52 protein-coding genes and 5 pseudogenes are annotated in these 57,671 nt (G+C 41.4%); 30 read left to right on the top strand and 27 right to left on the bottom strand.

Going from position 1 to position 57,671, the window contains the following annotated elements; genetic code table 11:
• Positions 1-13 precede the first annotated feature (13 nt).
• Complete coding sequence (locus V7K27_RS18065) at positions 14-754, top strand: RNA methyltransferase (RefSeq protein ID WP_334949466.1); 741 nt, start codon at positions 14-16, stop codon at positions 752-754.
• 174 nt (positions 755-928) lie between these two features.
• Positions 929-2,494 (top strand): serine hydrolase, encoded by a 1,566-nt coding sequence (locus V7K27_RS18060; RefSeq protein ID WP_334949465.1) that lies wholly within the window; start codon positions 929-931, stop codon positions 2,492-2,494.
• A gap of 297 nt (positions 2,495-2,791) precedes the next feature.
• On the opposite strand, the gene V7K27_RS18055 is transcribed toward V7K27_RS18060, so the two are convergent.
• The 3 genes from V7K27_RS18055 to V7K27_RS18045 form a co-directional block, all read right to left on the bottom strand.
• Positions 2,792-3,649: a hypothetical protein gene (locus V7K27_RS18055; protein ID WP_334949464.1), complete on the bottom strand. Its 858-nt coding sequence runs from the start codon at positions 3,647-3,649 to the stop codon at positions 2,792-2,794.
• Between the two features lie 255 nt (positions 3,650-3,904).
• Entirely contained in the window at positions 3,905-4,768 is an 864-nt protein-coding gene (locus tag V7K27_RS18050) for a PIG-L deacetylase family protein (RefSeq protein ID WP_334949463.1), read from the bottom strand.
• Positions 4,769-4,917: 149 nt separating this feature from the next.
• Positions 4,918-5,814 carry a hypothetical protein gene (locus tag V7K27_RS18045; RefSeq protein WP_334949462.1) on the bottom strand — a complete coding sequence of 299 codons (897 nt, stop codon included), beginning with the start codon at positions 5,812-5,814 and terminating at the stop codon, positions 4,918-4,920.
• 240 nt (positions 5,815-6,054) lie between these two features.
• On the opposite strand from V7K27_RS18045, the gene V7K27_RS18040 reads away from it, so the two are divergent.
• Positions 6,055-6,216, top strand: coding sequence for a hypothetical protein (locus tag V7K27_RS18040; protein WP_334949461.1), 162 nt, complete (start codon positions 6,055-6,057; stop codon positions 6,214-6,216).
• Between the two features lie 735 nt (positions 6,217-6,951).
• Here V7K27_RS18040 and dprA read toward each other — a convergent pair.
• Entirely contained in the window at positions 6,952-8,070 is a 1,119-nt protein-coding gene (gene dprA, locus V7K27_RS18035; RefSeq protein WP_334949460.1) for a DNA-processing protein DprA, read from the bottom strand.
• A gap of 24 nt (positions 8,071-8,094) precedes the next feature.
• Positions 8,095-8,220 (bottom strand): hypothetical protein, encoded by a 126-nt coding sequence (locus tag V7K27_RS18030; RefSeq protein ID WP_334949459.1) that lies wholly within the window; start codon positions 8,218-8,220, stop codon positions 8,095-8,097.
• A gap of 212 nt (positions 8,221-8,432) precedes the next feature.
• On the opposite strand from V7K27_RS18030, the gene V7K27_RS18025 reads away from it, so the two are divergent.
• Positions 8,433-9,617 (top strand): alpha/beta hydrolase, encoded by a 1,185-nt coding sequence (locus tag V7K27_RS18025; RefSeq protein WP_334949458.1) that lies wholly within the window; start codon positions 8,433-8,435, stop codon positions 9,615-9,617.
• Between the two features lie 401 nt (positions 9,618-10,018).
• Here the strand turns inward: V7K27_RS18025 and V7K27_RS18020 are convergent, their stop codons facing one another.
• The 7 genes and pseudogenes from V7K27_RS18020 to V7K27_RS17990 all read right to left on the bottom strand — a co-directional run bounded on the left by V7K27_RS18020 (position 10,019) and on the right by V7K27_RS17990 (position 13,872).
• Positions 10,019-10,708 (bottom strand): YdcF family protein, encoded by a 690-nt coding sequence (locus V7K27_RS18020; RefSeq protein ID WP_334949457.1) that lies wholly within the window; start codon positions 10,706-10,708, stop codon positions 10,019-10,021.
• Positions 10,708-11,364: a DUF2301 domain-containing membrane protein gene (locus V7K27_RS18015; protein ID WP_334949456.1), complete on the bottom strand. Its 657-nt coding sequence runs from the start codon at positions 11,362-11,364 to the stop codon at positions 10,708-10,710. Before V7K27_RS18015 ends, V7K27_RS18020 begins: the two co-directional genes overlap by 1 nt.
• 273 nt (positions 11,365-11,637) lie before the next feature.
• Positions 11,638-11,805, bottom strand: coding sequence for a type II toxin-antitoxin system HicB family antitoxin (locus V7K27_RS18010; RefSeq protein WP_334949455.1), 168 nt, complete (start codon positions 11,803-11,805; stop codon positions 11,638-11,640).
• A gap of 104 nt (positions 11,806-11,909) precedes the next feature.
• A pseudogene (locus tag V7K27_RS18005) lies at positions 11,910-12,170 on the bottom strand (hypothetical protein); the annotation flags it as partial.
• A gap of 6 nt (positions 12,171-12,176) precedes the next feature.
• Positions 12,177-13,076 (bottom strand): annotated as a pseudogene (locus V7K27_RS18000) (NB-ARC domain-containing protein); the annotation flags it as partial.
• Positions 13,077-13,196: 120 nt separating this feature from the next.
• A complete protein-coding gene (locus V7K27_RS17995) occupies positions 13,197-13,622 on the bottom strand; it encodes a type II toxin-antitoxin system VapC family toxin (RefSeq protein WP_334949454.1) in 426 nt (141 codons plus the stop codon).
• The gene (locus tag V7K27_RS17990; protein ID WP_334949453.1) at positions 13,609-13,872 is read right to left on the bottom strand and encodes a CopG family transcriptional regulator; all 264 of its coding nucleotides are present in this window, start codon (positions 13,870-13,872) and stop codon (positions 13,609-13,611) included. The genes V7K27_RS17995 and V7K27_RS17990 overlap by 14 nt, the downstream gene beginning before the upstream one ends.
• Positions 13,873-13,966: 94 nt before the next feature.
• On the opposite strand from V7K27_RS17990, the gene V7K27_RS17985 reads away from it, so the two are divergent.
• Together V7K27_RS17985 and V7K27_RS17980 are read left to right on the top strand one after the other, a co-directional pair.
• The gene (locus tag V7K27_RS17985) at positions 13,967-14,647 is read left to right on the top strand and encodes a Uma2 family endonuclease (protein WP_334949452.1); all 681 of its coding nucleotides are present in this window, start codon (positions 13,967-13,969) and stop codon (positions 14,645-14,647) included.
• 44 nt (positions 14,648-14,691) lie between these two features.
• The gene (locus tag V7K27_RS17980) at positions 14,692-15,375 is read left to right on the top strand and encodes a hypothetical protein (protein WP_334949451.1); all 684 of its coding nucleotides are present in this window, start codon (positions 14,692-14,694) and stop codon (positions 15,373-15,375) included.
• A 6-nt stretch (positions 15,376-15,381) separates the two neighbouring features.
• Here the strand turns inward: V7K27_RS17980 and V7K27_RS17975 are convergent, their stop codons facing one another.
• Together V7K27_RS17975 and V7K27_RS17970 are read right to left on the bottom strand one after the other, a co-directional pair.
• Positions 15,382-15,540 carry a PIN domain-containing protein gene (locus V7K27_RS17975; RefSeq protein WP_334949450.1) on the bottom strand — a complete coding sequence of 53 codons (159 nt, stop codon included), beginning with the start codon at positions 15,538-15,540 and terminating at the stop codon, positions 15,382-15,384.
• Positions 15,540-15,776 carry a hypothetical protein gene (locus V7K27_RS17970; protein WP_334949449.1) on the bottom strand — a complete coding sequence of 79 codons (237 nt, stop codon included), beginning with the start codon at positions 15,774-15,776 and terminating at the stop codon, positions 15,540-15,542. Before V7K27_RS17970 ends, V7K27_RS17975 begins: the two co-directional genes overlap by 1 nt.
• Before the next feature lie 249 nt (positions 15,777-16,025).
• Between V7K27_RS17970 and V7K27_RS17965 the strand changes: the two are divergent.
• The 3 genes and pseudogenes from V7K27_RS17965 to V7K27_RS17955 form a co-directional block, all read left to right on the top strand.
• Positions 16,026-16,574: pseudogene (locus V7K27_RS17965) on the top strand (ferritin-like domain-containing protein); the annotation flags it as partial.
• A gap of 251 nt (positions 16,575-16,825) precedes the next feature.
• Positions 16,826-17,368: a hypothetical protein gene (locus V7K27_RS17960; protein ID WP_334949448.1), complete on the top strand. Its 543-nt coding sequence runs from the start codon at positions 16,826-16,828 to the stop codon at positions 17,366-17,368.
• 427 nt (positions 17,369-17,795) lie between these two features.
• Positions 17,796-19,715 carry an iron uptake porin gene (locus tag V7K27_RS17955; RefSeq protein ID WP_334949447.1) on the top strand — a complete coding sequence of 640 codons (1,920 nt, stop codon included), beginning with the start codon at positions 17,796-17,798 and terminating at the stop codon, positions 19,713-19,715.
• A 94-nt stretch (positions 19,716-19,809) separates the two neighbouring features.
• On the opposite strand, the gene V7K27_RS17950 is transcribed toward V7K27_RS17955, so the two are convergent.
• The 4 genes from V7K27_RS17950 to V7K27_RS17935 all read right to left on the bottom strand — a co-directional run bounded on the left by V7K27_RS17950 (position 19,810) and on the right by V7K27_RS17935 (position 23,639).
• Complete coding sequence (locus tag V7K27_RS17950; RefSeq protein WP_334949446.1) at positions 19,810-20,742, bottom strand: GUN4 domain-containing protein; 933 nt, start codon at positions 20,740-20,742, stop codon at positions 19,810-19,812.
• Positions 20,743-21,196: 454 nt separating this feature from the next.
• Positions 21,197-21,514 carry a thioredoxin gene (trxA, locus tag V7K27_RS17945; protein ID WP_292791451.1) on the bottom strand — a complete coding sequence of 106 codons (318 nt, stop codon included), beginning with the start codon at positions 21,512-21,514 and terminating at the stop codon, positions 21,197-21,199.
• 557 nt (positions 21,515-22,071) lie between these two features.
• A complete protein-coding gene (locus V7K27_RS17940) occupies positions 22,072-22,479 on the bottom strand; it encodes a hypothetical protein (RefSeq protein WP_334949445.1) in 408 nt (135 codons plus the stop codon).
• 725 nt (positions 22,480-23,204) lie between these two features.
• A complete protein-coding gene (locus tag V7K27_RS17935; RefSeq protein WP_334949444.1) occupies positions 23,205-23,639 on the bottom strand; it encodes a CAAD domain-containing protein in 435 nt (144 codons plus the stop codon).
• Between the two features lie 368 nt (positions 23,640-24,007).
• On the opposite strand from V7K27_RS17935, the gene V7K27_RS17930 reads away from it, so the two are divergent.
• Positions 24,008-24,136 carry a hypothetical protein gene (locus V7K27_RS17930; RefSeq protein WP_334949443.1) on the top strand — a complete coding sequence of 43 codons (129 nt, stop codon included), beginning with the start codon at positions 24,008-24,010 and terminating at the stop codon, positions 24,134-24,136.
• A 228-nt stretch (positions 24,137-24,364) separates the two neighbouring features.
• Here V7K27_RS17930 and V7K27_RS17925 read toward each other — a convergent pair whose 3' ends face one another.
• Both V7K27_RS17925 and V7K27_RS17920 read right to left on the bottom strand, forming a co-directional pair.
• Positions 24,365-24,826 carry a BON domain-containing protein gene (locus V7K27_RS17925; protein WP_334949442.1) on the bottom strand — a complete coding sequence of 154 codons (462 nt, stop codon included), beginning with the start codon at positions 24,824-24,826 and terminating at the stop codon, positions 24,365-24,367.
• 142 nt (positions 24,827-24,968) lie between these two features.
• Positions 24,969-26,249, bottom strand: a complete 1,281-nt coding sequence (locus V7K27_RS17920) for a histidine kinase (protein ID WP_334949441.1) — start codon at positions 26,247-26,249, stop codon at positions 24,969-24,971.
• Between the two features lie 1,746 nt (positions 26,250-27,995).
• Between V7K27_RS17920 and V7K27_RS17915 the strand changes: the two genes are divergently transcribed.
• The 5 genes from V7K27_RS17915 to V7K27_RS17895 all read left to right on the top strand — a co-directional run bounded on the left by V7K27_RS17915 (position 27,996) and on the right by V7K27_RS17895 (position 33,291).
• Complete coding sequence (locus tag V7K27_RS17915) at positions 27,996-28,772, top strand: calcium-binding protein (protein ID WP_334949440.1); 777 nt, start codon at positions 27,996-27,998, stop codon at positions 28,770-28,772.
• 1,095 nt (positions 28,773-29,867) lie between these two features.
• Positions 29,868-30,509 (top strand): calcium-binding protein, encoded by a 642-nt coding sequence (locus V7K27_RS17910; protein WP_334949439.1) that lies wholly within the window; start codon positions 29,868-29,870, stop codon positions 30,507-30,509.
• Positions 30,510-30,710: 201 nt separating this feature from the next.
• Positions 30,711-30,902: a hypothetical protein gene (locus tag V7K27_RS17905; RefSeq protein ID WP_334949438.1), complete on the top strand. Its 192-nt coding sequence runs from the start codon at positions 30,711-30,713 to the stop codon at positions 30,900-30,902.
• Between the two features lie 1,101 nt (positions 30,903-32,003).
• Complete coding sequence (locus tag V7K27_RS17900; RefSeq protein ID WP_334949437.1) at positions 32,004-32,249, top strand: hypothetical protein; 246 nt, start codon at positions 32,004-32,006, stop codon at positions 32,247-32,249.
• Between the two features lie 10 nt (positions 32,250-32,259).
• Positions 32,260-33,291 carry a hypothetical protein gene (locus V7K27_RS17895; RefSeq protein ID WP_334949436.1) on the top strand — a complete coding sequence of 344 codons (1,032 nt, stop codon included), beginning with the start codon at positions 32,260-32,262 and terminating at the stop codon, positions 33,289-33,291.
• Positions 33,292-33,429: 138 nt separating this feature from the next.
• On the opposite strand, the gene ilvA is transcribed toward V7K27_RS17895, so the two are convergent.
• Positions 33,430-34,941 (bottom strand): threonine ammonia-lyase, biosynthetic, encoded by a 1,512-nt coding sequence (gene ilvA / locus V7K27_RS17890; protein WP_334949523.1) that lies wholly within the window; start codon positions 34,939-34,941, stop codon positions 33,430-33,432.
• Between the two features lie 742 nt (positions 34,942-35,683).
• Here ilvA and V7K27_RS17885 point away from each other — a divergent pair.
• The 4 genes and pseudogenes from V7K27_RS17885 to V7K27_RS17870 all read left to right on the top strand — a co-directional run.
• Positions 35,684-35,977, top strand: coding sequence for an RNA recognition motif domain-containing protein (locus V7K27_RS17885; protein ID WP_334949435.1), 294 nt, complete (start codon positions 35,684-35,686; stop codon positions 35,975-35,977).
• Between the two features lie 172 nt (positions 35,978-36,149).
• A pseudogene (locus tag V7K27_RS17880) lies at positions 36,150-36,257 on the top strand (30S ribosomal protein S21); the annotation flags it as partial.
• Between the two features lie 76 nt (positions 36,258-36,333).
• A complete protein-coding gene (locus V7K27_RS17875; protein WP_334949434.1) occupies positions 36,334-36,837 on the top strand; it encodes a hypothetical protein in 504 nt (167 codons plus the stop codon).
• A 67-nt stretch (positions 36,838-36,904) separates the two neighbouring features.
• Positions 36,905-37,804: pseudogene (locus tag V7K27_RS17870) on the top strand (aldo/keto reductase); the annotation flags it as partial.
• A 259-nt stretch (positions 37,805-38,063) separates the two neighbouring features.
• Here V7K27_RS17870 and V7K27_RS17865 read toward each other — a convergent pair.
• The gene (locus V7K27_RS17865; protein WP_334949433.1) at positions 38,064-38,909 is read right to left on the bottom strand and encodes an alpha/beta hydrolase; all 846 of its coding nucleotides are present in this window, start codon (positions 38,907-38,909) and stop codon (positions 38,064-38,066) included.
• Between the two features lie 673 nt (positions 38,910-39,582).
• On the opposite strand from V7K27_RS17865, the gene hisD reads away from it, so the two are divergent.
• Complete coding sequence (gene hisD / locus V7K27_RS17860; RefSeq protein ID WP_334949432.1) at positions 39,583-40,866, top strand: histidinol dehydrogenase; 1,284 nt, start codon at positions 39,583-39,585, stop codon at positions 40,864-40,866.
• 679 nt (positions 40,867-41,545) lie between these two features.
• Here hisD and V7K27_RS17855 read toward each other — a convergent pair.
• Together V7K27_RS17855 and acsF are read right to left on the bottom strand one after the other, a co-directional pair.
• On the bottom strand, positions 41,546-41,770 hold the full coding sequence (locus tag V7K27_RS17855; protein WP_334949431.1) for a hypothetical protein: 225 nt from the start codon (positions 41,768-41,770) through the stop codon (positions 41,546-41,548).
• 393 nt (positions 41,771-42,163) lie between these two features.
• A complete protein-coding gene (acsF, locus tag V7K27_RS17850) occupies positions 42,164-43,240 on the bottom strand; it encodes a magnesium-protoporphyrin IX monomethyl ester (oxidative) cyclase (protein ID WP_334949430.1) in 1,077 nt (358 codons plus the stop codon).
• 1,043 nt (positions 43,241-44,283) lie between these two features.
• On the opposite strand from acsF, the gene V7K27_RS17845 reads away from it, so the two are divergent.
• From V7K27_RS17845 to V7K27_RS17835, 3 genes are all read left to right on the top strand, one after another.
• Positions 44,284-45,930, top strand: a complete 1,647-nt coding sequence (locus V7K27_RS17845; protein ID WP_334949429.1) for a C2 family cysteine protease — start codon at positions 44,284-44,286, stop codon at positions 45,928-45,930.
• A 189-nt stretch (positions 45,931-46,119) separates the two neighbouring features.
• Positions 46,120-46,629: a hypothetical protein gene (locus tag V7K27_RS17840; protein ID WP_334949428.1), complete on the top strand. Its 510-nt coding sequence runs from the start codon at positions 46,120-46,122 to the stop codon at positions 46,627-46,629.
• A gap of 595 nt (positions 46,630-47,224) precedes the next feature.
• A complete protein-coding gene (locus V7K27_RS17835) occupies positions 47,225-47,722 on the top strand; it encodes a TM2 domain-containing protein (protein WP_334949427.1) in 498 nt (165 codons plus the stop codon).
• 87 nt (positions 47,723-47,809) lie between these two features.
• On the opposite strand, the gene V7K27_RS17830 is transcribed toward V7K27_RS17835, so the two are convergent.
• Together V7K27_RS17830 and V7K27_RS17825 are read right to left on the bottom strand one after the other, a co-directional pair.
• Complete coding sequence (locus V7K27_RS17830; protein ID WP_334949426.1) at positions 47,810-48,499, bottom strand: DUF2996 domain-containing protein; 690 nt, start codon at positions 48,497-48,499, stop codon at positions 47,810-47,812.
• 157 nt (positions 48,500-48,656) lie between these two features.
• Positions 48,657-49,799, bottom strand: coding sequence for a BMP family ABC transporter substrate-binding protein (locus V7K27_RS17825; RefSeq protein ID WP_334949425.1), 1,143 nt, complete (start codon positions 49,797-49,799; stop codon positions 48,657-48,659).
• Between the two features lie 205 nt (positions 49,800-50,004).
• Between V7K27_RS17825 and V7K27_RS17820 the strand changes: the two genes are divergently transcribed.
• The 6 genes from V7K27_RS17820 to V7K27_RS17795 all read left to right on the top strand — a co-directional run bounded on the left by V7K27_RS17820 (position 50,005) and on the right by V7K27_RS17795 (position 55,161).
• Positions 50,005-51,504: an acyl--CoA ligase gene (locus V7K27_RS17820; protein WP_334949424.1), complete on the top strand. Its 1,500-nt coding sequence runs from the start codon at positions 50,005-50,007 to the stop codon at positions 51,502-51,504.
• A 312-nt stretch (positions 51,505-51,816) separates the two neighbouring features.
• Positions 51,817-52,296 carry a thioredoxin-dependent thiol peroxidase gene (bcp, locus tag V7K27_RS17815; protein WP_334949522.1) on the top strand — a complete coding sequence of 160 codons (480 nt, stop codon included), beginning with the start codon at positions 51,817-51,819 and terminating at the stop codon, positions 52,294-52,296.
• A 67-nt stretch (positions 52,297-52,363) separates the two neighbouring features.
• Positions 52,364-52,753: a hypothetical protein gene (locus tag V7K27_RS17810; RefSeq protein ID WP_334949423.1), complete on the top strand. Its 390-nt coding sequence runs from the start codon at positions 52,364-52,366 to the stop codon at positions 52,751-52,753.
• Between the two features lie 3 nt (positions 52,754-52,756).
• A complete protein-coding gene (locus V7K27_RS17805) occupies positions 52,757-53,182 on the top strand; it encodes a hypothetical protein (protein WP_334949422.1) in 426 nt (141 codons plus the stop codon).
• A 129-nt stretch (positions 53,183-53,311) separates the two neighbouring features.
• Positions 53,312-53,938, top strand: coding sequence for a type I restriction endonuclease (locus tag V7K27_RS17800; protein WP_334949421.1), 627 nt, complete (start codon positions 53,312-53,314; stop codon positions 53,936-53,938).
• A gap of 5 nt (positions 53,939-53,943) precedes the next feature.
• Positions 53,944-55,161: a cysteine desulfurase family protein gene (locus tag V7K27_RS17795; protein ID WP_334949420.1), complete on the top strand. Its 1,218-nt coding sequence runs from the start codon at positions 53,944-53,946 to the stop codon at positions 55,159-55,161.
• A 367-nt stretch (positions 55,162-55,528) separates the two neighbouring features.
• On the opposite strand, the gene V7K27_RS17790 is transcribed toward V7K27_RS17795, so the two are convergent.
• The gene (locus V7K27_RS17790; RefSeq protein WP_334949419.1) at positions 55,529-56,485 is read right to left on the bottom strand and encodes an aldo/keto reductase; all 957 of its coding nucleotides are present in this window, start codon (positions 56,483-56,485) and stop codon (positions 55,529-55,531) included.
• 226 nt (positions 56,486-56,711) lie between these two features.
• Between V7K27_RS17790 and V7K27_RS17785 the strand changes: the two genes are divergently transcribed.
• Positions 56,712-57,452, top strand: a complete 741-nt coding sequence (locus V7K27_RS17785) for an SDR family oxidoreductase (protein WP_334949418.1) — start codon at positions 56,712-56,714, stop codon at positions 57,450-57,452.
• Positions 57,453-57,671: the final 219 nt, after the last annotated feature.

The raw sequence follows: 57,671 nt of genomic DNA, 5'->3' as shown, positions 1-57,671 counted from the left end.
CAGGAGGCAAAAAATGGGCTTGGCTGGATTAAGAATTGTGTTGGTAGAACCAGCAGGTCCGATAAATATCGGCGCGATCGCCAGGGTCATGAAAAATTTCGGGCTATATAATTTAGTATTAGTAAATCCCCAATGCGATCCGCTATCATCGGAAGCTTTGATGATGGCTGTTCATGGTCAGGATATTTTAGAATCTGCGGTATTAGTGGCAACCTTACCAGAAGCATTGCATGGATGTGTCAGAGCGATCGCTACCACTGGTCGCTTTCGGAGTTTGCAAACACCTTTAGAAACCCCCCGCACTGCACTACCCTGGTTACTGGAGGAACCAGAAAAACCCACAGCACTAATCTTTGGCAGAGAAGACCGGGGATTAAGCAATGAAGAATTAAATTATGCTCAGAGGTTTGTTTGCATTCCCACAAGTCAAGATTATCTAATCCTAAATTTGGCTACCGCCGTAGCAATCTGCTGTTATGAATTGTCACAATGTGTAGAACAGCCTGAAACTCAGACCTTACCCCAAACTGAACTCGCACCCTTAGATGTTCTGGAAGCATACTACCAGCATTTAGAATCACTATTATTGAAAATTGGTTATGTATATCCGCATACGGCAGCTAGTCGGATGGAAAAATTTCGCCAACTGTATAATCGCGCTGAACTGAAAACAGGGGAAGTAGCCATGCTGAGAGGGATTTTGCAGCAGGTAGAATGGGCGATTAAAAACCAGAGGGATGGTGAAAACTTGTAATTATTCGTTTAATATATACGCAATCATGCCCCTAAAATAATTAATATGGCTTAAACTAAACACAAAAATGCTACTTAGTGGCAAAGTAGAATTTGAGTATTAATATTGCTTAAAGATTAAGTTTTGGGTCAGGAGTCTGCAAGAAAACAGTCAAGTGGGTCACAAGGAGTAACTGTGTCAGAGTCAAGTGACGAACTAACAGCTTTCTCGCGGCGTCAACCCTTAAATCGCCGCCAGCGGCCACAAAAAGTTCAAAAAGTGGTCAAGAAGAAAGTTAAAGCTAATAGCCAGCAGCAAGATGCGAATGGACGGCAAGCGGCGCTAACACGCCCAAAAAATCAAATCAGTCCTCCGCCAATCTCCGGTGCTACACGTCGGGTAAAATCGGGGTTAGTCATGCCATCAGCAGTAAAACCAATGCCTAGTGTGAAGGGGAAAATTCCTCCCTTTCGACCTGGTGCTGTGATGGTCAAAACAGTGCAGATGGAAAAGCCAAAAAGAGTCCGGCGATCATCGCAGAAAACGCGGTTAAAGCCAATGGCCAAAACTATACTGTATATTGTGCGATTGTTGATTGTCGGTGTTGGGATGGGTGCAATTGTGGGCACCGTGTTATCAGTATTAGACCCGGCTAATCGCATCACCACAAATTCGACACCGCAATCTAATAGTAATGTGGTGCGATCGCAGCCACAACCTACACAAACTCCCCAAGCCGCAGTTTCGAGTTTGTATTTATCCCAAGAAATTACCTCTTTGAAAAATGCCGTGCAAAATTTAGCGGCCACCAACCCAAATCTTACAACCGGAGTTTTTTTAGTAGATTTAGATAGTGGTAATTATGTAGATGTCAATGGCTCAACCAGTTTTCCGGCGGCTAGCACAATTAAAGTGCCGATTCTAATCGCCTTTTTCCAGGATGTGGATGCAGGGAAAATTCGCCTAGATGAAATGCTGACCATGCAACAGGATATGGTAGCTGGCGGTTCGGGAACTCTGCAATATAAACCAGCCGGAACCCAGTACGCTGCTTTGGAAGTCGTCACTCAAATGATTACAATCAGCGACAACACAGCGACAAATATGCTGATTGCCAAACTGGGAGGCATAGACGCTTTAAACCAGCGTTTCCGAAACTGGGGATTGACAAACACAATCATTCGTAATCAACTCCCAGATTTGCAAGGGACAAACACCACTAGTCCGAGGGAATTGGGGAATTTGATGGCGATTGTCAGTCAAGGAAATTTGGTGAGTATGCCATCACGCGATCTCATGCTCGATATTTTGCGTCGCACTCAGAGAGACACTCTGCTACCATCGGGTTTGGGAACAGGCGCGAGAATATACCACAAAACGGGTGATATCGGCACAATGTTGGCAGATGCAGGTTTAATTGTTGTTCCAACTGGCAAGCGCTACATAGCCTCTGTCATGGTACAACGCCCTAATAACGACCCTCGCGCCGAAAAACTGATTAGCTCAATTTCTCGTGCTGCCTACCAAGAGTTTAGCCAAAATGCTGTTACACCCAACAATACCACAAGCACTATACCCGGAAATGGTTATCAGCCCTCTGTTGTGAGTCCTGCTTTACCCAACAGTACGACAGGCAATGTACCGATGAATGGTTATCAGCCCCCTGTTGTGAATCCTGCACCCAACAGTATGGGAGCTACAGTACCCGCAAACGGTTATCAATCTCCAGTTATGAATCCCCAGTATTATCCCCCAAGATAATTATGAATTATGAATTTTTTAATCGTGAGCCGATAATCGGATCAAAAGTATGCAAATGAGCAGCGAACAGAGCCGTTCGGTTCTCAGCATTTTATTCTCTCTAAAAGTTTTATAGCGTTTCCTAATCACATAAGGTACATCATAGCCCCCTCCTCGCATGCGGGGAGGGGGTTGGGGGTGGGGTTCTTGTACGTCATTCAAGCGAGAACCGCTATATTAAAAGCTTTTTAACATCTGATCAACTCTTCTTTCAAGATGATCTTGACTCCGATTCATTCCTAACTTGAATTTCTTTTCTCACAATGAAGTAACGACTCTGAACTTTATGACTCTATAAAGATGCATAATAGCTTCACCAAGTTTAGATATAAATTTTCTTAGTATAGACAGCTGAGAAGATATAATTCTTCCATGTTCTTCAAAATATAGCGACATTTCATTCATACTTGACTGACCCTTTTGAATTTTAACCATCTCGATTTTATTATTAAAAAAAGAAATTCCTGACATATCGCTCCATCTAACTGGTAAACCAGCTTTGTATGCAGCTAAACCTATGGCATTGCCTTCACCCTCATAAACTCCATTTAGCTCAAAATATTTGGCAAGCATTTCCCATTGTTTCAAGAATTCAATTTCTTTTTCTGCTTCCTTAGTTACAGAGAACAAATACTCATGAACAAATTTAATATTTTCACAGTCTGAATCTAAATTTAAAATTTTTATTGCTTCTTTAACTCCTTCAATTTCTCTCTGGAATTTTTTGTTATTTGTTGTCTCACCTTTGGCAATTTTTTCGGTCATATCCATACAAGCTCTAGCACTTATTCCTGGTGCTAAGAGCCATTGCATATCTTCTGGCACTGGCGCTAATATCCGCATATCTGAATCAATAAATATACACGAATTAAACAACGTCAGAGCTTTAGCAATGACAAATCTTTTGTCATGGTAACATTTGATTCCCTGTTGCTCATGCTGAAAAGCTAAAACTTGAGAATGTTTGCTAAACTCTTGAGGTTTGTCAGTTAAAATAACCAAAGAAGTGTGAGGTGAATAGGTTTCTATATCCTGGGCTAATAAAGAGGCTAGAGCGCGATATTTTTTACCTAACGCCAAAGTGCAAAAACAGAATTTACTTTCTAGTTTAGTCATAAATGTTGTAGTGATTTTGTGAGAAAAATACTGTTCTTAAATTGCTCATAGAGAAAAACTTTAGAGCCAAGTAAATTTAACTAGTACAGCACGGCGTAAATAAACCACCCATTCCAAATTAAGGAAACGCTTACGCTGTATACCTGTTTGAATTTTGAATTTGGAATTCCGCCCCTGCGCTACTAGTGGTTTTCAATTACTTAAGGAAGTTCACTGATAATAAAAGCAAAGTCCTTACTCTTGTGAACGATTAATTTAGTCCTTTGGATAAATGGCATTATCCTTTTTTAGATGTGTTGATAATTCTGATTTGAAAAAAATCTCATAAGGTAAGAAAAATCTCCAGAGAAACCCAGGTGGTAGCACAGCACTGGATTCAGCATCTATGGGTAAATATTGGGAGCGGTAAGTTTCAATTGCTTGCTTTTTCTTGGATTGTACCTTGTGGATAGCTTGTCGATGAGCGCCTGCTAATTCTTCAAACTTTAGATTGCGAAATAGCAAAGATTTCCAGAGTAACCAAATGGCGTATTGCCACAATTCCACCTTTACGTCAGCCACAGCGATCGCATTAACAACGAGTTCATAAGTAATCTCATGATCAACACTCCGATCCTGATTATGAGTCACGTACACTTCTTTGGGATTAAAGGCACGCAACAACAAAGCTATTTCCTCAATGGTTTGCTCTCGCTCTGCTTGGGTCATCCAGCGCAGTCCACCATCATGTTTATCGAGAAAGTGAATATCTGTGGAATTAACACCCAGAATATTCAAAGCAGTGAGTGCTTCTTGTCTACGGATTTGAATAATTTCCTCGCGGGTAATCTTAGAATAATTCGCATGGGAAGCTCCACCATCCGTGACAAAAACAACCTTAACAGGCACACCTTGTTCTCGCTTGAGCGCAATTATGCCACCACAGCCGAGTACTTCATCATCTTGGTGAGGAGCAAATATGAGCGCCGATTTTTGACTAAAATCTAGTCTTTTACTGCTTTGATACATAAGCCAGTAAAACTGTAGCTTTAACTGAAACTCTCGCCAACTGTAGCTAAACAGCCACCACTTGTTGTGTAGTCCTAACCTTAAGCGATGCAGAAGATATCCTATTTTCATATTTTCTAAAGTTCCATCAAGTGAGTCGCTATTTTTAGTTTCACCCTTAAAGATAGTTAATTGCCTCAGCAGTAATAACTAACTTACTCTGGAGGACGAAAAATTTCGGGTGATAAGTGGTTTTAAACTTTCTGTAAAAACTCAATTTTTTAGCTATAGTAAAAAACCAAATCCTTTAATGTCGTAACTCGCAACCCCGCTAAAAAATAGAGATATCTTGCGAACTTCCCGATGCGGCTGGTAATTTTTTCGAGGAGTGAGCGCTGTGGGAATGCCTTCTGTTTGTGATTCTCAAAATAGGCTTGCAGTTTTTCCTGCTCTACCTGTGCCTTTCTAATTCTAATAGCATCAATTTTTTCATTGAAAAATTCAATTTCTGGCATTTCCTGATGTCGGAGGGGAAATTCTTGAGCAGCTGCCGCCAGTCCTATTACACTACCCTCACTGTCATATATTCCATTTAGCTCAAAGTAGTTGCCAATTTTTTCCCACAGTTCTAAGAACTTGATCTCCTTGCCTGAATCTTTAGCAACAGCAAACATAAACTCACTTACAAAGTTGACTTGCTCTAAGTCCAGATTGAATTTTTGAGAACATTTTTTAATCATCTCTATACGTTTGATGCGATCTGGTCTATCCTCGACTGGTTGATAGTGTTGCAGAATGTTTGCACAACTGCGAGCCGAGATACCAGGTTGCCACTGGATGTGTGCCACATCTTTTAAAATTCGCATATCAGCATCAACAAACACACAAGCATCATAAAGAGATAGAGCTTTCGCAATAACGTAGCGTTTATCGTGGTAACATCCTACACTTTGTTGGGAGTGCTTAAAAACTAGTAGCTGGGAAGACTGATTGAAATCTTGTGGTTTGTCAGTCAGGATAAGCAGTGGTTGGGATGAAAATTTTTCTAAATCTGCTGCTAAATCAACAGCGAGTTTACGATACTTTGCACCTATAGCTAGAGTACAGAAACAAAATTGCTGAAGATTCTCTTTAGTCTCGTGAGTTGGAGTATTAGTCAGTTGTACGGATGGCATCATTGTTTTAAAGGTAGCTTGATAATTCTGATTAAATATTAAATGGTATAAAAACCACGTAATACGTAAGTATTTCTTCTTGTTTATATCTTATCCGAGTATTTAACTAGATGTATGTAATTTTTATGTAGAAATTATATTATTCTTATGTAGAATAAAGGTGGTAAGTAGGTAGGTAGGTACGAAAAAACCAAACTATGTGAAGATAAATACGTAGAAAGAATCTACTGAGGTAACTAAAATATGGGCGCTCGTTTAAGGGTATTCCTGACTCGTAAGCAAGATAGAACCCTGTTAAACCTCAGAACAGCAGACGTACCACAGAAAGTTAAAGAACGAGGAGAAGTAATTAGGTTAAATACATACGGTTGGTATGTGGAAAAAATAGCGGCTCATGTAAATTGAACTTCACAGGCAGTCAGAGAAGTTTTACATAAATGGAAAAAGCATGGTTTAGAAGGGCTTTGGGAACTAAAATATCACTAGCTAGCTATATGACTGCCGATGTTCTCCCAGTCTGCTGGAGATATTGCAGCAGTAATTGGGCTGAATCGGTTACGGATTAGATAAAACTAGAATCGGCTTTTGGCAAGTCTAAAGACATAATGTAGACAACACTTTACTGCTGCGTATAAGCACGTATAGGACTCATATCTGATTTTTGAACAAGATTTCAGATAAAACCCTGATAAAACAGGCTTTTCAGTCTCAGTATGTTTTCAGAAATCAAATCGGAGTCCTATATACAGCAGTAAGCACATATTGTTGACTTTTAACTGTTAACTAAGTTTAGGGGTTTAAGTCCCCTGCATCAATTGCCAGAACGAATTGAAGCCTAATAGGACTTACGCACTTTACAAATTGAGTATTATGTGCATATCAAGCTTATTAAGATAAAAGTCTTGCCCTGCCTCGTTCCCAGGCTCTGCCTGGGAATGCGATCACTCGGAGGGCTGCTGCCTCCCAGTTTGACAGGAGGCAGCAGCCCTCCCACAAGAGCATTACAAGGCTCTGCCTTGTAACGAGAGGTAATTCATATTTGGTTATGTCTGTCAATGCGTAAGTCCTACCTAAATCTAAATCCCCGTCACAAAACTTACTTGCGACTTGCGACTGCGAAAGAGCGACTTGCGACTTGTTTTAACTTTTTTGATATCGCATTCCTGGCAGTTGCGAAACTAAACCCATAAGTTCCAACTGTAACAAGGCACCGGAAACTGAGCCAGCAGGTATGCCGGTTTGTTGGACAATAAAATCGAAAGATAAAGCCTCACAAGAAAGCGCATTCATTACCGTTTGCAATTCTGGCGATAAAGTTGGCAAACTTAACTGTTCTGGTGCTGTAAAAGCCTCGACTCTATCAATTTGTGGTATTGCTCCTAGCATGGTTAACAGTTCATCTAGTTCCTTGAGGATGAAAGAAGCTCCTTGACTCAGTAACTTTAAACACCCTTGGGATGGATGATCGTCCAGTCTTCCAGGTAATGCATAGACATCTCTGCCAAATTCATTTGCGTAGGTAGCTGTTATTAAGGCACCCGATTTTAACGGCGCTTCCATTACCAGGATGGCGCGGCTTAATCCGGCAATAATTCGGTTGCGACGGGGAAAGTGAGTGCGATCGGGTGGGGTTTTTGTGGGGTACTCACTCACGACTAACCCAGCCGTCAAAATCTGCTTGTACAGATCCCGATTTTTATGTGGATAGATGACATCTACACCAGTTCCTAAAACTGCGATCGTGCGTCCACCGGCTTTCATGGCGGCGATATGGCTTTCTGTGTCAATTCCCTCTGCCATCCCAGAAACAACTGTAAAGCCATTTTTGGCCAAAGCTGTACTAATTTGGCGAGTCCAACGAATGCCGTATTCTGAGGGTTGACGTGTTCCGACAATCCCAACCATCGGTTTTTGTCCGAGATTTTCTTGGAGTTCGACTTCACCGCGATAGTATAAAATCGGTGGCGGACTCGGAGTTTCCAGCAATAAGCGGGGATAATCTGCATCTGCTGGTGTCCAGAAGTGGGGGTTTTCCTGCTGATGCTTGATGAATAGTTGTTCTGGGTGTAAACGCGATCGCTGTTGTACGACTTTTTCTAGTGTCTGAAAACCAAAACCCTCTACTTCTCCTAACTGTACCTTGGTAGCGTTCCAAGCCGTTGCCAGTGTACCAAAATGCTGTTGCAGCCGTCGCAGTAATACCGGGCCAATTCCAGAAATTTGCGTCCAAGCTAGCCAATATGCTCCTTCTTCTACCACGGTTCCATCCTCACGCCTATTGGATTAAGTATTCCCAAATTTGGGCTGGCTGTTGATATAAAGGGGGAGTGGGGAGTGGGGAGTGGGGAGTGAGGGAGATGAGGGAGATGAGGGAGATGAGGGAGATGAGGGAGTTTCTTGAAACGTCAAGGTTGAGCCTTTGAGGGTGGAAGTTGAGCCTTTAAGTAAGTGGGTGAAATTAAATATAAAACCTCACCCTGCCTCCGGCTTCCCTCTCCGTGAGTTCGGAGAGGGATTGAGGGTGAGGTTTGATCTTATGTTTAATTACGCCTACCTACTTAACTATTAAATATTGACTCTTAACTCTTGACTATTGACTCTTGACCATTGACTATTGACTATTGACTATTCGACTATCTTCTGTGATGAAATATTTCTATCGTGTTTTAATATGCCTATCTGGGTGCTTAATATTTTTACTGCTGCATAGTGGCTTTGGTTTGTTGCCGAGTTTGGCTGCCGAAAAGATTGTTTTCAGGTACGGATTGTTTGAGCAATCGCTCCCGGTGGCAGATATACGCAACTATGCCGATACGGAAAAGGTTTCTGCCGATTTGCAATCTTTCTTAGGTTATCTCAGCGCTAAGGATAAACAGAAGTTCCAAGATACCCTTCAGGTAAAAATGTCTCTTGATATTGGGGCTTTAGATAAGCTGGTAAATACAGGAATGGGCAAGCAAATTTTATCTTTTGCTTCCCAAGGGACTGTCTTTCCGATACGATCCGCGATCGCACGTCCCGATCAAGGCAGTATACAAGCCCTACGATCTGCCATTATCTTAGGAGCAAAATCACCAGAAGGTCTAGGATTAATCAGCTTTCTAGAAGCATATCCTAGTAATCAACTAGTTGTTGATGTGTCAAAAATTCAGAAGCTAGTCAGCATGGCAAATTTATCTTCTGGTTCTGCTGATGCACCGCCAAAAGACGACGTAAGTTCTTCACCTTTAGGGCAAATTGCACTGCAATATCAGATACTCGCTACCCAAGGTAAACAGTTCTCAGGTTGCTTATTTGGTGATTCTGTTTCAGCTGAACTTGGTAATACCCTTGGGAGTGGTACTTTTAATTTTGGGTTAAATGGTCTGAGTACAATCTCATTACTGGAACAACTGAAAAGTTTAATTCCTACGAAGGTGAAATGCGAAAAAGCGATTATTGCCATAGGTGGAAATGATGCTTGGTATGGAATTAGTGATGAATTATTTACCAAAAACCTGCAAGAGGCGATCGCACTTGTCCGCACAATGGGAAATAAAGAGATTTTTCTGATTCCGGCTTTTTATTCAACAGTTGCAGCCAGCTTAGATCCAACTGTATCAGCCCCACTTTCTAAAGTTGAACAAATTAATGCTCTGATTAATCAAGTTGCTGAAACAGAAAAAGTGCCAGTTGCAGCCGCAGGATTAGCACCCTTGTATGAGAATAATGTTCTTAAAGAAAATTTAACCAGTGATGGCGACCATCTAAATGCAGAGGGTCTAAAAATTTATCGACAAGCATTATTACAAATTCTGGGTAAGTAGGTAGGGCTATTTCGTTCTAGACAGAAACCGCCCTGAACTGAAGTTCAGAGGCTAATAGCTAAAGTCCGTTAAAACGGACTAAGCTGTTGTTAGTCGTCTTTAGACGACTTTCGCTATTAGACTCAGAATTCATTCTGAGGCGGACTAGATGAGAATGAAATAGCCCTGGATAAGTAAGTCAACCTAATTTAACGTGAGTTCGATGAACCTCTCCCGGACAGCCTCCCTCTCCGAAACGGAAAGGGAGGAGCAACGAAAAATTAAGCTTTTTGCTCCCCTCTGTGCGTCGGAGAGGGGCTGCTCTTGAGAGGTCAAATAAGACTTGTCGAACTCACGTTAATTTAGATAGATCCCCGACTTCTTTGAGAAGTCGGGGATCTGCGAATTACGAGTTAACACCTTCACTCTTTCCAATTCAAAAACCGAGCATAAATATAAGCGATCGCTTCATCAAGAATTGCCCGTACACCTTGGCTAGAACCCCACCATTTCTCTGGATCGTAATCTTGCGTTTTGGCAGCAATCACACCAACTTTGATATCAGGATTCAGTAATTTTTTGAAAATTAGCCAACTCCTACGGCTATGAACATCCAAAGAAAAAAGATTAATTGATTCTATCTGTAAATTTGAATTGGATAGCCAACGATTAAATTCAGCAGCAGATGCATAACTACGATCCTTAACCACGAAAGGTGTTGGAACAGCTACCACTTTTTCTGCTTCTAAACCGAGTTTGATGAAGGTGGCGACTGACACATCTGCAAAGTTATTGTATCCAGTCAGATAACTTCCTTTTCCTAATGTGCCTCCTGTACTAATTATTTGACGATAAGAACCGGTTTTAAATTCAGTCAAAGCTTCTTCTATAGCGTAATCTGGTAGCCATCCTTCCACAACTAATACTTCTGCTGATTTGATCGGGGAAGTTACGGCGAGAAATGAGTGTATATGAGTAATAGTGAAAAATATCAAATAAGCAATCAAAGCGATCGCAATCGCCCACCCCTGAGCCGTAAGTGTCCACATTTCTTGGCATATTATTAGTTTTATTTTGGGAAAATCTTGACCACGGCGATTTTTGGTCTGCATTAAACCTTAACTAAACGTTGCTCTTTCAAGTAGGTAAAGACAGACTTATCTCCAATATCAGCAGGAATTGCTTGCACTGTCTTTCGCAGCGCAAACACCAAAAACAACGTCGCCCAAATTCCTAATAAAACACTTTCCCCCTGAATTGGTAAAATTCCCACCAAATGTCCTAACAACAGTAGCGGGACTACTAGGGTTAATACTTTGGTTTCCAGGCGATTGAAGCAAAAAGCCTCTTTAAAATAAATACCTGTCAAAGCAACAAAGATAAAACCAACTCCAAATAAGGTAATAGGCTGATTGTAAACAGTCAGAGCCAAAGGTTGACTACTAGAGATTGCCAGAATCACTGATGCTATAGTACCGATCGCCCAAAAAACTTGCAACATTCGGTGCATTGATGCCATGTAGATATGAATCGTAAATAAACTTACACCAAGAGCGAGACTAAAACAAGCATATAAAGGTGTAAGTGCGGTAAAAACAGTTGGGTTATTGTTGAGCAAAACTAAAGCGCTGCCGATGGCAAAGCTGAGTGCTGCTACCATTAACCCAGCGCGGTAGATAATTACGCCAGTGCGATCGCTCTGAGTAATTGTAAATTCTCCAAACTGACCTTGATAAACTTGTGGTGGAGGTAGTGTTTGCGTCGTCATGGTTAAAAATATAGTTAGGATTTACTAATAGAGTACAACGGGAAATTGCTGAAGGGTTACTTTTATTATTATGGGCAATGAAACCAACTTAGTGTAACAATCCCTAATATTCTTTTGCAAAAGTGTAGACGCTTCCTCGGTTTGTCGTCAGATATCGCTCTTTATTGAGGATGTGCGATCGCTTGAAAAAATAATTTCCACTTCAGTCGATAGCGAATGCCTACGGCACGCTACGCGATCGCTACTAGACAAATTGTATAATTCACCAATTGACTAAGCAACCTGCAATGGTCGTGTAGGAAGCATCCTGGGTTTTGGTAGTGGCTTTCCCTCTTCTTGAAGCATCTCAACAAATGCCTCAATCACTTTTTGCCCATTTTTAGCGGCTTCTTCGTAGGTTTTGCCATGTGTATGAAACTTTTGCCAGGGAAACTCAGGCAAATGGACTAGGAAGAGTTGATCGTCCTCTGACTATTGAATCACCATGCTGTAGTGATAGCTCATCTATTATTCACCTTCCTCGCTTTCAAGCTTACTATAGTTTACTAACCAGCAATAATACCTGTAAGAATTTTTACCAGCACCAATAAATCTTCTGGAACTTGATAGCGTTTCTGGTCTTGAGTCACCTGACGATTTGCGCGATGGTAAACTCCAAAACGCCAGTCTTCACCAGTCGTAACGGCTCCATATAGAAGCTCAGATGTAGATTTAGTCCATTGATCAAGTGCGATTAATTCGATCGCAAGTTGAGTAAATCCCCTAACTAAATCTGATTGCTTTGCTTCGATGACCAAGAAATTTTGAGGTTAAGTCCGATGCCTGATTTGCAAAGTTGACGAGTTGATAGTTAACCCACGGTTGCTAAAAAACTGTTGCCATGCGCTTTGATCCAAACCAGGAAGCCGATAGTGATTCACATTTAGCCCAGGTTCACAAAGGCGATCGCGACTAGTAATTAGGGTAACAGACTGCACCCTAGCATCGGCCAAAACCCTCAATAGTTCTACATAGTTGCGGTGAGAAGCAATCAACCCACCTTGTTGATCTAATGCAGGTTCGAGATTGTCAATTAACACGCCAATCCGCCGATTGTCGAGTTGGCGCTTGAGTCGTCCCAAAGTTACGCCAAATTCTACCCCAGGTTCTTGATCAAAGTCTTGTTTGAGCCATTCCTCTACTACTCGTTCGGCGGGGGTGATATTCTGCGTTTCCTTCGCCATCAGCAGTTCTAAAACCAACTCAAATCCCTGAGTTTGCAGATATTGCTGCGCTAGAGTGGTTTTGCCTAAACCTCCCTCACCTTGGATGACAATGACTTTTGAGCCTTGATTTACCAAAGTATTCAGGTGAGCGATCGCTTCTGTTCGTCCAATAAAATTGGTATCCTCTAATTTTGGGGTGGAGTGGGGCGATCGCGAGTAATCAATCAAACTGGCTATCGCAGTAGTTTTTCTCAGAACTCGCTCCAAAGTAGAGCGACAATTACTTTTGGTAATCTTTTCTCGCAATACTTTAGAAAGGAGCTTCCATAAATGAGAGCCAGCATCCTTGGCGTGTCCTTCCGTACAACCGTAAGAATGAGCGATATCTAAGTATTTTCTACCCAACCAAACTTGCACAATAATCACTTTTTGCAAATCGCTCAACCGTTCCCCAGTCTGAGGGGGAATTATGGCGTCTAACCATGCTAATGCTGCTTCAGCGTCCATTGTGTAACGACGAGGATAGTTCAGATTTTAGGGACAACTATAAATTACTTTACAGTTATATTGCTGGAGTTTTCGGATAAGATTTTGTAAACCCGACTTTTTTCCCGACTTTTGCAAACTTTATTCAAAATTCAGCAGCAAGTTCTTGAAAGGATTGCTGTTATTCCAACGGTAAGTATTAAAGTCTCGTTGATCAACTGTCAAAATCCGTCCATGTCCCAGATGTTCTGCTAGAACAACCAGAGAAGCATCTGCCATATCCATTGGCAAATCGGCATATTTTTCCATGAGTTCAACCATACGTGTAACATGGTGACTTCGTAAGTCGAACACCTCAAATGCTTCCTCAGCAACCTCTCTCAAAAAACTACATTGAGCATTATTACCACCTCCTCTGGCAAGAAGAAGGTAACAAGTTTCGGTAATAACAGGGTAAGTAGTGACTAGTGGTTCATTGAGAGCATTTAAAACTTGTAGTGCTAATTGATGGTCTTGATCGTTTTGGTTCCCAAGTGCCACAAAAAAGCCAGTATCAGCGATGATCATACTTTTGTTGCATTAGCGATCGCACAATGGCTTCGGAATTAGCAGCTAAGTCAGTTTCTCCTTTGAAACAGCCGATAAATTTACTTTGCTTGAGTTTCGCTAAGGGATCTGTTTTTTGTTGCTGAAGTTGTTGATAGCGCAGCTCAATAGAAGATTTAATTGCCTCTACTGTATTTTGGTCAGCCTCCTGTTGAATGTAGGCAAGCTTTTGAGCATATTCTTCATCTAGCTGAATATCAAAATTCTTCATCGCCACTAACTTTGAACGTTTACCTAGAGTATATCGTCCGCGTCGAATCGTCTAAAATAAAAATCATGAGGTAACATCAGCACCATCATTACTTATGGTGAAATCAGACTCCCGTCAATTGCCTAGTAGTGCTGAACTTCCTTGTTCAGACGATACCCCTGTGGATAACGAAGACCAGAACTTTATTCCTAACCTGCTTCTGTTTTTGCTGCAATATATTTGGGCAAACCGTAATGACTGGTTTTTCAGCGTGGATATGGGCGTTTACCATACTACAGGGGTTAGTCCACTTGTGCCGATTGTACCAGACGGATTTTTGAGCTTAGGTGTAGAACGCCGCAAGGCAGATAAATCTCGTACAAGCTATGTTGTTTGGGAAGAAAACAACATTGTGCCGATCTTGGCTTTAGAAATTGTCTCCTTAACTCCGGGTGGAGAATATGACAAAAAATTAGACACTTATGCCAAGTTAGGGGTACTGTACTACATTATTTATAATCCAGAGTATTGGCAACGCGATCGCCATCAACCTTTTGAAGTTTATCGCTTAGTAGATGGTAGCTATCAACTGCAAATTGGTGAACCCTTTTGGATGCCAGAAATTGGTTTGGGAATTGGGCGATCGCAATACGTATCTGGTAATATCCAGCGTCAGGTTTTGTATTGGTATGACCAACAAGGAAAGCGTTATCAAACGTCAGAAGAACAGCTTGAATTAGCGCAAAAACAACTTGAGCGTTATCGCCAACAATTTGGGGAATTGCCAGAGAGTTGAATTAGTACAAAAGGATTTTTATAAATTCAAAAAAACTTATAATAATGGATACTAACAATTGGTTAGTTAATACTTTAATATACTATCGTCAAATGCAGTTTTTCAGTCACTATCAAGATTTGTCAAATTATGAATTAGTAAATGAAGTCAAAAAAATAGCTAAGAAACTTTATTCAAATGCTTACGAGCGTTTTTTTGACAAACGAAACGATTGGTTTGTTCTCAAATTAGATATACAAAGAGTGTTTGATATAGATTTCGGTTCAATTTATGGCGATTACTGTGGAATTGAGGGTATAAATGACAGTATCCGGCAACTTCTAAGCATTGCTGAGATATCTAGAGGATTTTTTGCACCTAATAAAGTTATAAGTTACTATATCAATCAATGTAATGGAAAAATTTACTCAGAAAAAGATTTACTCAAATATTTTGATCATTTACCTCCAGATGAAAACATACATAATTATTACAAAAATATAGTAGATTTTGAAATAGATGGTTCTAGACATTTGATTGTTGGTAGTTATGATCCATCAATAACAGCATTTCAAATAAATAAATTAATTATCAACACAGGTTATCAATTTTATTTGGGTGAAGTTGGTGATCCTACAACGATGCTTTTACTCAATCAAGAAGAAAAGCAAAAGTTGCAACAAGACAGAGGCTTGAGAGTTAATGTAATCAGATCTGGTGGAGACGCTATCTTGGTTAAATTTACCTAGTAATCTTTAGATAACTTTAGCTATTAGCTTGTAGCTTTCTAGAATCTCTGCCGATACAACCCACTCAAAAGCAGAATTAGCAATCACAAATAAAATTACTGCCTCTGGATTTTTATCAGCTATAGCAGCAGAGACTACGATATTAGTATCAATAATAACTTTCATTATCCCCGTCTATAAGCTTCAATTTCTGCTGCTATTTCTTCATCATTCAAGGGATTATCTGCGTGTATCGCTTGTATTTCTTTGAATAACTTTTTTAATTCTTCTGCTAAAGTAACCCTTTGATTATCCTCTGTCAAAATAATCACCTCAACTCTCTGTCCGGCTTTAAATGGTAAATCAGATAATACTAACTGCTTTGGATCTGCAATGGTGATATATCTTTTATAAACGTTCATGATTTATCCTGTTACTCAACTTTTCTCTACCCTTGTTCTAACAATTTCGCCACATTCTTTGCAATTCTCCCTTCTAACTTTGTAAAGTAGCCCTAGAAAAGCGAGTTTTTAAACCCAAATTTTCTATAACCAACTTTTTCCCCGACTTTTCCAACTGCATCAGATAAAACTGCCGACTTCAGCCGACTGACAAAAGAAAGTGCGATCGCTTAGGCTATTGAGCATAGAGAAAAAATAAAGTATAAAAATATGCTTAAAACTCTCAGCCCACTCGCAGAAGACTTAGCAGGTAAAAGCTATCCCAGTCCTCATTACTTGCAAACACAGCATCGCATTCGTTCCCTCATAAACAGATATGTTGCACTCGAAAAACTACATAAGCGTCTGCAAGATTTACCGATACAGTTTGCCAATCCCCAGCCGCGTCCCTGGAAACCCATTGACTGGCTGACGATTAACCGCAATCAAATTATCGGCTTAGACGCAGAGGTATTTTTATCTATATTAATAGGTGCAATGGATACAGAAGCTCCGATTCGCGGCTATACCCAAACTAGTCGGCAGTATTTGGAAAAATTGCATCCTCAAATGGCTCGGTTTGTTGGTGGAACAGTCGGTAAAGATGGCGAACTGCTGGAACTTGGTTTGTGGGAAAAGGAAGAACGTCAGCACACACCTGCATTAATCAAAATCTACACCCAATTAACAGGCGAGAAAATTACCCCAAAACTTCGGACTGTTAGAAGCTATCTTCCCACAGATGACGCTCACGAAGACTTATATCGCCACGGCTTACACCCTCAGGGCATCGCCAGGGGCGAGGTTTTAACCAATATTCATCATCCACTCGTACAGAATTCAATTCTGAATTCTGACTCCTGAGTTCTGAATTCTTCTTATAAAGTAAAAGCACCCACATGACCACGAGGTATATGAGCGCTTATAAATAAAAACATTATCGAGGATAATCTATCTGCTATGACAGACCGAAGTAACTATAAGAATAGCAGGCACTGGGTAAATAAACTGCAAGGGTAGTTACAAATGTTTTGTTAAAAATATTACTTACCGTAAACGTGATGCTTGACTTAGGCAAAATCCAATCGATTGCTCAATCCTATTCTCCTCAAGAACTCTTTGCTGCCTTGGTTTGGCAGCGTCGGTTCAATGAGTTTGATGGCGAAGAAGTGATTACTGACCTTTGCAACCACAGGAATTTATGGGCAAGCTTTCTGTTCACAAAACCAATCTTTGCACCAGATGAAAACGGTTTAAGCTTTGGTGGTATGGTCGATACCCTGCTTGCAATGGCAAACTATCGTCCCATGCCTGAAACCAGCATCATCCATTTCATCGCTTATCCTGCCGATACGCTATACATCCTGACAGAGAACCAAGACATAAAAGTGTCAGAGCTTTTAGATTTGGGCAAAAAGTGGCGAGCTGACTCAGTAGAAGTAAGTGATGGGACGAATGAAGAATACGGTTTGCAGCTTTTGCGTCGATTGAGAACTAGATTGTCAGGGGCGCTATGGGGTGAAGATGTTCACCAGGATTGTGATGCGGCCATTGTTACCTATTGGTGGGATTAAATTCTTGAAAGTTATTTCCACCGTTTTCCTCCTGATCTTACCTGCACCCAAATCGATCAGCGATCGCGGTCTCTTAATTTTTTTTTTGAGTAAATTATTCTTTGTTAGGTATTGAGCCGAAATCCTCGGCTCAATATCTTTATTCGTTATCACAAAATCAGACTGATATAATTATTATTTTGCCAATAGTAATTATAATAACTCCCAATATCCTTTGTTGTTGATTCTTTCCCAAAATAGTATTTACTATAATTTAATACTTGCGATATAAGCTGATGTTCTGGTAAGTCAATTCAGAAAAAAAATCCTGATATCTAAAATTTAAAGTTAATAAGATTTTTTTATAAATCTACTTTAAATTTACTTATCAATCCATTTGAAAATCGCAATTCATTTTTTCACTATTTTATAGGTGTTGGGAGTTCTCATGGCAAAATATCTACTAGGTTCTGCTAGTGGGATGGGATTTTTATGTTTAATTGCCGGGTTATCACCTGTGCAAGCCCTTCCTAGTTTAGAAATTGCAGATAAAAACGTAGCTGTTAATCAAGATTATGGCAGCTATCAAAAAAATGATTCTCATCAAAGCAATTTAGCAAATAATATCTCCAGTAAATTGCTGATAGCTGATGAAACTCAAAAAAAATTACCCTCAGTCAATGAACAGCAAAAAATTCAAGATTTAGGAGTAGATTCTGCTGTTAACTTTTGGCAGCCAATCATACCACAATCTGCAAGTTCATCTCCAACCTCATACAAACTTGCACAAGTAACATCCGTATCCCAATTGTCTGATGTACAGCCGACTGATTGGGCTTTTCAGGCACTCCAATCTTTAGTCGAGCGCTATGGTTGTATCGCAGGTTATCCCAATCAAACCTATCGCGGTAATCGGGCGATGACTCGCTATGAATTTGCTGCTGGCTTAAATGCTTGTTTAGACCGAATCAACGAACTTATTGCCACTGCAACTGCTGATTTGACCAAGAAAGAAGATTTAGCCACGTTGCAGAAACTACAAGAACAATTTGCGGCAGAATTGGCAACATTGCGGGGTCGAGTAGATGCTGTAGAAGCTCGCACAGCAGAACTAGAAGCAAATCAGTTTTCTACGACTACTAAACTTAGTGGAGAGGCAATTATTGCTGGTGTTGGTGCTAGCGGAGGCGCTCCTAATAACAGCGACTCGAACATCATCCTAGTCAATAGAGTGCGGTTAAATCTCACCACTAGCTTTACTGGTAAAGATTTATTAATTACTGGATTGCAAGCTTATAACTTTTTGGGTGGAGCCAATGGACAGGGTAGCCTGCAAGAAAGTTTAGGATTAGCTGCGCCGCTTTTAACTGCGAGTAGCGCACGTACCAGTTTTGAGCCGCAATTTCCGGGGTTAAATGTCAATACTTTGTCGAGTGTTGGCGCAAACAGTGTTCAGCTTTACAAATTGCTGTATATCTTTCCCGTCGCTAATAAATTAACCTTGTTTGCGGGAACTGCGGCGGAAACATCAGATGCTTTCCCAGCAATTACGCCTTTTTATGGTGAAGGACAAGAGTCAATCTCTCGTTTTGCCGGCTTAAATCCTGTGCTACGGGTTTCTGGTGGGACTTCGGGTACTGGTTTAGCATCGGCGGCGGGATTTATTTTTAACATTTCGCCAAGTTTGGATTTAAGAGCTTTATACGGCAGTGTAAATGCCAATTTACCCCAAAAATCTGCTACTGAGGCAGTACCAGGAGTTTCTACTACACCTTTGGGAGCAGGTTTATTTAGTGGTAGTAGTATTATTGCCACACAGTTAACCTTCAAGCCAAGTCCCGCTCTGGATATTGGTTTAAACTATGCCCACAGTTATCACGAAATCAATATTTTGGCTACAGGATTAGTTAGTAGTGATATTGGTGCTTTAGCAGGAGTTGGAGCGGGAACACCAATCACACTCAACTCTGTTGGCGGTACGGTAACATGGCGATTGTCTCCCAAAATAGCATTATCTGGCTACGGTGCAGCAATATTTGTTGATGCTTCTTCAAATAGCGTGAATGCTTCTACTACCTTTACAAGTTGGATGGCGGGAGTTCACTTCAAAGATTTATTCAAGTCAGGGAACACTGCCGGGATTCTTTTTGGTCAGCCGCTTTACCGTACTGATGCTGGTGGTTCTGCTCAACTTACCCCCACAGGCGACAATCGGGCGACTCCTTACCATTTAGAAGCCTATTACCGCTTTCAAGTTAGCGATAATATCAGCATTACCCCTGGTGCATTTATTCTCTTTAATCCAGAAGGTAACAGCAACAATGAGACAACGACTGTAGGTGTACTTCGGACTACTTTTACGTTTTAAGATATTGGGATTAGGGTCAAAATCCCCCAATAAATTGGGGGATTTAGAGATTGGATAACAAAGTTGACAGTAATAACAATATTGCCCTGTCTCACTAGTATCGCAACAAAAAAATCTTTATTCGATGCTGAACCTCGCCAACGTTTCTATAATCTAAACCCACTAACCGAGATATAGATGGAAAGTGTCCTTTAGGAGCATCTAAGCTGAAAGTATATTCCTCATATTTAACCCATTCACTATTGGCAAGACTTGCTAACCATCCAACTTTATAAGCAAAGCGCTTAGAATCTTTCTTGGCTTGCCAAATACGTTGTTGGACGCTGAAACCAAATCTGCCTTCACTATATTGAACCCAGAGCTTATTAATAATATAAAGGTCATGACGAGGAAATTTTTTAATTTCTCCCTCATCTAACCAGCCTTCTCCTTCACGCTCACATATTTTGAGTATAGTATAGTAGGTTTCTTTATCAGCTTCTTTCCATTTTTGTTCTGCTAGTAGTTCCTGCAATTTTCTATAATCTATACCAGTAGTATGAGATACAAGAGTTAATTCTGCTGCCAATTGAGACAGATGTAATTGCACATCTGATAAAGATTTAATAATTGATGTTTGCGAATGTGTTTCCAAAACTTTAGATGGCAATTGAGATATTTGCTCTTTTATTTGACCTAATTCTTCGAGAATTTGATAATTTGACTTTTGTTCATCAGTCATAATTTCTTTCAAAGCTTGTAGTTCAGTTTGAGCAGCTAGTGAGGATTTTTGAGTCTCAGCTAAAGTCATCTGAGCTTCTATTGCTGTTTCTTCAGTATTTGCCAATCGCTCTTGCATAGTCTGAAGCTCAGATTTTAATTCCTTTATTTCTGTTTTAAAGCTTGCAAAATTTGATTCAATATTATAATTATGCAAATGATTTGCTTTCATTTCCTGTAACTCTTCACGGCTACGCCTGAGTTCTTCAATTGCTTTCTCATAATATCCTAATGGTGTTTTCCAGTTATCATTACCTGCTTTAAACATAAAAACTTGTTATTTTATTGATGATCTTTTAATAAGATTTGTGAAGACTTATACTCTGATATAACATTATTTTTGAAATCATAATTATTCATTATGTTACTCCAAAGCTTACAAAGTAAACCATATTTTATCCAGTCTTTAATAGCTCGATTTTTCAATTCTGGAGCATTTCTTACTAAAGCAGCCATCATAGCGGCATTTTGTTGTAATCAGCCTCTTGCTGGAAATGCATCTCATTGCGGCTCTCTCGCAAGTCAAGAGGCGGAGCCTCACATAGGCATTCCCAGTCAGAGACTGGGAACGAGACAATCTCTAAAAGCTTGCTCTAGACGAGCTTTTACCTTAAGTTGACACCAATGCATAGGGGCGCGACCCTACAGTATATTACTAGCTACTGAAAAAGGCACGACATTTCGCGCCTCTAAGAACCAAAATCAAAATTCTAAGTGTTAGCTTAAATCTTTGTTTGTAGATATTGCACCAACTGCGGGGCTTGCATCACTCCCTCTATCCGCTCCACAGGCTGACCCTGCTTAAATAGTACTAAGGTTGGGAGAGAGGCAATTTTATACTGAGTAGCCAAATCTGTGTATTTTTCTGTGTCGATTTTGACAATTCGCAGGCGATCGCTAAGTTGAGCATTGACTTGCTCTAAAATTGGTACCATCATCTGACAGGGGCCACACCAGTCAGCGTAAAAATCTACTAATACAGGTACATCAGAAGCAGACAGCATCTCTTCAAAGCTGTTAAATTCCTTTTTAGTTGCCATATGACACACACCGATTTTCAATTGTTTGTTTCAATGGTAATTCTTATAAAATAAAATCGGTATAGGTTCATAGGTTTTTGTTGGGAAAAGATTAGATTAGTCAATATAAACTGATTTGCCAGCCAAAAACCTTAAATAATTATAATAAAATACGTATATTGTTGTAGTTTGTGCATAGGCATAAGATATGTATTTAAACTTATCCCGCTATAATTGCACAATTAAGTAATAGAGTCTGCGATTTTTTGCAGTCTTTTAGTTAACTTCTCTCTTTTGTTTATCAATATTGGAACATTGCACCCACTTAGATTAATTAAGACACAAGCTCAAACAGGTTCTTGATTCTATTTCTGTCGAAGCGATCGCATCGATTTGTGGATGGGATTACATCACCTCTGCTTTATTAAAAATTCAGTTCAGGAAGTATCGGCTTATATAAAATTCTCAAACAGCATACATTTAATAATTACAAGTAGAGACGCAATCATTGCGTCTCTACAAACCGCCTATTTAGCCTTCTTAGGTGTAATTGCACCCAGGAAAAAGGATGATGTAAATTAAATGACTCCTGGACCTCTACCGCGTTTGTCACCCTTATCGGTCAACTTGCCTTCCTCATCCTGATTAATTTCTCCAAGTTCTTCAATACGTTCTGCCGTATCTTCTGCTGCTTGTTTGCGTGCATCACCTGGTTCTTCGTAGTACATTTCTGGTTCAACTGCATAGTTGTTCAACAAACCTTCTTTGTCCACGGTATAGCCGTCAGTGGTGCGTATGCTTTCTGGATCAGTTTGCTCATTGGTAGATGCATCCCCCTGACCTTCTTCTGTAGGGAGTGTTTTGTACTTATCTCCTTCTCTTTCTATTCGAGCAGCAGTTTCAGCTGGGATAATGCCGCGATCGTATGTATCGACTTCAGCTCGATCAGATGAATCTATGTCTCTCTTAACTGCTTCATTAGCCATAATTTATGTCCTCGTTAAAGAATGTATTGAATAATCTCAAAAACTAGATTAGGCTTTTTTTCATCTTCGAGCTACTATCTTGAGAAGTGACTTGAAATTAAAAATAATCTTATAATCTCTATCTTTTGATGTATCCAAAAGACTAATTTTAAGTCCGGTTAAATACTTCTAATTTAATAACTTACGTTCATTTCTGGCGCAAGTCAAGAGGCGGCAGCCCCCACATTAGGCATTCCCAGTCAGAGACTGGGAACGAGACAATCTCTAAAAAGTTGCTCTCGACAAGCTTTCAACTGAAGTTGACACGTATGAGCTTTTTGTGTGCCGCTACGATAAATCTATATGTATCAGGGTTTCGGCGAAATGGTAAGCTGTTATGTATACAACTTGCATTATCAGGGCGCTCATGTTGCCCACCCCACAACCATGTTGAAAAAATATTAGTGCAAATTAAAGGCGCAACACCTTACAACACCAGTGAACACTATTGTGCCCTTACTGCGTTTTGCATGCAAAATACGATAGTTACAAAATTCCCGACTTTTTAGAGAAGTAGGGAATGTGAACCTTTCAATTATATATATTTAATTAACAAACTATACCGACTAGTCTGGTGGGGCTAGTACTTTATCAAACTAGCTTTGAGGGTTTGTAGTAAGCACTTTAGTGCTTATAAAATAAGCACTAAAGTGCTTCACAGTATACTAGTTTAATCGTTGGGAAATTTATTCGCCCACAAATTGGTTTTTCAGTAATTGAATTTCATCGACTAATTCTTGCCGAGTTGAAGCCTTCAGTAGATAACGGAAAATAAACCAACTGGCGTAAGCAATTCCAACTAACTCAAAGAGTGGTGATAGCAGTGGAATATCATTGATTGCATCTAGTACTGCTAGTACTACCTTCGCTGTAACGATCGCCGCTAAAATTAAAGCAACGGTTACTAGAGGCTGCTTGTAGTTGTTAAAAAAGCTACTTAAGTATTCGGGAAATTGCCCCAAGAATTGAGTAATTTGTCTGGTAATTTGTTGCCATTGAGATTCAGGTTCAGGCGCTGGTGATAACCTTGGCAAGTTTGCAGTATCTATACCTTCAAGTGCTAGCGTACCTTGTGATAAGGAGGCATTGATCGATTCGCGTTGCTGTTGTTCGGTTTCCATAATTTTTCTTTTCGGTGACTATGAAGAGCTTGTATAACTGAACTGAGTATCAATAAATACAATTATTGATATCACCAGTTGTCAATTATTAGAGGATGTTTATAAAGCTTAATTTATTACTTACCTGGGCGACACTACCGCAAGGTAGAATTCAATGGCTTGACTATACGAGACTTTACCTGCCTCTGCGGGTTAGCAAACTCTTGATTTTGGGGACTGACAAATAAAAAAATATCCAAAAATTTCTTGTGGTGCGGGCCGAAAAGCTCGCTAATCACAAAGGACGGGCAAGATGCCCATCCCACAAGATGGAATAATTTATTTTTTGGAGTTCCCTTGTATTAGTAGTCCACGGAGGTGGAGTTTATTTGTCTAATAGCGAATTAACGCGATGTGCAACTTATTCTTGGAACCCCGCTTCCATTCCTCTCCCCGTTGGCATCAGCCTGCCGTTAGGCAAGCAGGGAGAGGCTTTAATTTTTGCTCCCCAACCCTAGTTGGGGAGCCAGTGCGTTGGGCGGCGAGCCAACTAGGGTTGCACCTGGCGTAATGGGTTGGGGGTTAGGTTTCAGAGAAAGTCGCACATGGCGTGAATTATATTCGTCCAATACTTTTAAAATATCCTCTTAGTAGTCAGTTATACTTATTACTGACCACTAAGATTTAGCAGGAGCATCTTAATTTGTTTCTGCCTACCTAGTCACTTAGGTTTATTGTTAGCTGCCTTATGGTTTTGGTGGGGCAACAGTTGCTTTAACAACTACAATTTTGACACCTTTAATTTGCTTAGATAAAGGTTCAATCTTAGCTAACTCCTTTTGATTGTTCACAGTTCCTCCAACAGTTACAGTCCCATCGTCTGCGGCATTAACTGTTAGTTGACTCTTGGGTATGTTAACCTCCAACTTGGAGCGAACTTCACTTGCTAAGTCACCTTTGGCTCGTTGTGTATCGCCACCAGTGGTATTATTGCGTTGTTCACGGGCGCGAATATCAGAATTAGCTTGTTTTCTGCGAACTTCACTTTGTGCGTCTTGTTGAGCAGCTTCTGTTGTTTTTGCGGTCGGTGTTTGGGGAGCTTCATTAGGATTATTAGGTGCAGATTCACTAGTTTTAGAAGCGTTATCACAACCAGCAACACCAAAAACCAAAAGGCAGCTAATTAAAAAGGGGGTTAGCTTTTGCATATGTTTAATTCGGAATCGGAAAGTGAAATTTGTTGAGATTTACGGCACAAGTGAGGAGCAAGTTTTCCTCTTCAGGAGCAAAGTTTTCAAATTCTTGCTCCGGCAATTTTGGAGAATCAGTCTGAGTGACAACTACCTTAGCTTAGAGTGTTTCATCACGACGGTCAACAATGACTACAGCAGGATCATCTCTATTAGGCTCTGTTAAGTAATTGCTGCGATCGCTATTAACAACTGGTGTGTCGTGCTGCGTTACTCGGTCGAAACCTGGGCGATGTTCGCCGATATCAGTGGCATTATAGATGGCAAATTCTTCAATACCTCGACGTTTGAGAATCGCCTCAGCTTGGTGGATTTCAGCTTCCGTACCATCGATAATTACTAAGTAGTCGCCTCTTTGGAAGCGATCGCTATATACTCGTGCCCTGTCTTCAGGAATTCCTAAGCCAACAAGTCCGCCAACAATACCCCCAGCTGCTGCACCGATTGCACCCCCAGCCGCTGTTGTTGCCAAAGCTGTTGCAACTGCACCACCTGCAATCACCGGACCGACTCCCGGAATTGCTAAAGTCCCAAGACCAACTAATAAGCCAGTCAAGCCGCCTAGAACACCGCCTGTAGCTGCTCCAGTTTTTACGCCATCGTCTGCTTTATTAGCTGTACCGACGTTTCTATCTACATCTACGCCAGCGATCCCTTGACCGTTTGTATCTTTGGCTATGATGGAGACTCTATCTAAGGGAAAACCTGCATCTCGTAATTCTGTAAGTGCTGCTTCTGCATCTCGACGATGAGAAAATACTCCGATCGCGCGTCTAGCAACACCGCTATGAGCCGAGGTAGGAGTTGGAGTAACATAATCAGTGGTTGCATTTGTCGCATCTGGGTTGTCGTAAATGCCAAACTCTTCCACACCCTGCTGATGTAAAATTGCTTCTGCTCTGACGATTTCTGTATCTGTGCCATCGAGGATAACCAAATAATGTCCCCGTCTCACACGTTCGTCGTAAACTCTGGCTCGTTCTTCGGGAATCCCTAAACCAATTAATGCACCAAGCAAACTACCAGCTACTGCACCAATACCTGCGCCAGCGAGGGTAGTAGCTAGGGTTGTTGCTGCGGCTCCAGCCAGCATAATTGGCCCGATTCCAGGAATTGCCAAAGTCCCAAGACCGACTAATAAGCCGGTTAATCCGCCCAAAGCGCCGCCTGTAGCTGCTCCGACTTTAGCGCCTTCGTCAGATTTATCACCGACGCGATCGCGCACTTCAGCTCCAGCAATATCATCTTTGTCTCCATCCTGCGTAATCACAGAGACTCTATTCATGTCGAAGCCGACTTTTTTCAATTCATGTAGAGCATGTTCAGCATCTCGACGATTAGAAAATACACCGACACCACGTTTATGTAAACCTACAACCATTATCTTTTCTCCTCAGCAAAAATTAATTATTCACTAATTCATAGCTCGTAATAGCTCTCATTAATACATATATAGGTTGAGTTTTCATCAATCGCTTGGAATAACTTTTATCTCTATCATTAGACATAGGTGTTTTTATCTAAATTTAGTAAAAAGTCTGAAGTATCAAATAAATGATGAATTCTGTTTGATAAGAATTAGATATTAACTATTTTATTTCACAGAAGTTTGTCTAAAATATTAGTTTTAAAACTCACTAAATTTATGCGAATAAATTATCTATCAGATGTAATTTTTAGTAGGAACTTAGTAAGTTGATGTGCAGCTAAATTGTATAACACGAAAATCCAAAAATATTGTAGTGCGGGCCGAAAAGCCCGCGTCCAATATACAAATTAAATACGCAACAGCTTACCAATGACTAATGACAGTACAGACGCTTTTTCCTCGCGTCTCTAATGACAATGGAAAGGCGGGCGGCTATCCCGGATACCCAAGAATGTTGGGATGGGATTCCCGCCGATTTTCGTTGATCAACAAGGTAAGCTAGATGTGGAACAGCTTATCAGCAGCGATTTGGAAAAATTACTCAATGATCCTAAAGCGAAGCTTTAGCACTGCGCCAAGACGCGTACTCCTGCAAAGAAGCAAGCGCGTTGCCTGAGCTTGCCGTTAGAAGCGGCTTGTCGCCAGAGATCACCTGTCTGAGGTTGATCGAAAATCTTGGTTAAACTCGTCACTCAGCAAGGAGACTTGAGCCAAGAGGCGGATGCTAATCCCATTATCAACCAAATAGAAGCGGCGCTGGCGTATTACAACGAGCCGAACGCATCCAGCAATAAACCCAAAAACGCCTGCAAGCAATCCAAGAGCAAGCAAAAAAACCGTTGCAAATGCTGCTTGGCGGATATTTGGGACAGCTAGAACTTACCTTTGTGCAGTGCGATCGCACTCACTGGAATAACTCTACCTGGATAAAATATCTCTGTCATCAGGAATTTTGAGAAAATACAAAGTGGTATTCAGTCTTTACAAATGAATGCCACTTTTGTTTTATAAATAAAACAAACTACCCCCTAGTGTAAGTAGGTTGGTGCTATTAAAAGTAACTATGTAAAGTTTTGTAAAGATTGTGAGATGTGCTTGGATTAAGCTTAGTTCCTCGTTTACATATTTTTAGATGATTTAGTTTTTCCTCACCAACTTACTCACTATCACGACCTTTTTATTCCGATATAGATTAAAAAATCCTATCTAAAATCAAGGGTTTTATATTTTGCTCTGATGAGAGTAAAAAAGATGGTTAATTATTCTTTCTTATAGATAGAGAAAAGTACGCTTGAGCGTAATATCATAGTCTTGTAGTATTATGAATACAGCAAAAAGTCCTAAGACCTATGCAATTCCGTACGAGAAAATCTGCTTGTTCCCTAGCAGCCTAGTACTGGAACCACTGAAGATATCAGGCACAAGGGTATAAGGTGACTTTTGGCATAATTTTGATGCCAAAATCACCAACACATCCAGTGCTTTTCAAATCTTCTCAAATCTTCAGATTTAACAGCAAAGACCTGTTTCACTCAGGTGTGGTTCAGTTATCTCTTCCCACTCGTTATTTCTCCACCTTGTTTTCTCGGCGTTGCTTAATGAAAGTATGAAATTCAAAAATTCAATCTTTGAAACTGTTTCCTTTGCGCTTTTAGGGGAAACTAAATTCATACTCTTAATCAGCAACGCAGTTTTCTGATGGAGAAGTGGCGAGGTAATTTTTTTTACCCTCAATTTTTTTACCCTCTAACTTACAGGAGAACCTCATTAATGGCATTAATTAACGTTGACACTTTGGGCAACCTTGGCAATGTGGCTGACATTCTCAAGGCTGTTGGCAGCAACACTATCGTGAAAGGCACTAGTGGCGGCAACAATACCGTGAACGGCACTGCTGACAACGATGTCCTTATCGGTGGTAGTGGCAACGATAGATTCATTGGCGGATCGGGCAACGACGTGATTACCGCCGGCAATGGCAACAATTACATTGACGGTGGTAATGGCAACGATGTCCTTAACGCTGGTAATGGCAAGGATACTCTCATTGGCGGTAATGGCAACGATCTCCTTGTCGCTGGTAGTGGCAACGATATCCTCACTGGCGGTAATGGCAACGACACACTCGTTGGCGGTGCTGGAACTGATATTCTCACTGGAGGACCAGGTAACGATGTCTTCAAGTTCACCTCAGTTTCAGATAGTAGTCCTGCTGGACGGGATCTGATCACTGACTTTGTTGGAAACCGTAACTCGCTAGGCGACCGAATCGATGTATCTGACATCGATGCCAACACCACTAAAGCAGGCAACCAAGCCTTCACTTTCATTGGGGCTGCCGCATTCTCCGCACCCGGTCAGATCCGTTATTCAGGAGGTATTCTCCAAGCTAACACTGATGCGAATCTGTCGGCTGACTTTGCGGTTCGGCTTGTAGGAGCACCACCAGTAGTGCAAAACGACATTATCCTTTAATTTTTTAATCTACCTCTTGCAAAAGTCCCTAATACCCCACTTCTAAGGGCTTGCTTTTAGGAGTGGGATTCCTATTTTTGATTTATGCAAGAGGTATAATCGACATCTAGTGAAATTAATTATGCCTTGCCCGAAATCCTTGGTAGGCACAATTCATGTAGACGCAAAGCAGCTTCCCGCAGGGTATTGTGCCTACGTTATCGAACAGAATTCAGGAGTCAGGAGTCAGAATACAAGAAGGGTATTCTGAACGAAAAAGCGGATGAATAATCGGCGTTTTTGCACCCCCACAAAACTAGAATTTTTGGTGGTCAACAATTCCTGCGCCGGTCCCAATCCCCGACTGAAAGATTGGTGAATTCTGGATTCTGGATTCTGAATTCTTCTTCAATTTCACTCCTATGTCTAATGTTGAACAAGAATTCAGGTGCAAAGCCAAAGACGCTCCAACTGTGACAAAAGGCACGCGGCTTTAATTATTCACACTCACTTACTTACATAACTACAGAAACCACTAAAAAAATCTTAATAGGCAAAACTAACCCTATCTGAACAAAGGTTTCAGATTTTTTTCTGGCGAGAGTAATAAAAGAGGATTAATTATTTTTTCTTATAGATAGAAAAAAGTACGCTTGAGGGTAATATCATAGTCTTGTAGTATTATGAATACAGTCACAACATCCTAAGACTCATGCAATTCCGTAGGAGAAAATCTGCTTGTTCCCTAGCAGCCTACTACTGGAACCAGTGAAGACATAAGGTACAAGGATATAAGATGATTCTTGGCACAATTTTGATGCCAACATCATCAATACATCCAGTGCTTCTCAAATCTTTTCACATCTTCAGACTTAACAGCAAAGACCTGTTGATATCAGCTGTAGTTCAGTTATTTCTTCCCACTCGTTACTTCTTTGCCTTATTTTCTCGGCGTTACTAAATAAAAGTGTGAAATTCAAAAATTTAATGTTTGAAACTGTTTCCTTTGCGCCTTTGGGGAAACCAAATTCATACTCTTAATCAGCAACACCGTTTTCTGGTAGGGAAGTGGCGAGGTAATTTTTTTACCCTTTAAATTCTAGGAGAAGCTCACTAATGGCAATTATCAACGGTATCGATTTACCCACTGGCATTTTTGGTAATGATGTCGTTAACACTGCTAGTGGTGGTATTCACGGCACTAGTAGTAACAATACCGTTAACGGCAGTAATGGTAACGATGTCCCTCTCAATGGTATTAGCAGGAATATCGTTAACGGTGGTAGTGGCAACGATGTCCTTCTCGCTTCTGATGGCAACAATTACATTAACGGCAGTGATGGCAACGATGTCCTTCTGGGTGGTAATGCCAACGACACACTCGTTGGCGGATTGGGCGACGACACACTCGTTGGCGGTGCTGGGACTGATATTCTCATTGGAGGACAAGGTAACGATGTTTTCAAGTTCAGCTCAGTTTCAGATAGTCTTCCTGTTGCACGGGATCTGATCGCTGACTTTGTTGGAAACGGTAACTTGCCAGGTGATCGAATCGATCTATCTGACATTGATGCCAACTCCACTATCGGGGGCAAGCAAAACTTCGCTTTCATTGGGGCTGCCGCATTCACCGCACCCGGTCAGGTTCGTTATTTAGATGGTATTCTCCAAGCGAACACTGATGGTAATCTGTCTGCTGACTTTGAAGTTCGGCTTATAGGCGCACCACCAGTAGTCGCAAACAACATTATCCTTTAATTTACGAAACCTGCCTTGAAAATAAGGCAGGAGGGAATTAACAATTCAAAATTCAAAATTCAAAATTCAAAATTAAAGACATTTTCAGTCGGGGTTTAAATCCAGACTGAAACTGAGACTACGTGTAGAGGTAGGGGTATTAAACCCTTTAATTTATGATAAATTTTCATTGTTCTTTGTGAACAGAGTTTACAAAGAACAATGAAAATTTCTTTTTCACACTCCCCACTCCTTATTTTCAAAGATGTCAGAGAATTTGAGAAGCCAAATTGTAAACCAAGAAGTGCAGCGATCGCACCGGTCAACAACAAGGCTTTTAACTTATTGGCAATTTATAACTACAAAAATCACCAAACAAATTTCAACAGACAAAACCAACCCTATCTGAACTAAAGCATCACCCCTCAACCATCAGGAAGCTACGGTGTATACACAAGTCAAATTACCCCCCTTAATCCCCCCGATGGATTGGGGGGAAATAGGAATCTAGTTCCCTCACGCCACTTGCTTCAAGTCGGGCATTGCCCGCCCAACGCAGTGGCTCCCCAATCCATCGGGGAGGGTTAGGTGGGGTAATTTGACGCGAAAAACCAGGTGATTCAAAAGGCAGAAGGCAGTTCTTGCTGAAGGCAGAAGGGAACCCACGTTTAAAAACGTGGGATTGAAATAAGGACACCTTGTGTCTCGTGCTACGCATCTCGACACAAATCTTTTTATACTAGTGGGCTTTAAACCCACAACTAAAGTTTTTATTAATACTTCTTTCCTTCTGCCCTCTGCCCTCTGCCTTCTGCCTTTCTTTGTAAACTATTTAAGACTTGTGTATACACCGTAGACCATCAGGAAGAGGGGTTAGGAGTGCATTGACACACTCCCCCGTTTAGAAAACGAGGGATTCTGGGGTCAAACAATGATTGCAGGTATAACCCGTCTGATATCATCTAGCCCAATGGACTTGTGGCCATGCCCACTGAATTGAATCATACCATGACCGAATAAGGGACTGACAAATAAAAAAATACCCCACAAGATTGGGTAATTTATTTGTTGTCAGTCCCTAAATTCGCTTGAGTTGCCAATCAGTGGAAGTGAATCATCCTGTACTTCCCCATCCCCAATCTCTCTAATCAGGGCGATGAAAGTCGCCTGCGGCTAAGAAATGGTAAGTAGGTAGGCACAAATTAACCTAACTATGTAACAAAATGTAAAACCGCCAAAGTCCTTGTGATTGCTTCGTTACACTCCGTTTCACTCGCAATGACATACTTATAAATTTTCCCACCCACCTACTTAGTAGTGTTTGCTCATCAGTAATTATATGCTGAGAGGATAGTCAATAGTTAACCCTCAAGTCGCTCATCTGCACTTTATGCTAGGCGTCAAATTCGCTGATTTGAATAAAACTTCTACATAAACACACACTGATGCAGTTTGATTTGCTTGAATAGCTATATTGATAGGACATTGATCCGACGGCAATTTACAATTCTGATTATGGCAAGTAAATCCATTGATGTTAGAGAATATACTGTCAGGGCGCACAAAAGAGAGATTCATACTCGTGTTTTTCAGTTTGTCTGTAAAGAGTGTAACGAACTGACAAAGCGCGAGACTTTCGGACCTCGACCCTTATATTGTGAGACATGTCGCCCTCCCCAACCGCCTAAGAAATCCCAGCCAACATCTCACAAAGCAAAACCTAGAGCAATGTCTTACAAAAGTGACATCGATTTAAATTGATTGAAGCCTTATGACTCAAAATGGACAATTAGAACCACCTCCGGGCACCTTTGTCTCACCACTGTTGGAATTACGAGACTATTATGCTCGCCTTACAGAAGAGTATGAACGCCTCTTTGTGCAGGCGCGGGAGCAGCTGGATCATGTAGAAGCGTTATTATCTAACTGGTCTTTTTCTGATGCTGACAAACAGATATCAAGACTGACGGCGGCTGATGAAACCTCAAATCTTTCCCAAGAAGGCTTTCTGCGGTTTTTATCACCCCTTGATGACATCGACCAAATCAACTTGGTGAAGTCTGTACAGTCACAACGAAAAGACAAAGACTTGGTTGGGATAGATAATTCCTTTTCTGCTGCTGTTGATACAAAAGAAAGTCAACTTCTAACTACATCGCTAGATCCAAAGGTACCCACGGAGAACAACGATAGTTCAACGAAGGTGGCAGAAATCCCCATGCTACCTCAATATCAGCACGCTCTCTCGCGCATGGAAGCCATAAAACAGCTATTGCAAGAGCAAAGAGGCACTGTCTGTCATATTGATTTTATCGTGCGATCGCTTTATGGAGAGTTAGATTCCAATCTATTCAAAGTAGTTAAAGGTAGGGTTCAATCTTCCCTCACCCAAGGCAGAGAAAGGAATTACTGGGTAACTATTCCCAATGAGCCAGGTTGTTATACTCTGGATTTAAGTTTGGTAGTCCCAAGTAATGGCAATAATGCTTATCAAAGCATCAAAAACAAAAAGAAGAAACCTTTCGTACCCCTGACAAAAACAGTACCAATGCTCAAAGACTTTGAGGGTTTATTCTTAATTGATGCCCTCACCTCTCTGTTAGAACAAAATCCAGGTAAAGTTTTCAGCGTCGCTGAAGTCATCGCCGGAATCTATGGAAAAATAGATTCTCACCAAGTTAGAGAGATCAAAAATAAAGTGCTGAATGAATTATCTAGAGGCCATCGGATAGGCAAATTCTCTAGGGTTCCTAACCAAATTGGCTTCTATACTTGGGACTCCAATCTGATATTGTCTCGGTAAATTGGGGAGTGGGGAGTGGGGAGTGGGGAGTGGAGAGTTAGGAGTTAGGAGTTAGGAGTTAGGAGTGGGGAGTGGGCATTGATTATTTCTCCCTCATCCCCCTCATCCCCCTCATCCCCCTCATCCCCCTCATCCCCCTCATCCCAAAAACAGCTTATATGCCGGATTCTTGTTTTCATCCCAATAGCGATAGCCGAGGTCAGCGAGAAAAGCTTGCCACTCTTCCATCTCGTGGGGAGGAACCTGGATACCGACAACGATTCGCCCATAGTCTGCGCCGTTGTTGCGGTAATGAAAAAGACTAATATTCCAGGCGGGATTCATGGAAGTAACAAATTTCATCAATGCGCCGGGACGTTCGGGAAACTCAAAACGATAGAGCAATTCATTGTGAGCTAGGGGAGAGTGCCCACCCACCATGTGCCGCAGATGTAATTTAGTTAGTTCGTCGTCTGTTAAATCAAGAGTTTCAAATCCTTGAGCTTCAAAGGTTTCTACCATCTTTGCAGCATCGGCACGGTTTTGAATTTGCACTCCTACAAAAATATGGGCTGTTTTTTCATCGGCAATGCGATAATTAAACTCGGTAAGATTACGGTTGCCAATACATTCACAAAACTGGCGAATACTTCCCCGTTCTTCAGGAATTGTGACTGCAAAGATTGCTTCCCGGCGTTCGCCGAACTCTGCCCGTTCTGCCACAAAGCGGAGGCGATCAAAATTCATGTTTGCACCGCAGGCGATCGCAATTAAGGTTTGTCCTTCAATTTGTTCTCGTTCTACATAGGCTTTGGCAGCTGCGATCGCTAATGCACCGGCTGGTTCTAAAATGGATCGCGTATCCTCAAACACGTCTTTAATCGCAGCACAAGTAGCGTCTGTATCCACCAGAATGATTTCATCTACATACTGCTGACATAAACGGAAGGTTTCTTCACCTACTTCCCGCACCGCTACACCATCAGCAAATAACCCCACTTGGGACAAGCGCACCCGATGTCCGGCTTTGAGTGATTGAGACATCGCATCAGCATCTACTGGTTCAACGCCAATAATCTTGATTTCAGGACGCAACCGTTTCACATAAGCGCCAATTCCAGAAATTAATCCGCCCCCGCCAATTGCCACAAAAATCGCATGGATGGGTTGCTGATATTGCCGTAAAATTTCCATCCCGATTGTTCCCTGTCCAGCAATCACATGCGGATCATCAAAGGGATGAATAAAGGTCAATCCTTTTTCTAGTTCTAATTCACGGGCATAGCTATAAGCATCGTCGTAAGTGTTTCCATGTAACACGACTGCTCCGCCCCTCATTCTCACCGCGTCCACCTTGACTTGGGGTGTGGTTATTGGCATGACGATAATCGCTTTAGTTCCCAAGCGTTGGGCTGCAAGGGCGACTCCCTGAGCATGGTTTCCCGCAGACGCTGCGATTACACCATGCGCCAATATCTCTGGTGGCAGTTGCACCATCTTATTATAAGCACCCCGCAGTTTAAAGGAAAATACTGACTGCATATCCTCACGTTTCAGCAGGAGTTGATTATTCAGCCGCGCAGATAAATTTGGGGCATACTCCAATGGTGTTTCCTGGGCAACATCATACACACGGGCAGTCAGGATTTGGATCAGGTAGTCGCAAAACATGGGCGTCAAGGTGTTAGCAAATGCTGGATGGAAATTAATTTTACGTTACAAGCGATCGCACTGGTTTTATTTAATTACATTGTCTCAAAATTTTGAGTGATTGAAGAAGAATTCAGGAGTCAGAATCAAGACGTTCGCGGACTCGCTCTCCGTGGGGTATTTAAACCCCCCACTAATTGTTCGCGCTTGCGTCACGTAGTGAAGACCACCATTCCTACAAAATTTATCAAACAGAATTCAGGAGTCAGGAGTCAGAATTCAGAATGAATTCTGTGCGACTGTCGGATGAATAATCGGGTTTAAGACCCCCACCAAATTTTCAATTTGGTGGTCTTCAATCAGTCGTGGGTCTGAATCCCCGACTGATTGATTCTGACTCCTGAATTCTGACTTCTGAATTCTTCTTCAATCTGAATTCTGACGACTGATGCTTTTATTCTGTTTCGATAAAATTTAAAAATTACTAATACTATCTGAAGATAAAATATTCAGTGATGGAATTTTTTAGTGACTTGAAATTTCAGGCGATCGCTTGTAAGTTGATTTTCAACGAGTTTTGCCAACTGTTTGAGTATTTAGATCAACAGATAAGTATAGTATTGCTGATAAATATAACTTCTAATTTTATGTTAAAGTAGGCATGAAAGATTAAATTCGGCTGTATAGTTTGTTTTTATATATACTTGTATTACAGACCTCTCCCGATGTAAATCTCTACACACCCTGATTCTGGAGACATTCTATGTCAATTTACGTTGGTAATCTATCTTATGAGGTTAAAGAAGATGACCTCCGGCAAGTCTTTGCAGAATACGGAACTGTAAAAAATGTTCAATTGCCTATCGACCGAGAAACAGATCGGATGAGGGGTTTCGGCTTTGTAGAAATGGAATCAAATGCTGAAGAAACAGCAGCAATTGAGGCCCTTAATAATGCTGAGTGGATGGGTCGAAGCTTAAAAGTTAATAAAGCAAAGCCGAAGATAGGCGGAAGTTCCTCTGGTGGTAGACGAGGAAACTCCTCTCGCCACGATTAAAGTCTAAAACCAAGAATTTAACAAAGTATGTTCAGTTTAATTCCCCTGCCTCTCCAGGTACCACGTTTTGTGTAGGGATTTCACCCCTACACAAAACTTAATTACGAATTACGAATTACGAATTATTTTAACTCTAAGGTCTTAAGGGCAGAGAAGGAGTCTGCCTTTTTTTGTTTTTCCAGATATCAGAAAATCCCGTCACTTTGAAACGCCCCTGCAAAAGTGCAAACCTAAAGCAATTGCCAAGCACAAACAGCGCAAGAGAAGTTTCCGCAATTGATTATAACTGTCTCTTATAAAGCCATGCGTTAGCATAGCTTACCGTAGGTATCGTTTTTGTAACAGGTGTAGCAACCATGAACCCAGAAGTTAAACATATTGTTAGCGAACTAAGGCATCAGTTCTACTCTAAGTTTGCTGCTGCAATGAATATGCCGGTGATCATAACTGGTACATCTTATAGTAGTAATTCACCGATCGCATCTTGGATGGATCATAGGCAAAGGCTAAATTATGTAAATATATACGCTTATACAGCACCTGATGAATTTGTCCCATTCCGCCCGTTCATTCTTCGACTGGCTATTAACAAAAGTGCTGGTAGAGTCACAATGTTAAGAAAAGGACAAGTATGCCGAGGTCTTAATTTGCTCTGGGACTTTGAGTTAACTGTACTACCAAAAGAAATCTTAGACTTTCTTCCCTGGATAGTTAACTTAGTTGAGGCTCATGATAAAGGTTCGCCTTTATTGCTACAATCACCACCTCATTCATTTGAATTAAAAACGCCAGAGGTTGGGTTCTTTAATAACGCATGGACTCAAAAAGCTTGGCTCCTTGCAAATCCGACAATATTTTAATGGTTGGTGCTAATCGCTCTTTTAGCAACCGACTAAAAATATATGTGCTTGGGCTTTGTTTGCCTAGTTGCAAGCCGTCTTTAACCTTTGTGTAAGCAACGATGTGACTTTATTTTATACAGGTGATTCTTACGGAACTGGGAGATTGAATGGTCGGAGTGAGTTACTTCTGGGACGATTCAACCGAGAATATCTAGGTTCAGGCAAAGAAAATATTTGTATTGCTACTAAGCTTGCTGCTTACCCGTGGAGATGGACACGTCAATCAATGGTAAGGGCTTGCAAGACATCTGCCCAACGCCTGGGAAGAAACGTAGATTTGGTACAGATGCACTGGTCTACAGCGAATTATGCTCCTTGGCAAGAAGAAGGGCTGTTAGATGGTCTTGCCGATGTGTATGAGCAAGGACTGGTCAAGGGAGTGGGACTATCCAATTATGGGCCTAAACGCCTTAAGCAAGTGCAGAAAAAGTTTGCTGAACGAGGAGTTCCTATTACAACTCTGCAAGTTCAATACTCTTTGTTGTCTACATATCCTGTCACCCAACTAAAGCTCAAAGACCTTTGTGATGAGTTGGGAATTAAATTGATTGCCTACAGCCCTCTGGCTTTGGGACTACTGACAGGAAAATACTCTGAGCAAGGACGTCTGCCTAAAGGTATCCGAGGTCTGCTATTTAGGCAGATATTACCAGGAATGCGTAGGCGTAGCCAGCCGCAGGCATCGCTTTTGGCATGTTTGCAAGAGGTGGCACAGTCTAGAAACAAAACTATGTCACAGGTAGCAATTAATTGGTGCATCTGTAAAGGAACCATTCCCATCCCTGGAGCAAAGAGCGTGGAACAGGCGAGGGAGAATATTGGTGCATTGGGTTGGCAATTAGACGCCAGTGAGATTGCAGAGTTGGATCGGGCGGCGGCGAATGCAGACAAAAAAATGGTACAAAATATCTTTCAAACTAAATAAATAAACAACACTTTGTAGTAAGTTCTTTAGAGGATGTTTTAAAAGTGGTTGGCTGTGATTTTAGGGACTTATTGATCCCCCCTAACCCCCCTTAAAAAGGGGGGAACCGGAATCAAAGTCCCCCTTAAAAAGGGGAATTTAGGGGGATCTAGAACTTTTTGCTACCGATAAGAGGACTTTTCAAATATCCTCTTAGTGCTGAAAATCCTTACCCTGAGTACTAAAGTACTCACTACGAACCAGAGTTCGTATTTTACCTTTAATTAGATTGATGGGATAATTGCTGATTTGCCTTTACAAGGTTAGTAAACTCTTGCAAAGTTTTCTGATACTTTTCTTCAGCTACCCAAAATAAATCATTATGATTTGCCTTTTCAACCCACAAATAAAGTTTTGGGGATATTGCAGCATTGAACAACTTTTGTCCATGAGCAAAAGGAATGATATCATCTGCTTTTCCATGAATTACCAATATCGGACATTTTACTTTTTTAATATTGTCCAGATTGGGAAACTTATCAAAAGGTAAAATCCGAAAAGGTACTATTACTTGAAAAGCGGAAATAAACGAACTTTCAATAATTAAACCAGCGACTGGTTTCCGCATTGCTAAATTTACCGCAGAACCACCGCCAACCGAACGCCCCAAAAGTATAATTCTTTCAGGTGGTATTTTTAAATTTTGGGTGAAATAATTGTAAGCGCTATTGATATCTTCATATGCTCCCTTTTCTGTCGGCTTTCCTTGACTAGTACCATAACCCCGATAATCATAAGCAAAGACACTAAAACCCCAGGCGTGTAATTTTTGGAGTATCTCTTTGATATCTCCTAAATCTTCGGAATTCCCATGAGAATAAAGAATAGTATATTTAGCTTGATTGTTCAATAAGTATGTAGCTGAGATATTTGTATTTTTGCCACTTTTTAACTTAATAATTTCGGAATTATCTTGATAGCTAGAAGGTTGAGACAGAAAAATCATACTATCTGCTCGAAAATATACATATCCAGCAAAAAATATATAGATAAATATTAAAGATTTCAGCAGTCGTTGCCAAGTCAAATCACCAATTAGCAGTTTTATAAGTTGCTGTTTTTCCATTAGATTTTATTTCTAGGCTAAAGCTTTATTAAGAATAAAAGCGTCAGTCGTTAAGATTTAGTTTGATATTCTATAGCAATCCTAAATCATTTGTGAGAAATTTAGGAAAATTGGACGAATAAAATTTATACTACATAAACAAAGTCCACCGGGAGCATCTCACTTTCGGAAAAAGTCTTGCAAAACCTCACCCCAACCCTCTCCTTAGGAAGGAGAGAGAGCAAGAATATTGTTTCTTATCTGGTATATTTGCTTTCACTGAGATGCTCCCAAGTCCACCTACGTGGACTTTATAAAATAACCGAGTTCAATAATTTTATCTGCATAGGTACTGGTGCGATCGCAGCAAGTCAAAGCTACGCACAACAATAGTCTGATTGTCTTGGAAGGTCATTTTTCCACTCTTCCTTAGCTTGTCAAGCTTTTAATACCTAATCAACTCGATTTTAATAAGCAAAAAGGCATATTGCTTTCTCAAAACGCTTGATTGCTTTCTCATTTTGGTAGATTTAGCAAGCAAAAAGGCATGTTGCTTTCTCAAAAGCTTGATTGCTTTCTCATTTTGGTAGATCGCGCATTCATGACAACGATCGCTGTGTAACAAATAATTTTTTTAACCCGTCGAACTCACGTTAAACTAATTTAGAGATTCACTGCTTGCAAGATACTGTTTATGCAGCTGCTTCAAACTACCGACAAAGATTTTTCTAGTAGATTCAAAACGCTTGTCAGCGATCGCCGAGAAGCTACAGTTGATGTTAGTGGGACAGTACGCGAGATTCTAGCTGATGTCAAAGTGCGTGGTGATGCCGCAGTCAAGGACTATACTAGCCGCTTTGATCACTACAATCCCCAGTCTTTGCATTTGAACGAAACCTTTATTGCCGAACATGCAGCACAATGTCCTGCTGATGTCAAGGCGGCGCTGGAACTTGCTGCCCAGAGGATTATGGCTTTCCATGAAAAACAACTACCGCAAGATATTGGCTACACCGATGCAGCCGGGGTAAAACTGGGATTAAATTGGATATCGCTGTCTCAAGTGGGAATTTATGTACCTGGAGGACGTGCCAGCTATCCTAGTTCTTTACTGATGAACGCCCTACCTGCCAAAATTGTCGGCGTGGAACGAATCGTTATGACAGTACCGATGCCTGGCGGTGAGATTAATTCTGCCGTATTCGCAGCTGCCCAAATTGCTGGTGTCACGGAAATTTATGGCATTGGTGGGGCGCAAGCGATCGCAGCATTAGCCTATGGTACAGAAAGCATTGCCCCTGTAGATAAAATTGTCGGCCCTGGTAATGCTTATGTTGCTGAAGCTAAACGTCAAGTATTTGGCACTGTTGGCATTGACAGCATCGCCGGGCCTTCAGAAATTCTGGTGGTAGCCGACCAACATAATAACCCAGACTGGATTGCCTGGGATTTGCTGTCGCAAGCAGAACACGATCCTAGCGCCCAGTCAATTTTGATTACTGATTCGGAAATTTTTGCCGGGCAAGTGATAGCGGCGGTTGAGCAAATTATCGCTCACCTGCCCACCAAAGAAGTCGCTAATGCCAGTTGGCAAAATTATGCAGCCGTGATTATTGTCAGCGATTTGACAGAAAGTATACCACTGTTGAATCAACTAGCTCCAGAACATGTCGAATTGTGCGTAGACAACCCAAAATTGTTTGCCAATCAAATTAAGTGTGCTGGTAGCGTATTTCTAGGACGTTATACCCCAGAAGCAGTTGGCGATTACGTAGGAGGCCCCAACCATGTACTGCCTACTGCACGTTCTGCCCGATTTGCCTCTGGCTTGAGTGTCTACGACTTTCTCAAGCGGATTACCTATTTGGAATGCAATCAACAAGCATTACAGACAATAGGCAAAGCCGCCGTGACATTAGCAGAAGCAGAAGGTTTACCTGCCCATGCAGGTAGTATATCTGTGCGTCTGCAATCATAAGCTGAGATAATTTTGCAGTTCCTCGTTCCCAGTCAGCAATTCTAAATTTAAGAGTAAGTAGGTAAATGGGAATATTTATAACTATGTTATCCCATTTCAGACAAACCCTGATACATATAGATTTCTCGTAGCGGCACAGCAATGCTCATGCGTGTCAACTTAGAGCCAGGGCGAATGGAATAGAGCCTCCGGCACGCTGACGCGAACGCGGCTACACAAACGAAGTCCACACTTCGACAAGCTCAGTGACCGCCTTAGTGGACTAAGAGAGAATAAAGCTTCTTCTAACCCACGGAGGTGGGTAAAGTCTCGTGTAGACGCGGTTTCTAACCGCCCTTTTAGCTTAATTTGACACGTATGAGCATTGCTGTGCCCCTACCAACGTATTTGTATCATTATTAAAGTGAAACGGTATTATACCAATTCTGTATGAAGATGCGCTAAACCATATTTAAGTACAAGAAAGAAAAACGAACCGCAAAGGACGCAAAGGACACAAAGAAAGAAAGAAAGAAAGAAAGAAAGAAAGAAAGAAAGAAAGAAGTTAAAAGGGTTTGGCGTAGCCTCACAAAATTATGATTTGCCTTTTCAACCCACAAATAAAGTTTTAGGGATATTGCAGCATTGAACAACTTTTGTCCATGAGCAAAGGGAATAATATCATCTGCTTTTCCATGAATCACCAATTAGCAGTTTTATAAGTTGCTGTTTTTCCATTAGATTTTATTTTTACGATAAAGCTTAATTGCTTTCTCGTTTGGGTATGTCGCGCACTTATTTCAGTAGATTCAGCAAGCAAAAAGGCATGTTGCTTTCTTAAAATGCTTGATTGCTTTCTCATTTCGGTAGATTCAGCAAGCAAAAAAGCATATTGTTTTCTCATTTCGGTAGATCGCGCATTCATGACAACGATCGCTATCAGGACTTACGCAAACAATAGCCGAAAAGAGTAATTTTCTTCTTAGGTAAATTCATGAATTGCCCCTACAGCGTGCAGTTTTGCGTAAGTCCTAGCTATGTAACAAAAACAATTGGAGAATTGCCGGAATTCTTTCAAGCTGCTCAATACGGAAGTTTAGATTCTTGCCCCCTCTCCTTACCAAGGAGAGGGTTGGGGTGAGGTTTTATAAGGCTTTTTACACTCATTGAGATGCTCCCGATCAGGAAGGCGATCGCACTAACACTTTCAAATTCAATCTACTATATCAGCTTGCAATCACTGGTATCTTTACATTTGACAAAAAAAGTGGCTCTGCTAATTGCAGAGCCACTAAAGCTTTCGCAAACTTGTTATAACTTAACGAACTGCCCCTTGAGCAGAAACAGTATCAATCGGTTTCATCAGGTACAACCGCAATAACTGCCAGCCATTGGAGATGTAAAGCGGCAGTTTTTGGAACAATTGCAGGAATTTGGGAGTGTTGGAGTTAGCGATCGCACTCAGTTTCTCATTATTGCTTATACAAGTATCCAAACGCTGATAAAACTCTGGATTCTCCACATCCAACATCAGCGGGAACACCCTACCGGCGTTTTCGTTAGTCTTCTGAATAACATGGATGTCGTATTCTCGCGCATCCAGTCCCAGGGTGGCATAAAAATCCTTCCGTTGGATGTCATTAAGATACATTGTCGCAAACACAGATAATAGGAAGAACCGACTCCACAGCCGTGCTTTCCAATCATTCAATATTTGCGGCTGAGATTTCATGATCGCATCAAAGAAATCGCCGTGACGGTTTTCATCTTGACACCAGTTTTCAAAGAATCGGAAGATTGGATAAATCCGGTCTTCGGGATGTGCTTCTAAATGGCGATAAATAGTGATATAACGCCAATAACCAATTTTCTCTGAAAGATAGGTGGCGTAGAAGATGAATTTTGGCTTAAAGAAGGTATAATTGCGGCTCTTAGTCAAAAACCCTAAATCTAGGGACAGATTAAAGTCCGACATAGCTTTGTTTAAAAAGCCAGCGTGACGCGCTTCATCCCGTGACATCAGGTTAAAGCACTCTGCCAAGACGGGGCTTTTGCCTTTCAAGCGACGACCAAGTTCTTTATACAGCAAAAAGCCAGAAAACTCTGCCGTACACGAACGTTCTAGAAACTCAACGAACAACCGGCGAGTTTCCCCATCAATATGATCCCAGGATTGTTCAAATTCGGCATCCCGAACAAAGTGATGGCGGTTATAGTCAGTGCGGAACTCTTCGAGAATGGCTTTTAACTCATCTTCGTTGACGGAGATATCCATCCGCGCCATTTCATCAAAATCGGTAGTGTAAAACCGAGGTGTTAACAGGGTTTCTTTTGCCGGGACTTTAATCCCTGGCCGGATTTCTTCAAAGCCTGGTTTTTTAAGGGAATCTACCATGTCTTGATTGCTCTTTCGTCTTTATCTTGAGTACACCAAAAAGCCAAGGGTAATGCTCTGGCAAGGCGCAACAGCCGACAATATCCATTTGTTTGACACTCTCCGACCTAAAGGTGTGGAGATTCTTAAGACCTCGCAGTCTTAATATCCTGTTTACACAGGTTCCCAGGCTCACCACGTTTGCCCAGTAGGGCGTAGTGATATCTCCTCAAGGTTTTTCGGGCGTAGACTTCCCCCCAGTCCGGGGGTAGGTTTTTAAATCTTGTACTGATTTGGCTACTTTAACATGGCTGAGTCCTGAAGGACTCAATTAGCCTTCAAGACGCAGCCTGAAGTACGGAATACGCAACTACGTTGCTGTTCCTCAAGGGTTTTCGGCATATTTTCTATAAAGCTTAGTCTACCAAGGTCTGGGTTACAAACTAGTAAGCAAAACATTAAGAGTTGCAACAATGATTCAATGTTTGCCGAATCTAAAACCGGAGACAGCGCTTACGTAACTGGCACGATGCGATCGCTTCGCTCGCCGCAGGCATCGCTATTTTATAGTACATAAGTATTGTTTAACCCACATTCCGAAAGCTTTGAGGTTTATATACCTATGAAAGTTTCTTTAACTGACACAGAGCTTGATTGATCGTCATGTATTATTTTAACTACTTATTACTTAAGTATTTTGTGAAGATAATGTAAAGCAATATACAAGCTTTACAGCATTTTCTCGATAGCTTGTGTAATCTATAGACATCAGTATTCAGCGGCTTAATTTTTCCGAGTCACAAATATCGAGACTTAGACAAAAAACACCCAGAAAAAAGCCTCAAATCTATATATAGATAGGCTTTGACATCGTTTTGCTTGGTTTATTGATTGGGTTTGGGCTATCTTTGAGCCTTTGATGTATTTCCCTTGCCCTGCATGGGTTTGAGTCTTTTTTACCCCTCAAAAATGTTTAAATTCCAATATTTGATTTTCAACCTTTGAAATTGCAAAGGCTGTCAGATTCGTTTTGCCAAAATACCTAACTTTGAATGGAGTCATCTATGTTATCTAACGAAAATAATCTCATCAATACAGATAGTGTTCTCGGAAAGAATCCAAATATCAATTCATCTAGCACCGAGAATAGCTATGGGTTGGATGTAAATCACAATAGCTCTCATTATTCAGGTTTAGGAACTTCCTCAGTAAACCAAAATGACATCAATAGCATCCAAGATATTTACGGTAGGAATATTGATTCAGTCAGTATACTTTCTTCTGTTGGTGGTAAAACAGACTTAATATTTCCAAATCTCTCTACCGCAACAGTTGGTAGCACCGTCGAACTTGAAGCAAAAGTCCAGAACCAAGATAATGCTAGTGCAGATTCTAGCCACAGCAAGTTCTATCTCTCCAAAGATGCCGCTCTTCTTCGTGATAATCTGTTTTTGAACTCTAATTACGTTACCAACATTGATGCTGGTGGTGTTAATTCTAAATCAGTTGCAGTCACCATTGCTAATGGCGCTCCTGCTGGTAATAACAATCTGGTTTCTCAAGCCGATGGTTATGCTTACGTACCTGAAAGCAATGAAATCAATAATGTTTTTGCTAAACCTATTACAGTACAAGGGACTAATAATGACTGGTATAGTCAAAACCTGAAAGACCCAGGATTGATTGGTTTAACTCGCTCTCTGGCAGCAGACGGGAATTTAAGTAGAAATGATATGATTTCTCTGTTCCGTGATGCTGAAGATAAAAGCGTAATTAGTGCTACTGAATTAGTTGATCTTCGCACCATTGTTAGTAATTCCAGCCGCTTTACCATGCTAGATTATGTTCATGTTCTCTCAAACGATGTAGTGAATGGGAATACAGCGAACCAGTGGTGGACGGGAGGTAGCACAAGTAAGACGACACTAGGAAACCTTTATGCTGGTAGTAGTGCTGCACAAATGGAAAAATTGATTGGCAAGTGGTTCTTAGGAAGCGATCGCCCCACAGCATTCGACAATACCCCATATCAAGCAATCAGTGGGTCTTTATTCCAAAATGGTATTAGTGCAAATGATATTAAGCAAGGTGCTTTGGGAGATTGTTATTATCTGGCTACCCTATCTTCCATAGCTCAGAAAAAGCCTAACGACATCAAGAATATGTTTATAGACAATGGTGATAATACCTTCACTACTCGTTTCTTTAATAATGGTGTAGCCAACTATGTCACAGTTGATCGATATTTACCCACTAATAATGGACAGTTAGTCTACGCTAGCCCAGGTAGTTCCAACAATAATTCTAAGAATGAATTATGGGTAGCCTTGGCAGAAAAAGCCTATGCTCAATTGGGTGAGTTAGGTTGGAGTCGTCCTGGTTCTACCACGAATGCTTACCCTTCTATTGAGGGTGGCTGGATGGATTATGTAACTCGTCAAGTAACTGGCTTGGATGCCACTAGCCAACAAGTTAATAACATGACTAAAACTCAGCTAATTGATTTAGTCAGTTCCAACAAAGTATTAACTGCTGCGTTTGTTAATGGTGCAAATTACGGCGTAGTTAATGATCATTCCTATAGCGTTACTAGTTACAATGCAGCAAATGGAACATTTAGAGTCAGAAATCCTTGGGGACATAACGACGCTGACTTAACATGGAATCAATTGCTCAATCTCAACACATATTTTGCCTGGTCAAACACTTAACTCTGATTCAGGGATGATATTTCCTCTAATTTTCGGTGGGGATAACTAGTAGTCTGTCAATAAATAATTGACGAATAAATTTTATGTTGAGACGGCGATTTATCGCGTCTCTCCAACCGTCAAAATGGGTTTTACAGACCACTAGCTTCATTCTTACCGGATTTTCATCAAGACCATTTTCTAGTAATTATGATGAAAATATCTTTGATAACTTTTATTACTTTACTGGTTGTAGCGGGGTCAACTAACGCTTGTGCTATTCCTTCCACTCATGCTCAAAGTCAAACTCATTCTGCATCTAAATATAGAACAGCTATGACAAATAACAATAGTTTGATTAAAAAAGTAACCCTGATTGCTAGACAAGAAAATTTACCGCCTTTGGGTATTCCTCATAATCCACAACGGAATATTGGTTTTGCTTCTGTCTTTATCCGCTTGGAAAATCCTCAAACTAACAGTGTCACTATAAAAATTTCTCAAGTTGAAATCCGCAATCTTTTAGATGGTAAATTACAAAATTTTCAGTTTCAGTACAAAGAAATTGAGTTAAAACCTCTAGAAAATTCTGAGATTGTTGTGGAATTGACTAACAAAAGCGGTTATACAGGACATGATCGAGTCAAAGCAGTAGTTACCTATCATATAGAAAATCAAAGTAAGACTATAGAATCAGAAGCTGTTGCAGTTAATCTTTAAAATGATTGATTTGGCTAAAACCAGTCAAAATTTTCCCTCCGCCCTCTGACAACAATTTGCATTCATAGCGATTCTCGCTTAAGTGAAATACAGTAGAAGTTTACCTACTTTTAATAAGCAGCTTAGAGGATGTTTGAAAAGTGGTATGTTGTGATTTTAATCGAATTATTACCCCCCTTAATCCCCCCTTATAAAGGGGGGAAACAAGAAAATCTGGTTCCCTCCCCGATATATTGGCGGGAAACAAGAAAATCCGGTTCCCTCCCCTTTATAAGGGGAGGGTTAGGGTGGGGTAAATATTTGATCCATCAATCATGACTTTTCAAACACCCTCTTAGAGCAACTTATCTGGTTAATTGAGATGATAGCTGGATTTACGCCATGCTGTACTAGTATCTCAGTGATTTTCTGTAGTTGTTGCTACAATATATAAAGCGGTCTGATCATCAGTTGATCATCTTGAAATTAACAATCCATGACTGGCACGATTACTTAAAACTTCTAATTACTCTCGCTATCCATGCTGATATCAAACAAAACAGTATGGAAAAAATATCTTAGACAACAAGAGTAAATCCAAAGAGTTGAAAATAAGATGAATCTTGAAAACAATCAGCAGCAGAAAGACCGACTTCTTATTTCTTACATCTTGTGTGCAGTCGGATTTTTTGGGGTAGGAGGGTTGCACCGTTTCTACAATGGCAAGATCGGGACTGGTTTGTTGTGGCTGTTGACCGGTGGTGTGTTTGGTATAGGGCAGATCGTGGATTTGTTCTTCATCCCCAATATGGTTGACGAATACGAACACAACCTGAGATTAAAAGCGGGCGTATCTCCCTTTGGTGTGCCGTTGAATCAAGCAGTGGTTGCTTCTCAACTCCACCGGCCAACTGCTAACGAACTCATGATTAAACTGATCGAAGCGGCGGAAAGCAAGGGTGGTGTTTTAACTGTCACTCAAGGGGTAAAGTTCACGGGAGCCAGCTTTGCTGAAGTAGAAGCTACTCTCAAGGAGATGTATAAATCAGGTTATGTGAAAATAGATAACGACCCCAATAGTGGAGCCGTTACCTACTATTTCCACGAACTTTAATTGTTATTAGTTATTAGTCATTTGTCCTTTGTCCATTGTTAAAAACCAATGACCAATGACCAATGACTAATGACCAATGACTAATGACTAATTTCTACCTAACCACTTTTGACCGTCTAAGCGCTGAACTAAGCCAAATACCAACAAATCGAGGGTAATTCTGCGCTCATCAATTAAGAATGACTCAAGAGTGCTAGGTTTTTTGCCTTCATTACAGGAAAATCCCTTTTTCCCTTGAATATCTTCTTCGGGGAAATACAGGTTAAACTGACGCAGACCGATTTCTGACCAACTGCCGATAATTTGCCAGCATTCTTCGGCGGATTCAAAGCCAGTAATTGGCACTTTCTGCTTGGCAAAAGACACCTGTAAATCTTGCACACCTTTTTGAGCGATCGCTTTTTGTAAAGCTGGTAAGTAGTCTTGCTCGATGAAGTCTACAAATGGCTTATCTTCAACAGCTGGGGCTTTTTCCTTTTTGGCGGCTTTAGCGGCGGCGGGTTTTTCTTCTGTCGCGGCCTCTGGTTTTTCTCCTGTTGCGGGTTTAGCTGCGGCTGCGGGTTTTTCTCGCTTGGGTGGTACAGCAGCTGGTTTAGCAGCATTGGGATTATCTTCGGGGTTTGCGGCTTTCGGATCTGGCGCGTTGGCAGTAGGAATGTCTGTGGCTTCGGGTGAGTCTGTACTAGGAGCATGTTCTTCGGCCACACTGGGAGCTTGCTTGTCAACAGTGCTGGGAGCTACTTCTCCCGCTTGATTGTGATTGGTTTGGTCTGCCATTGCTCAGGTCAATCCTTTAATCTAGCTTTGGGAGCGATCGCTCACCTTGATGTATCGGGTATTTTTATTTTGACATAATACTACCTCTGCGCGGAATTCGTAATTTGTAATCACGCTCCGGCGTCGCTAACGTTGGCGCAATCACAATCCATATTTACTATGATTTACCTTTGGGAATTGAAGAGTCAATTCCCTCAACATACCAATCCATCGCCAGTTGTCCCCGATCATCCAACACCTTACCCGTTGGCACTCGCACCGCCCCTTTTTGGTCTTTCACCGGGCCATCAAAAGGATGTGCAGTACCCTGAATAAACTCATCACGCTTCGCATTCACCAGTTCTTGCACATCAGCCGGAATCGCCTGATTCATCGGGGAAATATCCACCATTCCTTGACCAATGCCATCCCAAACCTCTTGAGACTTCCAAGTATTACTCATTACAGCCAAGGCTGTATCTGTATAGAATTTGCCCCATTTGTTAATAGCTGATGTCAGGTGGGCTTTTTGACCAAACTTACTCATATCACTGTTGTAGCCAAAAGCATAAATGCCTTTTTCCTCAGCCAATTGAACCACAGCACCAGAGTCGGTATGCTGCGTTAGTATATCCGCACCTAAATTGACCAAAGTTTGAGCCGCTTCTCTTTCTTTAGCTGCATCGTACCAACTTTGTACCCAAAGTACCTTAACTTTTGCTTGGGGATTTGTTAGCCGCACTCCTTGAGTGAATGCACTGATTCCGCGAATTACTTCTGGAATTGGGTATGCGCCAATAAAACCAACTACATTTGATTTTGTCATCTTGCCAGCAATCATGCCGGTTAAGTAACGCGGTTCTTCAAAACGTCCCAAATAAGTGCCGACATTGGCAGCACGTTTGTATCCTGTACAGTGTTCAAAGACAACATCACCAAAGTCCTTGGCAACTTTAATTGTTGGGTTCATGTAGCCAAAGGAAGTTGTAAAAATCAACTTATTACCATCTAATGCGAGTTGGCGAATCACCCTTTGGGCGTCAGCACCTTCGTTGACATTTTCGACAAAGGTAGTTTTTACCTTATCTTGAAGATTGGCTTCCATGTCTCTGCGGCCTAAATCATGGGCATAAGTCCAGCCAAAATCACCCACAGGTCCCACATAAACAAATCCCACCTTCAGAGGTTCATTTACCGCCACAGGTGATGCTGAAGGAGACACCTCACCCTGCGATTTGGAATTTTTGCCTTGAACACAACTAGTTAAAGCAAAACTAGATCCTGCTAAAGTGACATACTTTAGAAAATTCCGACGATCCATATTTTATCGATGGGGTTTAGTTGCTGAAAAAGATTTTTCTGATTTCCAGTAGCGATAAACACACTATTGACTTAATTTTAGCTTTAGTTTTTTGCCGTCAACTTACTTATGAAAGGAAGTGGGGAGTGGGGAGTGGGGAGTGGGGGATGAGGGAGAAGAATTAATTAATAACCAATGCCTAATTTTATTAATCTGGAGGTTTTTAATGAACTTATTTGAGCTTTTAGCAGGGGAAGACAATCATCTAGCCCTAGTTACACCTGGGGGGCGATCGCTAACTTATAAGCAATTGCGCGAGAATGTTGTTGGACTGGTATCTCAACTCAACAGCTTGGGATTGAAACCGGGAGAACGCATTGCCATTGCCATGACTAACGGTTCACCAATGGCTATTACCTTTTTGGCTACTACCCTGTGTGGCACTGCTGCACCCTTAAATCCCAAATACAAGCAAGAAGAATTTGCCTTCTACTACGAAGATACCCAAGCAAAAGCACTGATTACCTTGTCTGATAGCCCAGAAGCAGCCATTGCCGCCGTCACAGCCGACATGATGCTGATTAATGCCAAAGTAAACACTGACGGTACATTAAGCTTTGAATTAGTCAAAACAGGCTCAGAACCAGCAGAATCCTCGAATTCCGCCGCCCCCAACGCCGATGATTTGGCGATGATTCTCCACACTAGCGGCACCACCAGTCGTCCCAAGCGTGTGCCGATTCGTCATCGCAACTTAATCGCCTCAGCCGGCAACATCATTGGCGCTTACTCACTCACAGCAGATGACACTACACTTTGCTTAATGCCCCTGTTCCACATTCACGGATTGGTGGCCTGTTTGCTGGCAACTCTGGCATCGGGCGGCACACTAGTTTGTCCCAATGGTTTTAATGCCCTGGAGTTTTGGAAACTGGTAGATACCTACAAACCCACCTGGTATTCCGCAGCGCCAACCATGCACCAGACAATTTTGGCACGCGCTAGCCGCAACACAGAAATTGTCAAAGCTAACCGGTTTCGTTTCATTCGCTCTAGTAGCGCTTCCTTGCCCCCGATTATCATTGAACAGCTAGAGGCAACTCTTAATGCTCCCGTGGTGGAATCTTACAGCATGACTGAAGCATCTCACTTAATGACCACCAACCCCCTACCGCCAAAAGTTCGGAAACCAGGAACTGTAGGTTATGGCTTCGGTGTGGAAGTTGGGATTATGGACTCCGAAGGCAACCTATTACCTCTCTTAAGCTTGGGCGAGGTGGTGGTAAAAGCACCCAATGTCATAGATGGCTACGAAAACAACCCCCAAGCTAACGCCACAGCTTTTGTGAACGGTTGGTTCCGTACAGGGGATCAGGGCACACTGGATGCAGACGGCTACCTCCGCTTGACTGGACGCATTAAAGAATTGATTAACCGGGGTGGGGAAAAAATTTCTCCCTTAGAAGTGGATGATGTTTTGCTGCGCCATCCCGCCGTCGCCGAAGCTTTGGCCTTTGCCGTCCCCCATAAATCTTTAGGAGAAGATATCCACGCTGCTGTTGTCCTCAAGGCAGAAGTTGGCGAAAAAGAACTTTTAGCTTACTGTTCAACCATGCTGGCAGACTTCAAAGTTCCTAAGCAAGTTCACATTTTAGATCAACTACCTCGTGGGGCTACCGGGAAACTCCAACGGTTGGCTATGGCGAAATTGCTGAACATCGGGTAGTAGGGGAAAAATCCAGATAATTCTTGGCGTTTGACTCGGTTTAATAACAGGCTGAAAAAAAAATCTACCCACTCTTAGGGACTGACAAATAAAAAAACATCCCAAATTTTCTTGTGGGATGGGTGTCCTCACCCGTCCTATATTCAGGGCGGGCTTTCCTGCCCACCCCGCAAGATGGATAATTTATTTCTTGTCAGTCCCTTATAAGATGTACGGAGCTTTTTCAAAAATCAAATATTAGTCCTATATATGTACAATTCTAAAGCGATGTCTACGACGGGCTACGCCTACACAATCTCTCACACCCCCATCATGAGCAACATTCCCCAAGTTGGACAACCAGCACCAGATTTTTCCACTCCTGACCAAAATGGCAATTCAGTCACTCTCGACGATCTCAGCAGTCAGTGGATTGTCCTCTACTTCTACCCCAAAGATGACACACCGGGCTGTACCACCGAAGCGAAAGATTTCACCGAGTTGTATCAAGACTTCAGCGCACTGGGAGCGAAAATCTTAGGCGTAAGTCCAGATTCGGGTAAGTCCCATTGTAAATTTATCAGCAAACATAATTTGTCAATCACCCTTTTGAGTGACCCAGAACATATTTTGACAGAAGCTTACGGCGCTTGGCAATTGAAAAAATTTATGGGCAAAGAATATATGGGTGTTGCTCGCTCAACCTTTCTAATTTCACCTGATAAAATTATTGCCTATACTTGGCCTAATGTGAAAACCAAAGGTCATGCTCAGGCAGTTTTAACTAAATTACGGGAATTAGCACCCACGTAACGCGACTGGATGCGGGTATAGTTACAGGAATACTACGTAAATCATATTTATAGTAAAAAAGCAGGATGTGAGCAGCCTATTTGAGCAAGCAATTATTAATGCGCTGAACTCAATCAATCCTCAAAAAGTTCTGGAAGGTAAAGTAGCTAATACTATTATCCAGGCAGGGTTTGATTTAGTCGGTTTCAACAAAGCAGTGGGTCTAAATGGTGAAATTGGCGAAATTGATGTGGAAACCAGCAACGCTATCATTGAAGTAACAACCCAAACTGCTCGTAAGTTAAAGCAAATTCAAAAATTGATATCAAACCCTGACTTGAATCCCTTGAACAAGCCAGTTATTCTCTACGCACCTAATTACAAAATAACTCCGGCTCAAGATATCATCGCTACTGGAAGTTATATAGTTCGCACTCAAGATGAATTATTAGAGTTACTATTTATACTAGGAGCATAAGCGATGCCAGAACCTATTTCTCTAATTTCTAGTGCTAAGATTCAACGATCAGAATTTTTGAGTTTTTTAAAAGATTTAGGAATCTTACTGCATCCAGATAATGTATATGATGGGCGTATTTCTAGAGAGAATACTCATGTTTGGATGGTTTTAGATAACAGTGAATTAGAAAATTTTAATGGTGATGAAATGAAACTAATAACCCAAAAACTTACAGCTAAACCTCAGACTCACATTCTACTTGATGTCAGCAAAACTCTAGGAAGTGAGCAACTAGCGCTGGAGTTTGCCTGTAAGTTTGCTAAACAATGGTCTTGTATTGTTTACGACTCAAATTATAAAATCTACTCAGCAGAAGAATTATTGGAGTTATGCCCAGCACAAACAGGCTTTGTTTGGGGAGTAGATTCAAAAGTTAATCCGATATAGACTCGATTAGGATATCTTAAAGTCTGGTGAATTTGCTCTATAAACTAGCACCGGGATAATTAAAGTAAGGAATCTAATTTAATACTGGAACAGTGTCATAATAGTTATATTGCATCTTTTAAATGAATTATGGTTCAATTTATCCAAGCACAAAATGTCGGGCTGGCTTATTTGGAAGAAAGATTTAATCTACAGCTAGCTGAAGATGAGGCATTCTTTACAGAATGGTTTGAGAATTTACCGGAGATTACAGATTTAGAAAAGCCAAATTTAGACAAAATAAAACTTCATTTTCTCCGTTTAGTTAAATATCCTCCTTTGTCCGAAGAAACGGTGAAATTAGTAGTTTTATCTCCTTTACTAAACTTAGCTGGATTTTATGATGAGCCTTTTTATATGAGAGGCGAACAATCAATACAAATTTCTGCGGAAGATGAAGGAGAAATTATTAGAGGTAGAATTGATATTTTAGTTATTCAAGAACAATTCTGGTTGTTAGTAATTGAATCTAAAAGGTCTAGCTTTTCTCTTTTAGAAGCCATACCTCAAGCACTTGTTTATATGTTGGCTAATCCTAATCAAGACAAACCTACTTTTGGATTAGTAACAAATGGTAGTGATTTTATTTTCCTGAAACTTACCAAAGAAAATCAGCCAAAGTATGCTATGTCTGACCAATTTACACTTTTGAAACGAGAAAGTGAACTGTATCAGGTTCTAAGTGTATTAAAAAATTTGAGTCAAGTTTTGAGTTAATAATTATGTCTATTCGTCCTATATACCTTGATTGTCACGCTACTACAGCCGTAGATGATCGGGTATTAGCAGCAATGCTCCCCTACTTCACAGAACACTTTGGCAACCCATCAAGTATTAGTCATGTTTACGGTTGGGAAGCAGAAGCTGCTGTTAAGCAAACGCGAGAGATTTTAGCCGCAGCAATCAATGCTACACCAGAAGAAATTGTTTTTACGAGTGGTGCAACAGAAGCGAATAATTTAGCTATTAAAGGTGTTGCCGAAGCTTATTTTAAAAAAGGTCAGCATATTATTACTGTTGCCACTGAACATAGTGCAGTTATTGATCCTTGTAATTATTTAAAAAGTCTCGGTTTTGAAATTACTATTCTCCCTGTGCAAAAAGATGGATTGATTGATTTAATTGAGTTAAAAAAAGCTTTCCGTCCTGAGACGATTTTGGTATCGGTGATGGCTGCAAATAACGAAATTGGTGTGTTGCAGCCTTTGGCAGAAATTGGGGAAATTTGCCGCGATGGGCTAGGCCCCGCCGGAGGCGATCGCAATATCATTTTCCACACCGACGCCGCCCAAGCTATTGGTAAAATTCCCTTGGATGTGCAAGCGATGAAAATAGATTTGATGTCGCTAACCGCACACAAAGTATATGGCCCCAAAGGCATTGGGGCGCTGTACGTCCGCAGGCGCAACCCCAGAGTGCAACTGGCTCCTCAGCAGCACGGCGGCGGACATGAACGGGGGATGCGCTCTGGTACATTGTATACACCGCAAATTGTCGGCTTGGGGAAAGCTGTAGAAATCGCTTTGGCTGAACAAGCAACAGAAACCCAACGCCTTACCCAGTTAAGGCAAAGCTTGTGGGAACAGATGAAGCAAATTGAAGGAATTCATCTCAACGGACACCCTCAACAGCGATTGGCGGGAAACTTGAATATCAGTGTTGAGGGAGTGGATGGAGCCGCACTTTTGCTAGGATTGCAGCCAGTAATGGCGGTTTCTTCTGGTTCTGCTTGCTCGTCGGCTACCACTGCACCGTCGCATGTTCTCACAGCACTGGGACATTCAGAACAGCTAGCTTATGCCTCAGTGCGGTTTGGTATTGGACGGTTTAATACCCAAGAGGAAATTGATATTGTGGCGAAACACGCGATCGCTACCATTGAAAGTTTACGTCATCCCATGAGAAAGAATTCAGGAGTCAGGAGTCAGAATTCAGAATAAAAAACTCCATCCCCTTGTGGGTGGAGTTTTTAGTCATTAGACATCTCCAGAAATGAATGCATGACCCCTCTCCAAACCTCTCCCCGAAGCGGAGAGAGGCTTTAATTCCCCATTCCCTTGTAGGGAAGGGGGGTAGGGGGGTTAGGTCTGCGTGTGAATTTAAGGTTTCTAAATCTTTTTCGGAGATGTCTATTAGTACCAATGACTAATGACAAATGACTAAAGCGGCGGGGCGGCTATCCCTCTACAGACACCTGGGGATGGAGTTTCCCGCCGCTTTCAATGAATTCTGTAGGACTGGCCGATAGCGAAGCCTTAGCGAGTCCGCGAGTGTCTGGATTCTGAATTCTGAATTCTGAATTCTTCTTCAAGGATTCTCGCGCAGGAAAGCGCCTATCTGATCTAGCTCCTGCTGATTGAGGCGAAATTCTCCAGCGCCGATGATTCCTTCCACCTGCTTGGGATTGCGTCCGCCAACGATCGCCGCCGTCACCGCCGGATTGTTTAAAGTCCAAGCGATCGCCACTTCACCCGGCGAGCGATCGTGTTGTTTACCAATATCCTGCAACACCTCCACCAGCTTCAGGTTACGAGATAGACGTGGCTCCTGAAATTCACTATTGTTTTTGCGCCAATCATCATCTGGGAAATTAGCAACCCGCTCAGGTGTAATCGCTCCTGTAAGCAAGCCAGATTGCATCGGTGAATAAACAATTACACCGATGTTATTTTCCTTGCAAAAAGGTAGAATCTCCTTTTCAACATCCGGCTTAACCAGAGAATAAGGCGGTTGCAATGAGGTAACTGGTGCAATCTTTTGGACACGTTTCAACTGTTCTACATTGAAGTTTGAAACCCCAATATAGCGAACCTTGCCCTCATCCTTTAATTTGCTAAGAGTCGTCCAGCCTTCTTCAATTTCTGAGTCAGGGTTGGGCCAGTGAATTTGGTAGAGATCGATGGTTTCAATATCAAGTCGGCGCAGACTAGCTTCAACTTCCCCGCGCACAGAATCCGCCTTGATGCTGTTACCAATTTTGCGCTTTTCATCCCAGATCAGCGAGCATTTAGTGAAAATGTAGGGGCGATTAGTCCGACCTTTAAGCGCCTTAGCAACCACCTCCTCAGAACGCCCCAGACCATAAACAGCTGCGGTGTCAATCCAATTAACGCCGAGGTCGAGAGCGCGATTAATTGCTGCGATCGATTCCTGGTCATCCTGCGTTCCCCAACCAAAAGCCCACTCACCTCCACCGATCGCCCAGGCTCCAAAGCCGATTGGGGTAATGTGAAGCTCCGAATTGCCAAGCTGTTTGGTTTGCATATCTACCTTCTCTAAGAATTTTTGAGTCAATTGTTAGTGTACGCTGCAAACATTTTCTCAACCGCTATCTGAAGTGTGAATGACTACTGGTGAAAACACGACAGCAAATCACTACTTATGTAGGATTACTAAATCCTGAATGTTGTGTTGATACATACTTCTTATACACTAGACTTAGTTAAAGATAGTAACAGAAGTTACGTGTTTATCAAAATAGAGAAGTAATATGTCAGAAGATTTAAAAGGCAAAGTTGTGCTGATCACAGGTGCAAACAAAGGTATCGGGTATGAGATTGCACGCCAATTAGGTTCTAGAGGTGCTACTGTTTTTGTGGGTGCAAGAGATATAGGACGTGGTGAAGAAGCTGCAAATAAACTTCGTTCAAATCAGATCGATGCCCGAACAATTCAGCTTGATGTCATCGACCAAAAAACAATTGATTCTGCGAGTAAACAAATTGAGAGCGAATTCGGAAAACTTGACATCCTTGTGAACAATGCTGGGATAGCAAGTGATGGCGATCGCCTTCCACCCAGTCAAGTTGATATTGAAACACTGCGACACACTTATGAAACAAATGTATTTGGAGTGTTTGCAGTTATAAAAACGCTGTTGCCACTCTTAAAGAAGTCAACAGCAGGGCGAATAGTAAATTTATCAAGTGGTTTAGGTTCTCTGACTCAAAACTCTGACCCAAATTATGAGTTCGCTAATGCTAAGTCTCTTGCTTATAACTCATCAAAGACAGCAGTGAATGCGATCACAGTTCTGTTGGCCGCTGAACTTAAAGATACCTCGATTAAAGTCAATGCTGCTGATCCTGGTTTCACAGCAACTGACCTTAATCAACACCAAGGATACCGTACTGTTGAGCAGGGAGCGATCGCAGCAGTGAGGCTTGCTACTCTACCTGATGATGGTTCTAGCGGAGGGTTTTTTGATGAAAATGGCGTGGTTCCCTGGTAAAAAGTAGGGGGAATGGGGCAGGAGGGAGAAAGAGTTAAAACTTGGAAATTGACCTTCTGAGGGTGGAAGTTGACCTTCTGAAGGTGGAAGTTGACCTTCTGAGGGTGGAAGTTGACCTTCTGAAGGTGGAAGTTGACCTTCTGAAGGTGGAAGTTGACCTTCTGAAGGTGGAAGTTGACCTTCTGAAGGTGGAAGTTGACCTTCTGAAGGTGGAAGTTG

It is taken from the genome of Nostoc sp., assembly GCF_036919575.1.
Lineage (GTDB): Bacteria > Cyanobacteriota > Cyanobacteriia > Cyanobacteriales > Nostocaceae > Nostoc.
Note: the sequence above shows the minus strand (reverse complement) of the source record. Positions and strands in the feature narration are given on the sequence as shown.

Bases quoted from the DNA above. Each gene is read 5' to 3' on its own strand.
- ilvA (WP_334949523.1), bottom strand. From the start codon at position 34,941: ATGTTTTGCGACTACCTGATCCAAATCCTGACTGCCCGTGTGTATGAT.
- V7K27_RS17805 (WP_334949422.1), top strand. From the start codon at position 52,757: ATGCCAGAACCTATTTCTCTAATTTCTAGTGCTAAGATTCAACGATCA.
- hisD (WP_334949432.1), top strand. From the start codon at position 39,583: ATGCAGCTGCTTCAAACTACCGACAAAGATTTTTCTAGTAGATTCAAA.
- V7K27_RS17830 (WP_334949426.1), bottom strand. From the start codon at position 48,499: ATGGCAGACCAAACCAATCACAATCAAGCGGGAGAAGTAGCTCCCAGC.
- V7K27_RS17895 (WP_334949436.1), top strand. From the start codon at position 32,260: ATGACTCAAAATGGACAATTAGAACCACCTCCGGGCACCTTTGTCTCA.
- V7K27_RS17970 (WP_334949449.1), bottom strand. From the start codon at position 15,776: ATGAACGTTTATAAAAGATATATCACCATTGCAGATCCAAAGCAGTTA.
- bcp (WP_334949522.1), top strand. From the start codon at position 51,817: ATGAGCAACATTCCCCAAGTTGGACAACCAGCACCAGATTTTTCCACT.
- V7K27_RS17980 (WP_334949451.1), top strand. From the start codon at position 14,692: ATGGATACTAACAATTGGTTAGTTAATACTTTAATATACTATCGTCAA.
- V7K27_RS17905 (WP_334949438.1), top strand. From the start codon at position 30,711: ATGAAAATTTCTTTTTCACACTCCCCACTCCTTATTTTCAAAGATGTC.
- V7K27_RS17820 (WP_334949424.1), top strand. From the start codon at position 50,005: ATGAACTTATTTGAGCTTTTAGCAGGGGAAGACAATCATCTAGCCCTA.
- V7K27_RS17825 (WP_334949425.1), bottom strand. From the start codon at position 49,799: ATGGATCGTCGGAATTTTCTAAAGTATGTCACTTTAGCAGGATCTAGT.
- V7K27_RS17795 (WP_334949420.1), top strand. From the start codon at position 53,944: ATGTCTATTCGTCCTATATACCTTGATTGTCACGCTACTACAGCCGTA.
- V7K27_RS17920 (WP_334949441.1), bottom strand. From the start codon at position 26,249: ATGGTTGTAGGTTTACATAAACGTGGTGTCGGTGTATTTTCTAATCGT.
- trxA (WP_292791451.1), bottom strand. From the start codon at position 21,514: ATGGCAACTAAAAAGGAATTTAACAGCTTTGAAGAGATGCTGTCTGCT.
- V7K27_RS17900 (WP_334949437.1), top strand. From the start codon at position 32,004: ATGGCAAGTAAATCCATTGATGTTAGAGAATATACTGTCAGGGCGCAC.
- V7K27_RS17940 (WP_334949445.1), bottom strand. From the start codon at position 22,479: ATGGCTAATGAAGCAGTTAAGAGAGACATAGATTCATCTGATCGAGCT.
- V7K27_RS17950 (WP_334949446.1), bottom strand. From the start codon at position 20,742: ATGTTTAAAGCAGGTAATGATAACTGGAAAACACCATTAGGATATTAT.
- V7K27_RS18055 (WP_334949464.1), bottom strand. From the start codon at position 3,649: ATGACTAAACTAGAAAGTAAATTCTGTTTTTGCACTTTGGCGTTAGGT.
- V7K27_RS17800 (WP_334949421.1), top strand. From the start codon at position 53,312: ATGGTTCAATTTATCCAAGCACAAAATGTCGGGCTGGCTTATTTGGAA.
- V7K27_RS17790 (WP_334949419.1), bottom strand. From the start codon at position 56,485: ATGCAAACCAAACAGCTTGGCAATTCGGAGCTTCACATTACCCCAATC.
- V7K27_RS17975 (WP_334949450.1), bottom strand. From the start codon at position 15,540: ATGAAAGTTATTATTGATACTAATATCGTAGTCTCTGCTGCTATAGCT.
- V7K27_RS18050 (WP_334949463.1), bottom strand. From the start codon at position 4,768: ATGAAAATAGGATATCTTCTGCATCGCTTAAGGTTAGGACTACACAAC.
- V7K27_RS17925 (WP_334949442.1), bottom strand. From the start codon at position 24,826: ATGCAAAAGCTAACCCCCTTTTTAATTAGCTGCCTTTTGGTTTTTGGT.
- V7K27_RS18065 (WP_334949466.1), top strand. From the start codon at position 14: ATGGGCTTGGCTGGATTAAGAATTGTGTTGGTAGAACCAGCAGGTCCG.
- V7K27_RS17865 (WP_334949433.1), bottom strand. From the start codon at position 38,909: ATGGAAAAACAGCAACTTATAAAACTGCTAATTGGTGATTTGACTTGG.
- V7K27_RS17885 (WP_334949435.1), top strand. From the start codon at position 35,684: ATGTCAATTTACGTTGGTAATCTATCTTATGAGGTTAAAGAAGATGAC.
- V7K27_RS17840 (WP_334949428.1), top strand. From the start codon at position 46,120: ATGATGAAAATATCTTTGATAACTTTTATTACTTTACTGGTTGTAGCG.
- V7K27_RS17875 (WP_334949434.1), top strand. From the start codon at position 36,334: ATGAACCCAGAAGTTAAACATATTGTTAGCGAACTAAGGCATCAGTTC.
- V7K27_RS17955 (WP_334949447.1), top strand. From the start codon at position 17,796: ATGGCAAAATATCTACTAGGTTCTGCTAGTGGGATGGGATTTTTATGT.
- V7K27_RS17855 (WP_334949431.1), bottom strand. From the start codon at position 41,770: ATGAATGCGCGATCTACCGAAATGAGAAAACAATATGCTTTTTTGCTT.
- V7K27_RS17785 (WP_334949418.1), top strand. From the start codon at position 56,712: ATGTCAGAAGATTTAAAAGGCAAAGTTGTGCTGATCACAGGTGCAAAC.
- V7K27_RS18015 (WP_334949456.1), bottom strand. From the start codon at position 11,364: ATGACGACGCAAACACTACCTCCACCACAAGTTTATCAAGGTCAGTTT.
- V7K27_RS18040 (WP_334949461.1), top strand. From the start codon at position 6,055: ATGGGCGCTCGTTTAAGGGTATTCCTGACTCGTAAGCAAGATAGAACC.
- V7K27_RS17835 (WP_334949427.1), top strand. From the start codon at position 47,225: ATGAATCTTGAAAACAATCAGCAGCAGAAAGACCGACTTCTTATTTCT.
- acsF (WP_334949430.1), bottom strand. From the start codon at position 43,240: ATGGTAGATTCCCTTAAAAAACCAGGCTTTGAAGAAATCCGGCCAGGG.
- V7K27_RS18045 (WP_334949462.1), bottom strand. From the start codon at position 5,814: ATGATGCCATCCGTACAACTGACTAATACTCCAACTCACGAGACTAAA.
- V7K27_RS17985 (WP_334949452.1), top strand. From the start codon at position 13,967: ATGGTGAAATCAGACTCCCGTCAATTGCCTAGTAGTGCTGAACTTCCT.
- V7K27_RS18020 (WP_334949457.1), bottom strand. From the start codon at position 10,708: ATGCAGACCAAAAATCGCCGTGGTCAAGATTTTCCCAAAATAAAACTA.
- V7K27_RS17995 (WP_334949454.1), bottom strand. From the start codon at position 13,622: ATGATCATCGCTGATACTGGCTTTTTTGTGGCACTTGGGAACCAAAAC.
- V7K27_RS17935 (WP_334949444.1), bottom strand. From the start codon at position 23,639: ATGGAAACCGAACAACAGCAACGCGAATCGATCAATGCCTCCTTATCA.
- V7K27_RS17910 (WP_334949439.1), top strand. From the start codon at position 29,868: ATGGCAATTATCAACGGTATCGATTTACCCACTGGCATTTTTGGTAAT.
- V7K27_RS17845 (WP_334949429.1), top strand. From the start codon at position 44,284: ATGTTATCTAACGAAAATAATCTCATCAATACAGATAGTGTTCTCGGA.
- V7K27_RS17915 (WP_334949440.1), top strand. From the start codon at position 27,996: ATGGAGAAGTGGCGAGGTAATTTTTTTTACCCTCAATTTTTTTACCCT.
- V7K27_RS17990 (WP_334949453.1), bottom strand. From the start codon at position 13,872: ATGAAGAATTTTGATATTCAGCTAGATGAAGAATATGCTCAAAAGCTT.